This window comes from Saprospiraceae bacterium, from assembly GCA_016716185.1.
Taxonomy (GTDB): Bacteria; Bacteroidota; Bacteroidia; order Chitinophagales; family Saprospiraceae; genus Vicinibacter.
Window position 1 is genome coordinate 403,701 of record JADJWV010000002.1, and the last position, 57,671, is coordinate 461,371.

The 57,671-nt window shown below is 41.5% G+C and carries 47 protein-coding genes and 1 pseudogene; 15 read left to right on the forward strand and 33 right to left on the reverse strand.

From position 1 onward, the window contains the following. Positions 1 to 33: 33 nt before the first annotated feature. The 19 genes from IPM34_03470 to rpoN form a co-directional block, all read right to left on the reverse strand. Entirely contained in the window at positions 34 to 495 is a 462-nt protein-coding gene (locus tag IPM34_03470; protein ID MBK8954602.1) for a DUF4440 domain-containing protein, read from the reverse strand. Between the two features lie 18 nt (positions 496 to 513). Next, a complete protein-coding gene (locus IPM34_03475) occupies positions 514 to 870 on the reverse strand; it encodes a hypothetical protein (GenBank protein MBK8954603.1) in 357 nt (118 codons plus the stop codon). Positions 871 to 1,163: 293 nt separating this feature from the next. Continuing rightward, complete coding sequence (locus tag IPM34_03480) at positions 1,164 to 2,093, reverse strand: bifunctional molybdenum cofactor biosynthesis protein MoaC/MoaB (GenBank protein MBK8954604.1); 930 nt, start codon at positions 2,091 to 2,093, stop codon at positions 1,164 to 1,166. A 69-nt stretch (positions 2,094 to 2,162) separates the two neighbouring features. Beyond that, positions 2,163 to 2,897 (reverse strand): sulfite exporter TauE/SafE family protein, encoded by a 735-nt coding sequence (locus IPM34_03485; GenBank protein ID MBK8954605.1) that lies wholly within the window; start codon positions 2,895 to 2,897, stop codon positions 2,163 to 2,165. Positions 2,898 to 2,900: 3 nt separating this feature from the next. Beyond that, a complete protein-coding gene (locus tag IPM34_03490) occupies positions 2,901 to 4,346 on the reverse strand; it encodes an SDR family oxidoreductase (GenBank protein MBK8954606.1) in 1,446 nt (481 codons plus the stop codon). Positions 4,347 to 4,464: 118 nt separating this feature from the next. Further along, positions 4,465 to 5,448, reverse strand: coding sequence for a GTP 3',8-cyclase MoaA (moaA, locus tag IPM34_03495; GenBank protein ID MBK8954607.1), 984 nt, complete (start codon positions 5,446 to 5,448; stop codon positions 4,465 to 4,467). A 203-nt stretch (positions 5,449 to 5,651) separates the two neighbouring features. Next, entirely contained in the window at positions 5,652 to 6,149 is a 498-nt protein-coding gene (locus IPM34_03500) for an SRPBCC domain-containing protein (protein MBK8954608.1), read from the reverse strand. Between the two features lies 1 nt (position 6,150). After that, positions 6,151 to 6,465, reverse strand: a complete 315-nt coding sequence (locus IPM34_03505) for a winged helix-turn-helix transcriptional regulator (protein MBK8954609.1) — start codon at positions 6,463 to 6,465, stop codon at positions 6,151 to 6,153. A gap of 136 nt (positions 6,466 to 6,601) precedes the next feature. After that, positions 6,602 to 7,261 carry an NAD(P)H-dependent oxidoreductase gene (locus tag IPM34_03510; protein MBK8954610.1) on the reverse strand — a complete coding sequence of 220 codons (660 nt, stop codon included), beginning with the start codon at positions 7,259 to 7,261 and terminating at the stop codon, positions 6,602 to 6,604. A 552-nt stretch (positions 7,262 to 7,813) separates the two neighbouring features. After that, complete coding sequence (locus IPM34_03515) at positions 7,814 to 8,914, reverse strand: porin (protein ID MBK8954611.1); 1,101 nt, start codon at positions 8,912 to 8,914, stop codon at positions 7,814 to 7,816. A gap of 3 nt (positions 8,915 to 8,917) precedes the next feature. Continuing rightward, positions 8,918 to 9,214, reverse strand: a complete 297-nt coding sequence (locus IPM34_03520; protein ID MBK8954612.1) for a hypothetical protein — start codon at positions 9,212 to 9,214, stop codon at positions 8,918 to 8,920. After that, entirely contained in the window at positions 9,214 to 11,184 is a 1,971-nt protein-coding gene (locus tag IPM34_03525; GenBank protein MBK8954613.1) for a KUP/HAK/KT family potassium transporter, read from the reverse strand. Before IPM34_03525 ends, IPM34_03520 begins: the two co-directional genes overlap by 1 nt. A 254-nt stretch (positions 11,185 to 11,438) precedes the next feature. Further along, positions 11,439 to 12,116 (reverse strand): response regulator transcription factor, encoded by a 678-nt coding sequence (locus tag IPM34_03530; GenBank protein MBK8954614.1) that lies wholly within the window; start codon positions 12,114 to 12,116, stop codon positions 11,439 to 11,441. Beyond that, positions 12,109 to 13,122 carry a PAS domain-containing sensor histidine kinase gene (locus tag IPM34_03535; protein MBK8954615.1) on the reverse strand — a complete coding sequence of 338 codons (1,014 nt, stop codon included), beginning with the start codon at positions 13,120 to 13,122 and terminating at the stop codon, positions 12,109 to 12,111. The genes IPM34_03530 and IPM34_03535 overlap by 8 nt, the downstream gene beginning before the upstream one ends. 277 nt (positions 13,123 to 13,399) lie before the next feature. Continuing rightward, positions 13,400 to 13,855, reverse strand: coding sequence for a DUF1569 domain-containing protein (locus tag IPM34_03540; protein ID MBK8954616.1), 456 nt, complete (start codon positions 13,853 to 13,855; stop codon positions 13,400 to 13,402). Between the two features lie 41 nt (positions 13,856 to 13,896). Further along, on the reverse strand, positions 13,897 to 14,853 hold the full coding sequence (locus IPM34_03545; GenBank protein ID MBK8954617.1) for a helix-turn-helix transcriptional regulator: 957 nt from the start codon (positions 14,851 to 14,853) through the stop codon (positions 13,897 to 13,899). A 417-nt stretch (positions 14,854 to 15,270) separates the two neighbouring features. Beyond that, on the reverse strand, positions 15,271 to 16,509 hold the full coding sequence (locus IPM34_03550) for an ABC transporter permease (GenBank protein MBK8954618.1): 1,239 nt from the start codon (positions 16,507 to 16,509) through the stop codon (positions 15,271 to 15,273). A gap of 413 nt (positions 16,510 to 16,922) precedes the next feature. Beyond that, positions 16,923 to 17,741: an inositol monophosphatase gene (locus IPM34_03555; protein MBK8954619.1), complete on the reverse strand. Its 819-nt coding sequence runs from the start codon at positions 17,739 to 17,741 to the stop codon at positions 16,923 to 16,925. A 434-nt stretch (positions 17,742 to 18,175) separates the two neighbouring features. Continuing rightward, positions 18,176 to 19,732 (reverse strand): RNA polymerase factor sigma-54, encoded by a 1,557-nt coding sequence (gene rpoN, locus IPM34_03560; GenBank protein MBK8954620.1) that lies wholly within the window; start codon positions 19,730 to 19,732, stop codon positions 18,176 to 18,178. A gap of 163 nt (positions 19,733 to 19,895) precedes the next feature. Here rpoN and IPM34_03565 point away from each other — a divergent pair, with 163 nt between their 5' ends. Next, on the forward strand, positions 19,896 to 21,686 hold the full coding sequence (locus IPM34_03565; protein MBK8954621.1) for an aminopeptidase P family protein: 1,791 nt from the start codon (positions 19,896 to 19,898) through the stop codon (positions 21,684 to 21,686). A 1,694-nt stretch (positions 21,687 to 23,380) separates the two neighbouring features. Here the strand turns inward: IPM34_03565 and IPM34_03570 are convergent. Beyond that, positions 23,381 to 23,578: a hypothetical protein gene (locus tag IPM34_03570; protein MBK8954622.1), complete on the reverse strand. Its 198-nt coding sequence runs from the start codon at positions 23,576 to 23,578 to the stop codon at positions 23,381 to 23,383. Between the two features lie 280 nt (positions 23,579 to 23,858). On the opposite strand from IPM34_03570, the gene IPM34_03575 reads away from it, so the two are divergent. From IPM34_03575 to IPM34_03585, 3 genes are all read left to right on the forward strand, one after another. Beyond that, the gene (locus IPM34_03575) at positions 23,859 to 27,299 is read left to right on the forward strand and encodes a T9SS type A sorting domain-containing protein (GenBank protein ID MBK8954623.1); all 3,441 of its coding nucleotides are present in this window, start codon (positions 23,859 to 23,861) and stop codon (positions 27,297 to 27,299) included. 334 nt (positions 27,300 to 27,633) lie between these two features. Further along, on the forward strand, positions 27,634 to 28,434 hold the full coding sequence (locus IPM34_03580) for a TIGR02757 family protein (GenBank protein MBK8954624.1): 801 nt from the start codon (positions 27,634 to 27,636) through the stop codon (positions 28,432 to 28,434). Positions 28,435 to 28,502: 68 nt separating this feature from the next. Then, the gene (locus tag IPM34_03585) at positions 28,503 to 31,289 is read left to right on the forward strand and encodes an insulinase family protein (GenBank protein ID MBK8954625.1); all 2,787 of its coding nucleotides are present in this window, start codon (positions 28,503 to 28,505) and stop codon (positions 31,287 to 31,289) included. 686 nt (positions 31,290 to 31,975) lie between these two features. On the opposite strand, the gene IPM34_03590 is transcribed toward IPM34_03585, so the two are convergent. The 3 genes from IPM34_03590 to IPM34_03600 all read right to left on the reverse strand — a co-directional run bounded on the left by IPM34_03590 (position 31,976) and on the right by IPM34_03600 (position 33,786). Further along, on the reverse strand, positions 31,976 to 32,629 hold the full coding sequence (locus IPM34_03590; protein ID MBK8954626.1) for an SDR family NAD(P)-dependent oxidoreductase: 654 nt from the start codon (positions 32,627 to 32,629) through the stop codon (positions 31,976 to 31,978). Positions 32,630 to 32,846: 217 nt separating this feature from the next. Beyond that, positions 32,847 to 33,266: an OsmC family peroxiredoxin gene (locus IPM34_03595; protein ID MBK8954627.1), complete on the reverse strand. Its 420-nt coding sequence runs from the start codon at positions 33,264 to 33,266 to the stop codon at positions 32,847 to 32,849. A 136-nt stretch (positions 33,267 to 33,402) separates the two neighbouring features. After that, positions 33,403 to 33,786 carry a DUF4783 domain-containing protein gene (locus IPM34_03600; GenBank protein MBK8954628.1) on the reverse strand — a complete coding sequence of 128 codons (384 nt, stop codon included), beginning with the start codon at positions 33,784 to 33,786 and terminating at the stop codon, positions 33,403 to 33,405. Between the two features lie 160 nt (positions 33,787 to 33,946). Here IPM34_03600 and IPM34_03605 point away from each other — a divergent pair, with 160 nt between their 5' ends. From IPM34_03605 to IPM34_03640, 8 genes are all read left to right on the forward strand, one after another. Next, on the forward strand, positions 33,947 to 35,473 hold the full coding sequence (locus tag IPM34_03605; protein ID MBK8954629.1) for a 2,3-bisphosphoglycerate-independent phosphoglycerate mutase: 1,527 nt from the start codon (positions 33,947 to 33,949) through the stop codon (positions 35,471 to 35,473). Between the two features lie 2 nt (positions 35,474 to 35,475). Further along, positions 35,476 to 36,486, forward strand: coding sequence for a quinolinate synthase NadA (nadA, locus tag IPM34_03610; GenBank protein ID MBK8954630.1), 1,011 nt, complete (start codon positions 35,476 to 35,478; stop codon positions 36,484 to 36,486). Between the two features lie 601 nt (positions 36,487 to 37,087). Continuing rightward, entirely contained in the window at positions 37,088 to 37,912 is an 825-nt protein-coding gene (locus IPM34_03615) for an outer membrane beta-barrel protein (GenBank protein ID MBK8954631.1), read from the forward strand. Between the two features lie 128 nt (positions 37,913 to 38,040). Further along, positions 38,041 to 38,949 (forward strand): ATP-binding cassette domain-containing protein, encoded by a 909-nt coding sequence (locus IPM34_03620; protein MBK8954632.1) that lies wholly within the window; start codon positions 38,041 to 38,043, stop codon positions 38,947 to 38,949. Further along, positions 38,942 to 40,252, forward strand: a complete 1,311-nt coding sequence (locus IPM34_03625) for an ABC transporter permease (protein ID MBK8954633.1) — start codon at positions 38,942 to 38,944, stop codon at positions 40,250 to 40,252. Before IPM34_03620 ends, IPM34_03625 begins: the two co-directional genes overlap by 8 nt. 23 nt (positions 40,253 to 40,275) lie before the next feature. Next, positions 40,276 to 41,220 carry a hypothetical protein gene (locus tag IPM34_03630; GenBank protein MBK8954634.1) on the forward strand — a complete coding sequence of 315 codons (945 nt, stop codon included), beginning with the start codon at positions 40,276 to 40,278 and terminating at the stop codon, positions 41,218 to 41,220. Between the two features lie 286 nt (positions 41,221 to 41,506). Further along, complete coding sequence (locus IPM34_03635; protein MBK8954635.1) at positions 41,507 to 42,916, forward strand: hypothetical protein; 1,410 nt, start codon at positions 41,507 to 41,509, stop codon at positions 42,914 to 42,916. Between the two features lie 10 nt (positions 42,917 to 42,926). Then, positions 42,927 to 45,311: a gliding motility-associated C-terminal domain-containing protein gene (locus IPM34_03640; GenBank protein MBK8954636.1), complete on the forward strand. Its 2,385-nt coding sequence runs from the start codon at positions 42,927 to 42,929 to the stop codon at positions 45,309 to 45,311. 14 nt (positions 45,312 to 45,325) lie between these two features. Here IPM34_03640 and IPM34_03645 read toward each other — a convergent pair whose 3' ends face one another. From IPM34_03645 to IPM34_03655, 3 genes are all read right to left on the reverse strand, one after another. Further along, the gene (locus IPM34_03645; protein ID MBK8954637.1) at positions 45,326 to 46,405 is read right to left on the reverse strand and encodes a ferredoxin--NADP reductase; all 1,080 of its coding nucleotides are present in this window, start codon (positions 46,403 to 46,405) and stop codon (positions 45,326 to 45,328) included. A gap of 78 nt (positions 46,406 to 46,483) precedes the next feature. Continuing rightward, entirely contained in the window at positions 46,484 to 46,831 is a 348-nt protein-coding gene (mscL, locus tag IPM34_03650; protein ID MBK8954638.1) for a large conductance mechanosensitive channel protein MscL, read from the reverse strand. Positions 46,832 to 46,882: 51 nt separating this feature from the next. Then, complete coding sequence (locus tag IPM34_03655) at positions 46,883 to 49,153, reverse strand: aconitate hydratase (GenBank protein MBK8954639.1); 2,271 nt, start codon at positions 49,151 to 49,153, stop codon at positions 46,883 to 46,885. Positions 49,154 to 49,325: 172 nt separating this feature from the next. On the opposite strand from IPM34_03655, the gene IPM34_03660 reads away from it, so the two are divergent. Next, on the forward strand, positions 49,326 to 49,841 hold the full coding sequence (locus tag IPM34_03660) for a hypothetical protein (protein ID MBK8954640.1): 516 nt from the start codon (positions 49,326 to 49,328) through the stop codon (positions 49,839 to 49,841). A gap of 210 nt (positions 49,842 to 50,051) precedes the next feature. Next, on the forward strand, positions 50,052 to 50,516 hold the full coding sequence (locus tag IPM34_03665; protein ID MBK8954641.1) for a hypothetical protein: 465 nt from the start codon (positions 50,052 to 50,054) through the stop codon (positions 50,514 to 50,516). Between the two features lie 19 nt (positions 50,517 to 50,535). On the opposite strand, the gene IPM34_03670 is transcribed toward IPM34_03665, so the two are convergent. The 6 genes and pseudogenes from IPM34_03670 to IPM34_03695 form a co-directional block, all read right to left on the reverse strand. After that, a complete protein-coding gene (locus tag IPM34_03670) occupies positions 50,536 to 51,309 on the reverse strand; it encodes an rRNA pseudouridine synthase (protein MBK8954642.1) in 774 nt (257 codons plus the stop codon). Then, positions 51,287 to 52,792 carry a replicative DNA helicase gene (dnaB, locus tag IPM34_03675; GenBank protein ID MBK8954643.1) on the reverse strand — a complete coding sequence of 502 codons (1,506 nt, stop codon included), beginning with the start codon at positions 52,790 to 52,792 and terminating at the stop codon, positions 51,287 to 51,289. Before dnaB ends, IPM34_03670 begins: the two co-directional genes overlap by 23 nt. Positions 52,793 to 53,440: 648 nt before the next feature. After that, entirely contained in the window at positions 53,441 to 54,106 is a 666-nt protein-coding gene (locus IPM34_03680) for a hypothetical protein (protein ID MBK8954644.1), read from the reverse strand. 123 nt (positions 54,107 to 54,229) lie between these two features. Further along, entirely contained in the window at positions 54,230 to 54,490 is a 261-nt protein-coding gene (locus IPM34_03685; GenBank protein MBK8954645.1) for a DUF2442 domain-containing protein, read from the reverse strand. Next, a pseudogene (locus IPM34_03690) lies at positions 54,487 to 54,753 on the reverse strand (DUF4160 domain-containing protein). Before IPM34_03690 ends, IPM34_03685 begins: the two are co-directional and overlap by 4 nt. Before the next feature lie 70 nt (positions 54,754 to 54,823). Beyond that, the gene (locus tag IPM34_03695) at positions 54,824 to 55,555 is read right to left on the reverse strand and encodes a glycosyltransferase family 2 protein (GenBank protein MBK8954646.1); all 732 of its coding nucleotides are present in this window, start codon (positions 55,553 to 55,555) and stop codon (positions 54,824 to 54,826) included. A 549-nt stretch (positions 55,556 to 56,104) separates the two neighbouring features. Between IPM34_03695 and IPM34_03700 the strand changes: the two genes are divergently transcribed. Then, positions 56,105 to 56,545, forward strand: coding sequence for a hypothetical protein (locus IPM34_03700; protein ID MBK8954647.1), 441 nt, complete (start codon positions 56,105 to 56,107; stop codon positions 56,543 to 56,545). A gap of 68 nt (positions 56,546 to 56,613) precedes the next feature. Here the strand turns inward: IPM34_03700 and IPM34_03705 are convergent, their stop codons facing one another. Then, entirely contained in the window at positions 56,614 to 57,480 is an 867-nt protein-coding gene (locus tag IPM34_03705) for a hypothetical protein (GenBank protein MBK8954648.1), read from the reverse strand. Positions 57,481 to 57,671 lie beyond the last annotated feature (191 nt).

The following is a 57,671-nucleotide window of genomic DNA, read 5'->3' on the forward strand; positions in this document are numbered from 1 at the left end:
ATTTTGATCCTAAAATTGATTAATTCGCAATTGTTAATCCCAAACATACTTCCAGGAATGATCCGGTTGTTTTTTCCATATGGTGTGAAAAATTCCCTTGTATTCGCGTGTCGAATCATTAGAGTCTTTTACTTTCCAAAGATAGGATCCGTAGGTATAAGCCATATGACCACATTTTGAAACATCTACAAAATCAGGTGCCCACTCAACGCTGGCACCTTCAATTTTTTTAGATTCATAATATTTGCGAATGTTTGATTTGCCTGAAATCAGCGTGTCATGCTCTCTTTTGATAACGGCATCGTCATCAGCAAAGTAATAAAATGCTTCCGTTATACTTTTTTCAACAGTCATCTGCTGAAACTCTTTTTCAACCTGCATGATTTCTGCGATAACTTTATCTTTATTGACATTCGGTTTGCAGGCAACTGTCAGTAATCCATATAACGCGATACTTATGTAATTTCTATTATTCGATAGTTTTGACTTAAACATGGTTCAATTTATTTATGATTATTCTGTATCTTCTGTTTTATCGACGTGAAGAATGTGCAACATTCTGTGGATGATCGGTGCAAGAAAAACGGCAGTAATACTTAAGAATGCAATACCACTGTATAAGGCATAAAAGGATGAAAATAATTTAGCTGAATTTGACTGCATTTCGATTACGGGTCCCATTCCGGTGAGGATCATGCAGGCCATGTAAAAACTATCCACCCAATCGAGTTCGCCAAGAAACCGGTATCCAATTGTTCCTATAGTCAGCGATACTACGATCAATCCAAATGCAAAGAGGCTATAAATTCCAAGCCGGGTCAGGAAATTGGAGAAGGCTGCAACATCCTGATGCTTTTGTTCGAATTTCATTTTTGAGGTTTTAATTAACGACCGAATTTACAAATATTTGCAGATTCGAAAAGTCGAAAGGTCGTCCCGATAAAATTATATAACTTTTTTATAAAATAAATCATCATGGCTATTTTATCTGGAAGTCGAAATCCCGATAAAATTGTATAATACTTCAGAAAAGAAATAGTTAACCTTATTTTATCGGGACGAAAGGTCGAAAAGTCGAGTTTGTTTCCATCTTCCATCTTCCATCTTCCATCTTTCATCTTCCATCTTCCATCTTCCAGCTTTCAGCTTCCAGCTTTCAGCTTTCAACTCCCAGTCTTTTCGTTCTCGTGTCGAAATCCATCCCTCAATCTGAATAGATGAAAGACCGCCGGAAATATAGCCGCCATAGATTCTGCCGCACCCCGGGTTGAACCCGGCAATGCAAGAATTAAATGTTCGCCAATCATTCCGGCAACGCTTCTCGATAACATCGCATAGGGCATGCGCTGTTGACCGTAATTGCGCATGGTTTCGGCTATGCCGGGGATTTCTCTTTCCAGTATGGGTCGTATGGCTTCCGGTGTGTGATCGCGTTTGGATAATCCGGTGCCTCCTGTGATGAGGATTAAATGATGGCCACTATCACAACAATCCCTTACAGTCTTTTGAATAAGCGGGATTTCGTCTGGAATAATCAAATAATTACCCACCTTAGCCTCGTATTTTTGCAATGCAGCGACGATGGTTTTTCCGGCTGTATCTTCTTTTTTTCCGGAAGAAACGGAATCCGAACAAACGATGACAGCTGCTTTGAAATCCGTTTGAAGCTTATCCCTGTAATCGGATTTTCCTCCTTGTTTCTCGAGTAATCGGATATTGCAGATTTCAACATTTTTGTCTATAGGCTTGAGCATATCGTACATGGTGAGCGCGGCAATGGATGCACCATGCATAGCTTCTACTTCTACGCCGGTTTTGTAAATGGTTTGCACTTCCACTTCGATAAAAATGTTCAATCCTTCCAGGGTGAATTTAAAGTGAGCATATTCTATGGGTATAGGATGGCAATCGGGAATGAGGTCCGAAGTTTTCTTTATGCCAAACAATCCGGCTACCCGTGCGGCTTCGAGGACATCTCCTTTGGGTACATTTTTTTGTTGTATGGCATCCAGTGTTTCTGAGGAACCTACTTTTACGACAGCCTGTGCAATGGCTATGCGATGTGTGTTATTTTTTGCAGTGATATCTACCATGCGATGTCAAATTTCCGGAGGTGTAAATGCTAATAAATTAAAGACGAAGGTCGGAAAAACTTTAGTACTTCAGACGAACAATAGTTTGAGTGCGGCAATGCACAGAACCCCGGCCAGAATTCTTTTCAATAACAACTCCTTGTATTGGAATGCACCCCGGTGCGCTCCCAGAAAACCACCAATAATTGCAAAAGCAAGAAAATACCAAACAGAGGGGTGTACACTCATTTTTGCAAAACCCATACCGGCTAAGCCTGCCAAAGAATTGACGAAAATAAAAATAGCGGAAACGGCTGCTGTCTGTTTTATGCTAGCCCAACGGAGTAAAATGAGAAGCGGGCTTAAGAGTATACCACCTCCAATTCCTATCAGTCCGGAAAGTAAGCCGATGAAAGCTCCCAACAGACCCGCCAAGAGCGGTTGTGCGGCTTGAATAGCAACACCACTTTCTTTCGGGGCTGGTTTAAGCAGATGATATACGGAAAAGAATAAAACGATCGCCAGTATTTTTTTATACACCTGTTCATCCAATTCGATCGTTCCTCCCAGGAAGGCGGCAGGAACGGAAGTAAGGGCAAACAGCATAAATAATTTGAAATTGAAATAACCGGAACGATAAAATTGTATAAACGCGATCAGGGATACCAGGCAATTCATCAATAAAGCTGTTGGCCGCATGGTGGCTGTAGAAACGGCAAAAAGTCCCATGACCGCAAGGTATCCGGATGCACCTCCGTGTCCGACGGATGCGTACAGATAGGCCACCGTTAAAATAGAGAGGTATAAGAGAATTTCGGGAATCATTTTTTATTTACCTGCGATGCGTCGAATCATGTTGTTGAAAATAAAGTAATGGAAGGGTAGCATGAGATACCAATAATTTCTTCCGAGGATGCCTTCAGGCCTGAAGGTGGCTGTTTGTTTGAGCAGACATCTGTTATCGTTTTGTATTATGGAAAATTCCAGCCATGCTTCTCCGGGTAATTTCATTTCTGCATACAATAACAGTCGTTTGTTTTTATGATCGGCGAGTAAGACTCTCCAAAAATCCAAGGCATCACCGGGTTGAAGATCAACATCACTTCGACGTCCCCTGCCTAATCCGACACCTCCCATCAGTTTATCGATGACTCCGCGGATGCGCCATAAGCCATCTGCATAGTACCAACCCTGATTGCCGCCAATTCCAAAAAAACGCTGGGCTACTTCTTCAATTTTATCTTTTTCGATCTCGATCCATTTGCGGTCTTTATAACATCCGTTGACCGGAACTTCTACATGCTGTTGTACATCGAGATGGGACAGGCTGCTCGAAGCGGCATCTTTCCAACTGGAGACGACCATGTTTTGTTCGATGCGCATAAAGGCCATTTTTATGGCCTCTTTATAACTGATGAGTTCTTGCGGGATCACTTCCTGTATGCTGAATTCTTTACACACCACGTCGTTTTTCATGCTTTCGGCCAATTGCCTTGCAATGATAAAATTTGCAGAGGTAATGAGGTTTAACCAATGTGCCGAAATCGATGGAGAAATAAAGGGCCAGGTGAGGATTAATCTTTTATAGTTTCTCACTTCAGCATATTCTAATAACATCTGTTTGTAACTCAATACATCCGGACCGCCGATTTCAAAAGTCCGGTTCATCATACCGGGATGAAGCAGACAGGCATTCAGGTAGTTGATGACATTTCTGATGGCAATGGGCTGGCATTTGGAATGTAACCAGTTGGGCGCAATCATTACAGGGAGTTTTTCTGTGAGGTCCCTGATGATTTCAAAGGAAATACTTCCGGAGCCAACGATAATGCCCGCTTCGAGTATGGTGTAGGGTATGGCAGACTGCACCAGGACTTCTTTGACGCTTTTGCGGGCTAACAAGTGTTTGGACAGACTGTTGTCGTTGCTGATGCCTCCGAGGTAGATGATTTGTTTGACCTGTGTCAAATGCGCAACCAAAACAAAACATCCGGCAGAGCGGATTTCGTATTCTTTTAAAGTGGTTTTTGTATCGCCCAGAGAATGGATCAGGTAATAAGCGGCGTCGAAGACTTTTCCTTTGAAGGATGTCACGGCATTCTCCGGTTTCAGAAAATCAAATTCAATGATCTGAATTTTGGACAAGAGGTCGGGTGAGGGTTTGAATCTTTTTGCATCCCGGACCACACAGGTCACGTCGTGTCCGGCTTCGACTAACACAGGCAAAAGCCTCATACCAATATATCCGTTGGCACCGGTGAGCAGTATTTTCATTTTAATATTCGCCTGTTCGGTATTTTTATTCAAATGTAGCTCCAAAAATCATAAACTTCAATATTGAGCTTTCCGTCGGATATCGCTGGTTGAGCGGATTAGAGTTTCGACCATAAACTTAACCACCGATTTTAAGCATACTCCTGTTGCTCAGACTAGACGGTTCAATTTTTTGATCAATGGTGTTGAGTTGGCCACCCAGTTTTTCTTTTTTATCGCGCAAACAATTTTGAATCAGGGGCAGGATGTCCTCTCCCAAGCGGTAGGGACCAAGCAAATCGGTCTCATGAGTGGAAAAAAGACAATTTTTCATTTTTCCATCCGACGTCAACCTCATGCGATTGCAACCTCCGCAAAAAGGTTCACTCATGGTGCTGATTACTGAAAAAGTGCCGGTGTGTCCGGAAATGTAATAAGGTTTTGCAGTATCATTTTTATGCGTGGGTATCCGGTGAAATTCGTAAGTTGATTGAATAGATTCCAGAATATTTTGATGGGTATACACTTCCTCTTGCTTCCAATGATTTCCGTCGAAAGGCATAAACTCTATAAACCTTATATGTAAATGTCTGTCTTTAGTCCATGCAATAAAATCCAGGATTTCACGATCATTTACATTTTTTTTAATGACCACATTTACTTTCACGTGAAAGCCTTTGTCTAAAAGCAATTCAATATTCGAGATTACTTGATTGAACACGTCGCGACCAGTGATGGAAAAAAAAGTTTCTCTTTGTAGTGAATCCAGACTCACGTTAATAGAACGTAAACCTGTTTTAATAAATAGTTCAGCAAATTCATGTACAAATACCCCATTGGTTGTGATTGCCAATTCAACAGGAAAAACGGACAAACGCTTGATTATTTCAGCTGCATCTTTTCTTACAAGGGGCTCCCCTCCTGTAAGCCGTATTTTTTTTACACCGGCTTTTACAAAAATCTCTGCGATACCTGTTATTTCATAGGCATTCATTTTGGGAATGCCAGGCTGATGAAATTCATCTGAAGTATCCGGATAGCAGTAATTGCACCGCAGATTGCAGTGGTCTGTAAGTGAAATCCGAAGATAATCGTGAATCCGGTCAAATTTGTCCGTGAGCATCCTGAATCAAAACTCAAATTTATTCAATTTCCATCGTCTTCTATCAATTTTCTGAAAGCAGAGGGGTTGAATCCAAGATCAGGTTTCTTCAAATCCAATACAAGTCTATGGCTCAGAAATGCCAAGCTACATTTTTGCAAAAAAAATGATTATCCGTAAACTTGGGCGTCACGTGTCGCTGAAATGGATGAATCCCGACAAATTCAACTCAAGTCAAAAATGCGGTCGAGATTGGACAAAGCCATAGTAAATCCTTCTTTGAATCCGAGTTCGATGATTTTTTCTAAGTCCTGCCTGGAATCAAACTTAATGCGGATTTTCACGAGAGTATTCAATTGCCGGCTTTCAAAGTGAAGCTCCCATAGCATTCTGGGAAATTCTGTATTGCTGTTTCCTGCATCGTCGCAAAATGCATCGAGATAACTGAAAGATTGGTGTGGGAGAATATTTTTATAATCTGCCTTACACCAATGTTTTTCATTTTCTGGTCCAACCATTGCATAAAGCCAGGTTCCGCCTACTTTAAATTCCATGGATTTGGTTTCAGTTTTCCACGGCAGAGGTGCCCACCACTGGTCGAGCAATTCACTTTCTGTCCAAGCAGCCCAAACCTGATTTAAGGCTGCTTCAAATTCGCGTTCGATCCGGATGATAGAATTGTCTGAATCCAGTTCAAAATGCATCCATAACTGTTTATTCATATTACTTATTTTTTGTTTGATGGAGGACGCGGTCCAATTGATGGAAGCGCTTCTCCAGCATTTTTTTAAATTGTGCAAGCCACCGGTCGACTTCCTGAATTTTTTTCGGATCGAGGTGGTAATAAATTTCCCGGCCTAGTTTTTCTTGCTTAAGCAGACGGCTTTCTACGAGAATCTGAAGATGTTTGGAAACGGCCTGCCGCGACGAATCGAAATGTTCGCTCAAGGCATTGGGCGTCATGGGTTGGCTGGCTATCAACAACAAGATGGCGCGACGCGTGGGGTCTGCAAGGGCCTGGAACACGTCTCTTTTCATCTGTACCTGGTATTCATATGAAACTAATTAGTTGCAAATATAAATGCAACAATTCGGTTGCACAATAGTTTGTTAATTATTCTTTTGGAAATTATGGAGGTATGAAATGAAACAGTCTTCCTTCGGGAATATCTGGCTATTCAACGCGGTCGGTCAGGGCATCTGTTTTTTCTCCCAGAAATTCGAACCAGGCTTTTTTCATGCAGGGGTAATGTTTGGACGCCTCCACCAGGCGGATCCAGCCCAGCAGGTTTTCTTCAAATCTCCTGGCCAGTTTTTCATCTGCGATCTTGCCTTCGGGAGTCAGAGCCTGATGTGCCATGGCCAGCGAGAACATGTTGGGGTATACATTTGTACCCAAATGTTCCAGGGGCATCCGCAGCGCCCACAATCCTCGGTTGCCACCGACCATAGATGGGGATGCTGAGATCAGGAGTGCATGTCTTTCGTTAAAGGGTTGCGGACGGAAGCGGGAAACCCAATCAATCAGATTTTTAAATATACCGGGCATTGATCCATTATATTCCGGCGAGGCGATGACCATACCATCATTTGCAAGCAATCGTTTGCGGAATTCTTCCGCTCCGCGCAGGGATTCCGAATCCAATTCTCGATCCTGATTATATCCCGGAACTTCAAAATCGCCGATGTCTGCAAACTCTACGATACATTGGTGTTGTTTAAGCAATTCTGCTGCAAATTTAGCCAATTGCGTATTGAGAGAACTTTTTCTTTGGGATGCGGAGAAAACCAAAATTTTCAAACTTGCATCTGGTTGAGCGGATATGGCATTCATAAAAGTATTTTTTAAAAAACAACAAGCCTCACATAATGTTCTTCTTTTGAAAATCTATTTGCGATTTGTTTTCTTTTTTCGTGTGGTACCCATATAGCAGCCTTAAAGGTCATCATTTTTATTGAGGCTTCCAATAATTTACTGGCGGTCATTAAGAACCGAAGGGGATCTTTCTTTGGCTCTTTTGTTAAGGGTCTCCAGGTATTTTGTATCCGGTTCATTTCGTTTGCATTATTTTTTCTGATTGTGTTTCTTCAATTTTTATCGTTCTCGTGACACTGATTATCTCTTCATAGATTCTATTTTATTTTTGGATTTACTTTATTGCATTATCGATGCTTGATCCTGTAAATGAAAGATGAAACCACTCCTACCGTATCAATTGTAGATTTATTAGGATTGCAGTTTTTTGAATTTTAACCATTTCAGTTTGTACCTGTAATAATTTTGGGTAGTAGCGATTTATGGTTTATATTTTTTATCCTAAAGATTTGAAGTGGTTATGATTGACAGTCATGGGAAATGTTGGTTACCCAAATTACTGTTGAAGGGCTATGGAAATTTGGCCGCAATTGAAACAGTAAGTGAAATATTATCTTTGCGGAGGCCGCTATTGGATTGGAAGATGGGAATGGGATTGCTCAACTTCCGCAATTCAACGCGGGCTAAGATATTATCCAATGGTATGTAGTCGAAATTAGCTGAAATCCCTGTTATATTTATTTTACTTTGTGGATCGGTAAGGATGACATGATTGTGATCCTGGAAGTATTCTGCTCTTATGGAAACCGACCAGGGATCTCCGTTTGCCTGGTATTTTAGAAGGAGCGCTGTTCCAAGCCAGTTTTGGTAGCTTGAGGACCCCTTCCTGTCTTGTTGGAAACCTAAATCCAGGCCACATATCAAACTTAAGTTTTCATGAACTTTTGTTAGCATATAAAAATTATGGAAGTATCTCATTCTTCGCGTACTGTCCGGATCATCTGTTCCCAGAAATTGACTCCAATGAACAATCCATCCGGATCTGGATGTAAATTTGAATTGAGTTCCAAGTGAGGGTAAGGAATTACCTTCAATTTGTTTTATGCGTTGCCAGCCATTGCATACTAAAGCGGCAAATTGAAATCTCCTATTTAAATCATAGTTAATTTTTAAACCTGTAAGATAATAAGGCGAATTCTCAGCAAGCAATGACCTGGTCAGTGTCCAATTATCGAATGAAATAGCACTTTCAAAACCTATGTGGGAATTAAAAATCCCTGCATCCAGCCAAACCGTTTTTTTAGAGGATAATGCCAACCCCAGGTAGGCTTCGTAGATATGCCTGAACAATAAGGGTTCAGCTGTATAATTGTCTTCGGCATAGGTACCTGCCTGAATGCTTATATTTATTCTGTATCGATCCTGCAGTGTATAAAATTTGAGCAAACCCAGATTAAGTTGCATAGATGCATGGCGATTGTAATTATAAAAATAAAATTGCTTTTTAGGAGTCTTCGGGTTGCTAAAGTCGTAGGAATAATAAAAATCTAAATAGCAACTGAGTTCCAACTTTGAAGGTTCTATTTGGTAGATGGTATCCTGACCATAAATTAGCTTTGATATGGCAAGGAATATAAAAGCTACATTGGGTCTGAAAAATTTACAAGACATGATTTAAAAATTAAAGACGATATTTTGATCGCGGAAAGTGAAACTGATGATATCTTCCTGACGAACGAGTTCACCTCTCAGAAAGCCAAGCGGATAAAGCCCTAAATTCAATCTGTCTTCCGCTGACACGAGATGCCATTTAAGGATGTTGGTTTGCTCATTTTCACTGAGTTTTGTATAAATTCCAGAAACATAACCTGTAATAATCCTGCCGTACTTATCCAGAATTTCAACTTCCGAATCCGTGTGTTGTAAATAATACAAGTAAATCTCGTGCTGCAAATCTTCGCGTGAGGTCATCAGAATTTTTGGATCATGGATTCTCTCTTCAGTTCAATCCCATTTAAAGGCTGATATAAAAGAGGAACGTGCTCAATCACCACATCGCTCTTTTCAAGGCCAAAGGCTTTTTCATCACTGAGGCTGAATTTTTTCAGAAGAAAAAACGTGTTGAGCAGAATACCTTCTTTTAATTTGAATTCATTTTCAACGGAAAGAAATTTTTCAATCACGACAAATTTAAAATCGGGTTCATCGTTGTATTTTGTTGAACCATCCGGACGGATATGGAGATTGAGTTCTTTATTTGCGATCAGGTCTTTCACAATGTTCTTAAAATACAGTTCCGTTCTGGGTTGAATCCTGAAACCTACATTTAGATTTACTTTGATCACCTTGTCGTCTACTAATTCTGAAACATCATAACTTAACGTATAAGGTTCACCCGTCCGGTGAATATGCAAAAACCAATAAACATCGGCGCGTTTAGGTTTTTTTGAAAAAATGGATTTAATAATTTTTTCTTCGATCTGGTGTCTGTGGTTGGCTTTGGTAAGATATATCAGGTGTGTTGAAAACTTTGGAATTTCCAGATCCAGGCTTAATTCCTTGAACTGCTCTGTGTATTTTCCAAGGTCGACAAATTTAATAAACCGATTGCTGATTTTCCGTCCTGAATACACCGCAAACATGATAAATATAAAAATGGAAGAGATCAGAAGTGTAATGTAACCGCCCTCAGGAAATTTATGAATATTGGCGATGAAAAATGAAATTTCAATTCCGAAAAACAACAAGAGAAATGCAAGGACCACGAATTTATTCCACCTCAATCTGTACAACAGGAAAAAAGAAAGTAAATACGTAGTTACCATCATCGTAATGGTGATGGCAAGGCCGTAAGCCGCTTCCATATTTGAAGAGTTCTGAAAAAAAACAACCATAAATACACAGCCTATCCATAGAAAAATATTGGCACTTGGGATGTAAATTTGTCCTTTGATATTGCTGGGTTGTCTTACAGCCACGCGTGGCCAAAAGTTTAAGTTCATGGCTTCATTAATGAGCGTATAACTTCCACTGATCAAAGCCTGCGAGGCTATAATAGCTGCAGAAGTGGCAATGAAAATCCCAACCCATAAAAACCAGGAGGGCATGATTTCATAAAAAGGATTCCGTCCATTGAGCACAGATCCTTCTCCCAATTCCATGATCCACGCGGCTTGTCCCATGTAATTGAGCAGCAAACTTGTCTTGACAAATATCCAGCTGATGCGAATGTTCTGTCGACCGCAATGGCCTAAATCCGAATACAACGCTTCTGCGCCCGTGGTAGCCAAAAATACAGCACCCAACAACACAAACCCTCCGGGATATTCAGTAAGAAATTGGAATGCATAACCGGGATGGATCGCTTTCAGAATCTCAGGATGACGCAAGATTTGACTCAAGCCTAACACGGCCAGCATACTAAACCAGACCAACATGGCGGGACCAAATGCATAACCAACTTTTTGTGTTCCAAAACGCTGAAAGAAAAATAACCCTGTCAGGATGGCAATAACAATAGGAACGGTGGGTAATGATTCAAGCCCAGGTACATTGCGCAGGCCCTCAATTGCAGATGATACCGAAATCGGAGGCGTAATAATTCCATCAGCCAGCAAAGTAGAAGCACCTAAAATGGTAGGAAAAATTAAATATTTGCCAAATCGTTTCACCAGCGCATACAAGGAGAAGATTCCTCCTTCTCCATTGTTGTCTGCCTGTAAAGTAAGATAGATGTATTTGAAAGTTGTCTGAAAGGTGATGGTCCAAAAAACACAAGAGATTCCGCCATAAACAATAGTTTCTTCTACCGGCCGATCCCCTAAGATTGCTTTCAAAACATACAGCGGACTGGTTCCGATATCGCCATAGATGATTCCCAGAGCGATCAATAAAGATGAAGCGGTGACTTTGCCGTTAATACTCAATGGAGTGTTCTGCATGTTTGTAAATGAGATTCAAAGTTTGTATAAAGGATGTACAGATTTGATAAAGAATACTGCATGATGTATAAAGAAAATATAAAGAAGGGCATGGCTAACTCTTTTTATTTGACGAACTCCAGAGTTGCAACCAGTTTTATTGTTGCATGAAAGCTTAAGTAGATGCATCCGGATGCATCTGAATGAAATCTGTTAACCATTGATTTTTTAAGATCCGGAATCCTTAGAAGAATAAAATTTAAATTGTCGCAGGTTCAACAAAAGCGGTAACCCACACCACTTTCGGTAAAGATATAAGTGGGTTGATTGGGGTTGTCCTCTATTTTTTTTCTTAGACTGGCGACAAAAACGCGCAGGTACTGAGTTTCTGTCTGAAAAGTCAGGCCCCAAATTTCTTTGAGCAAGTATTGATGTGTCAAAACCCGGCCTTCATTTTTTGCAAAAAGACTCAACAACTGATATTCTGTAGTCGTAAGTTTGATGTGTTGATGATGTTTTTTGACTGTTCTCCTTGTAAAGTCAATACTGAGATCGCCAAATTCGAGTACATTCTTTGAATCAGATGATTGGTTTCTTCGAATGGCCGATCGTATTCGTGCAAGTAATTCAGCAGTGCGGAAAGGCTTGACAAGGTAGTCTGTAGCGCCATTATCCAGAGCTTGCACAATGTCCTGCTCGCTGTTTTTTACGGAGAGTATAATGATCGATTTTTGGTACCACATGCGCAACTCTTTTAGCAATTCGTGTCCGTTTTGATCGGGCAGACCAAGATCCAGTAAAATCAACTCAGGAGGATGATGGGCTGCTAGAATGTGTCCTTCCTTCGCATGACTGGCCTGGATGACTTTATATCCATTGCTTTCCAAACTGATTTCCAGCAGTTTTCTAATCGCTTGTTCGTCTTCGATGATCAAGATCTCCGGCCTATTCATATTTTAATGAATTGATATAAGAAACTTCTGTGGGAATGAAAATTGTAAAAGTAGCGCCAGAATCCTGATTATTTTCCAGCACGACTCGCCCTTGGTGGGCTTCGACAAAACCTTTGACTATCGAAAGTCCCAACCCGATTCCTCCAACCCCGGATTGTGGAGTTCTGTAGAATTTTTGGAAGACATTCTGAATTTCATCTGCTTTAAATCCTTTTCCATGGTCTTTTACCCTGATGATGCATTCGCCGGATTGATATTCGGCTATCACATGGATCTCTGTATTTTCGGGGGTGTAGGATAGTGCGTTGAGCAGTAGGTTAGAGAGCACCTGCTCGATCAGGTAAACATCCAATTTAAAAAATGGCAATTTTTCGTTGGGCACAAATATTACCCGTTGACGGGTCGTTGCAATCAGTTTATCGATAACCATGTATATCAATTCATTGAGGTCGCACCAATCCAATTTTAGTCTGAGCATGCCACTTTCAATCCTGCTCATCGACAGCAAATTTTCGACCTGTCTGTTCAGCCTTAGTCCTGCTAGTTCTATTTGTGCGAGCAGTTCGTTTTGTTGTACATCTTCCAGCTGTGATTTGTTTTCTTGCAGCGTGTCTACGGCGCCAATGATGGTTGCAATAGGTGTTCGCAATTCATGTGATAAAGAATTCAACAAGGTATCGTAGAGCTTTATGGCCTTTTCTTTTTCTTCTTTATCTCTTGTTTTTTTTTCGGCTGCTCTGATTTTCAAAGTAAGTACTGCATTCACACAAGCGACAAGAAAATAGAGCAAAAAAAACAAGAGATCTTCAGTTTCGCCGATATGAAATGTAAAGATGGGAGGAATGAAGAAAAAATTCCAGATCACCGCGCTGAGAATTGCGGAAGTCAGAACCGGCAACATGTCAAATAACATGGCAATGAGAGTAACCGTCATCAAAAGCACCAGAGCCACAATGCGATAATCGATCAGTCCTGATGCAAAATAACAAAGTAGTGCAATCCCAATAACCAGACCCAGGCTGATGGCAAATTGAAAGGAATATCTTAACTTTCGAATGGTCAGAATTGTATTATTTGCTTACAAAGATAAGTTTCGGTAGGAATAGAAATTCATCTGAAAAAATTGTGATTCCTTATTGTAGAATTCCAGGACCTGTCAGTAGGATTAGAATAAACAAACTTATCTGTTACTATTTTGGAATGCATTAAGATAATTGTGCTGTATTCATAACTTTCCAAAGGAGCATAAGGAATAGGTGTGCCTGGGCCTTACGGGCAATATTCTATAATCCAAATTGTCTGAGATGATGATCGATATGCCTCCACATCAATCGGGCCCACTCCTTGTTGTTCAAATTTCCAAAAGTAGGTTGGATTGGAAGTGGAGATGAATTTTGATGCTGAGAAAACCTGTGGATTAAAAGTATCAATTCCTGCTTATCTTTTTCGAATTCAACAGGCGTGGTTCCTTTCAAACCCTGAATGAATTCGGGTGCCGTAGGAGCACCTTTTGGCCATGGCAGCCATTGTGAGAACAATTTGTTGACCGGCCATTTGCTGAAGATAGATGGATTGAGTGGAACCGGACGATCTCCCAATGCTGCTCGCAAGGGATCGGCCATGTGTACAACAACTTGGTGGGCGTTCATTTTACCCCATTGAGGAGAATGGATCTCAGACAATTTGGAAAGCCTTCCGATGATCGCGTCTTTGTCATTTGATTTAAATAAATTGTACATGTGCTTGTTGCTTTAGATCAGGCAAATTTCTTCAAACCGCATCATTCTGAATATGCAGAAACGGAATATTTATTTTGCAAATCCTTTGGGTAACGAACCATATTGGGTTGAAATTGGAAAGTCTTTTTAAAGGCTCTTGAAAATGCGGAAGGATCTTCGTATCCAACACACAACGCAATTGCTGATATCGGTAAATCGGTGTCCATGAGGTATCGCACAGCTAGTTCCATTCTTTTTTGCATTACGTATTGATAAACCGGTTTCCCATAACATTGTCTGAATCCTTTTTTTACAATGAATTCATTGGTCCCTATCTGACGTGCAAGTTCATTCAAGGAAGGGGTATGAGCCAGGTCTGAAACTAGGATATCATGGGCATATCTGATTTTATCCAGATCAGATCCCGAAATCGTAATATTTGAATAATAATCGCATTTTTCTCCTTCCAGAAGAAGGGAAATCAATTCGAGCATTTTGCTTTCAAGAAAGATTCTTGAATCAAATTGTGGTTTTTCAAAACTTAAGATTTGTGAAACAAGGTAATAAGCCTGAGGCATCCAACTGTAATTGTTGCAGCTGCAGACATTTTTATAAATAGCTGTCTGAAATTTTTGAGGCAATGCTTCCAGTGCCACATTTACAACTGAAATAAAGTAATCCAGGTCGATGTAAAAAGAAGCCATCATAAAGTCCCGCTGAGCTTGAATGCATTGGGTGGTTTGATAAGGCTGAATAAGCATCAGCTGGCATTTATCTCCTTGAATTTGTGCAGCCGGAGTGTTTCCATTTTGGTTAAAGCTTACCTGACCATTCAAAATAAAATGAAGGGCGGTTTGCCTTGCAGATGGTTGAAAACTATGGATCAGACAGGATTTTGTTTTTGAAACATGTCGCGTAAAGGTCAAGCTTGCGTGATCTTGAAATTTGAGTTGTCTGTGCTGTAAAAGCAAATCCCGGTTGCAAATATCCTGATCTCTATTTAAGTGAATTTCAACCATGAGTTATTTTGTCAATCCGATCATTTTGCCATGTCCTCAAAATTAAAATGAAATTGTATTATATCATAATGAGGTTTCGAAAATGAAGAAATATATACGAAAGAGCGTGGTATTTTTTTGCAAAAAGGAACACACTTTACTTTATAGAAGATTAGAAAGTTTATAATGTTCCTGATAAGCGAAGTTCACCAGAAGAAAGAATTTCGTGCTTAAGAGGAACATGCAACGATTGAAAAACAAACTAAAAAAAATTAAGGCACTTCAAAAAACTCCCTGATTCTTCGTTGTGCAAATTTTTTAAACTCCTCTCCCGCTACGCGGGATACAGCAGTAAACTCTGAGTTTAAAAAATTCACACGCTTCGTTTGAGAATTTTTTAGAAGTCCACACTACTTTAAACGTAGAATGTTGAGTAGACTATTCGTACCTCAGACTCTCTACCGGGTCCAGATTCGCAGCCTTAAGTGCGGGATAGAGCCCGCTGATGACGCCCACAAACATGCAAACAACCAATCCGAGTAAGATCCATGCCCATGGGATGATGAAATCACTACCAATGGCAAGCGTCACGATGTTACCCACCGGAATCCCCAATAAGATACCCAGGATGCCACCAGCCTGGCAAATCAGTATGGCTTCCGTGAGAAACAAGTGCACTATATTTTTCTTTGTGGCCCCAATAGCCTTTGCAATGCCGATCTCGCGGGTGCGCTCGGTTACGGATACGAGCATGATGTTCATCAATCCTATGGAGGCGCCTAGTAAAGTCATCATTCCGATAGCTACAGCAGCGGCACGCAATTTGACCGTATTCTCCCGAAGAAACTCAACGATGCCATCGCTTTTAAAAATCTCAAAATCGTTTTCTTCATAAGCTTTTAATTCGCGTATAACGCGCAACACACCTATGGCATGGTCTATGGTTTTATCGATATCTACTGCATTGGGTACATTGACTTCAATATCGAAATTGGAGTCGGCAACTCCGTATTCGAGTTTTGCATTATTCAAAGGGATGTATACCCTCCGGTCGGCTCCTTCGTTCATGCTGGCACCTTTCGATTTTAATGTGCCAACGATCTGGTATTTTTTACCACCAATAAGAATTTCTTTTTGCAGAGCCTTATCCGGATCTTCGTCAAAAAGGCGATTGACCAGTTCATATCCAATCACGGCTTTTGGAACGCCGTATTCCAGTTCGTGGGTTGAAAAATTTCGACCCCGATCGATTTCGTATCCGGCAATATCCAGGTAATTTTCATCGATGCCTCTGATCCGCGTACTGGGATTGGTTTTCTTATTTCCATACTGGATGATGCTATTGTAACTGCAGCGAAAGGAAATACCCACTTTTGCAATATTTTGCATGCGTTCCTTAAAGCTACTGACCTGGTCATAGGTCAACGGGGCAGCTTCTTTGTATTGCTCACGACCTCCGTGCCGTCGGAATTCAACCGACTTTCGGTCGATGCTGAAACTATTGGCACCCAGATTCGAAAAATTGCTGCTCATGCTGTAAATCATCCCGTCTATGGATGTCAGGATGCCGACCAGGGCCAATATACCCAAGGCTATGATCACCAGGGTCAATGTGGAGCGCAATAAATTGGCTCTTACGTTCACAAATGCCAGCCGCAGGATTTCGGTGTATTTCATTGAATGCAAATATAACCGGGCAGCAGGCTATGAAGGGGGAATTTCCCCGGGATGGGGTGTGTTTTCGACCAATGGGGGGAATATTTAGGCTAATGAGAGAAGGAGGGGAGGAGGGAGGGGGCTTGGAGTCCTGTAGGCCTGTAGGCCTGTAGGCTTTTAGGCTTTTAGGCTTTTAGGCTTGTAGGCTTGTTGGGTGGGGGGAATTTAATTCAACGGAAAAGCTTGAAGCGAAAAGCCTAAAGATATATTTCGATTCCATTGATAGAATTCTCTTCCCTAAACGAACTAACGTATGTTAGTCCCAACAACTAACAACTGCCAACTAACAACTGCCAACTGCTAACTTCTTACTGCCAACTTCCCCCTACTGCCAACTGCCTACTGCCCACTGCCTACTACTGACTGCCAACTTCTTACTGCCAACTTCCTCCAACTTCCGCTTTCTCAATACACTCCATCAGCTCTGCGTGAATTTTGCTATTGGATGCTACCACGTGATGGGCATTTAAGATTCCTTTTTCGGCGCCCTGGAAATTGGTGACTTTTCCATGGGCCTCCTGGATTAAGAGGATGCCTGCGGCGATGTCCCAGGGATTGAGGCGGGTTTCGTAGTAGCCGTCGAAACGACCGGCGGCAGTGTAGGCGAGATCTATGGCAGCCGATCCCAGTCGGCGGATGCCGCGTGAATGATGGAGTACATTGGTGAGTACTGCGGCCAGATTGGGCATGTAACCGCGTTTGTAGGGAAAGCCCGTCGCAATGACAGAGTCTTCCAGATTTTCTACGTCGCTGACGCGTATGTGCTGACCGTTTAAAAAGGCTCCGCCAGTCTTCCAGCCATAAAAACAATCGTCGTGCATGACGTCGTATACGACACCTAATACGGGTTCAGAATCGTGGGCCAGCGCAATGCTTACCGAAAATACGGGAATGCCTTTCAGAAAATTTGTCGTGCCATCCAGCGGATCGATAATCCAGCTGTAATGCGATGATGAGATCTGCGTTTGTGTATTTTCTTCCGTCAGAAATTGTGCATTGGGGACGAGGGGATCCAATGCTTTAGCCAGCATCTTTTCCGTTTCAATATCCACATAGGAAACCAGACTGTGTTTTTCTTTTTCGAGTATCTGATCTGCTTTTACTTTTCCCAGTTCTTCGCGGATGAATTGGCCGGCTTTTCGGGAAACGTCGGCGACGCGGTGGCAGATGACTTCGAGGTTGTTTAGTGGCATTTGAAATGGGAGCTAAAAGGTTAAAAGACCAGGAGGCCTAAAGCCTAAAGCCTAAAGCCTAAAGCCTAAAGCCTAAAGCCTAAAGCCTAAAGCCTAAAGCCTAAAGCCTAAAGCCTAAAGCCTAAAGCCTAAAGCCTAAAGCCTAAAGCCTAAAGCCTAAAGCCTAAAGCCTAAAGCCTAAAGCCTAAAGCTAAGGGATGTAAATTAAACAATTTATTTTGAATTGATTATTATCTTGAATTAAAATCCATACTTGGAAAACTTTAGCTTTAAGCTTCCAGCTTCATGCTTTTTCGAAAAACTGCATTCCCTCCAAGCCTAAAAGCCTACCTCCCTAAAAGCCTAAAAGTCAAAAAGTCAAAAAAAAAGTCAAAAAGTCGAAAGGTCGAAAAGTCCAAAAGCCTCCCACCCTCCATTCCTTCCCCCCTCTATCCTCAAACCAACTCCTTCCTCAATCTCGCCACCGGGATGTTCAACTGTTCGCGGTATTTGGCGATGGTACGGCGAGCGATATTGTAACCCCTTTTGTTTAACATGGATTTTAATTTCTCATCGCTGAGGGGTTTGTTTTTACTTTCGTTTTGGACGAGATCGGATAATATTTTTTTAACTTCAAGGGTGGAAACTTCATCGCCTTCTTCGTTCTGCATGGATTCAGAGAAAAAATCCTTCAGGCGTTTGGTTCCAAATTCTGTTTGTACAAACTTGCTGTTGGCTACGCGGGAAACTGTTGAAATATCCAGGTCGGTAATTTCAGCAATGTCTTTCAGGATCATGGGTTTTATTTTTTTCTGGTCACCAGTCAGAAAATATTCCTGCTGATATTGCATGATGGAATACATCGTTCTGTATAATGTATCCTGTCTTTGTTTGATCGCATCAATAAACCACTTTGCACCTTCAATTTTTTGCTTAATGAAGAGAATTGCTTCTTTTTCTTTCTTTGAATTGAGCCCTGCTTTTTTATTGTCTTTGTAGTGACGCAACATATCGAGATATTGATCATTGATCCTTAAATCGGGCGCATTCCGGCTATTCAAGCTAAGCTCCAGTTCACCATCGCGGTTGACAATGGTAAAATCCGGCACAATGATGTGGCCGGCTACTGAGCCCGTATTGAGTTGATCGACATAACCGGAGGAGGGCTTGGGATTGAGTTTCAGAATTTCATCGATTGCCACTTTCAATTGGGCCTCTGTAAGATTAAGCACTCTTTGGAGTTTGGTATAGTGCTTTTTGGTGAATTCGTCAAAATGACGTTCGAGTATAAATTCGGTAAGACGAAGAATCTTTAACTGGCTACGATTGCTGGTGAGCTTCATTTTAGCCCGGATCTGAATAAGCAAACACTCCTGTAGCGAACGGGCACCTACACCGGGTGGATCAAATGCCTGGATTTTTAACAGGATATTCAGGATCTCCTTTTCTGAACAAACCAGGTTTTGCGAAAACAAAAGGTCATCAATGATAGCCGACGGTTCCCTGCGCAGATAGCCGTCGTCGTCAATGCTACCTACGATCTGAAGCGCTATTTTATAATGATCCTCATTTTTAAGTTTGAGCAGGCCGATTTGTTTGCGCAAGTGATCGTGAAATGTGTTTTCAACCGCTATGGGTACCGATTTGGATTCCTCTTCCGGCATTCCATAATCGTCAGATTTATATTTATAGGAAGCGGTATCATCGTCCATGTAATTGTTGAGGTAATCGTCAAAGCTGTCGCTGTTGATGAGATCATCCTGGCTTTCCTGCTGATAAATTTCTGTTTCGCCGATTTCAAATTCGTCTGCACTATCGTGTTCCTGGTTGTCAATGCTGTTGTCTGAAATCTCATCGCGTTCGTTGCCTTCTTCGAGGGCCGGGTTTGATTCCAGTTCTTCCTGAATGCGTTGATCAAGGATAGCTGTTGGAATTTGCAACAATTTCATGAGCTGAATTTGTTGCGGAGATAGTTTCTGTAGAAGGCTTTGACTGAGTTGCTGTTTAATCATATCTTGCTTGTAAAACAAAGGGAAAATGCCATTAGTTCGAATTTTCAAGACTTCCTTCGCTCAGACGCTCTTCGGGAAGGGTGGCGGAATCTTCGTAACATTGCAAGGCAAATGTAGACAAAATCCAAACATATTATAATAATATTTAATATATAATTTAGATATGAAACATATAGCTGCACGAATTACGGCCCTCAGAGCAATCATGGCAAGCCATAAGGCAGATGCCTATATAGTACCCACAGCCGACCCACACCAGAGTGAATATGTGCCTGATCGATGGTCGCATCGCCAATGGATCTCCGGATTCAATGGCTCTGCGGCAACGGTAATTGTGACCGGAAAACATGCCGGACTCTGGACGGATTCCCGTTATTTTTTACAGGCGGAACAGGAACTCGCTGGAACAGGCATTGAGCTGCATAAATTGAAAGTTCAAACACAAGCCGAATATGTCGAATGGCTTTGCAATCAGATGAAACCGGGACAAACGGTAGCTTGCGATTTTTGGTGTTTTTCTTATGCCCAGATCCGGACTTTTGACCGCATGTTTTCGGAAAATGGGATTGTACTCAAGGATACCGGTGACCTTATCGAGGGAATTTGGGAAGATCGGCCAGAGATTGGAATGAACCCCATTTATGATTGGACTTTAAAATTTGCAGGAACGAAAAGAGAAGAAAAACTTAAAAAACTTAAAGCCGCTCTAAAAGAAAGGAAATCAGATTATATCGTTTTGTCGGCACTTGACGAAATAGCCTGGCTATTGAACCTGCGTGGCAGTGATGTACGATGCAACCCGGTATTTGTGGCGTATCTGGTTGTTTCAAAAAATTCTGCAGATCTTTTTATTCCTGATAAAAAACTGGATTCCAAACTTGAATTAAAAATTAAAGAAGCAGGTGTACAAGTCAAGCATTACAATGAAATAGCGACATACCTGGCGAACATACCAGAAGATTCCAAAATTCAGATAGATCCTTCGAGTCTGAATGCAAAACTATGCCTGAAGCTGAACCCAAAATCCATAAAAGAAGACTCGAGTCCGGTGATGCTGATGAAAGCCTGTAAATCTCCTGCCGAACAAAATCACATCAGAGAAGTGATGGAAAAAGACGGAGTGGCTTTATTGCGGGCTTTCATGTGGTTGGAAAAAGCGCTGAAAAGAAAAAAAGCGGTCACCGAATACGATTTTGCGATGCAAATCGCTCATTTTAGGTCACAACAGTCGCATTATGTCGGTGAAAGTTTTGATGCCATCGTTGGTTACAATGCCAATGGGGCCATCATCCATTACAAACCCAGTCCTCAAACAGCCTCCCGGATTAAACCCAAGGGTATTCTGCTTGTAGATAGTGGAGGCCAGTATCTGGATGGAACCACCGATATTACCAGAACGATCGCTTTAAGCAAACCCGGTATCGAATTCAAAAAGCATTATACAGCTGTGCTGATGGGTCATATTGCACTGGCAGATACGGTATTTCCGGAAGGCACCAAAGGGATTCAATTGGATGTATTGGCGCGTCAGCATCTTTGGAAAATGGGACTGAATTATGCCCACGGTACCGGACACGGAGTGGGTTATTTTATGAATGTCCACGAACCTCCGCAGGGATTTGTAAGTGCCTGGAACCAGCGCGGCCAAACGGGTATGCTCGAAGGCATGCTCACGTCGAATGAACCGGGATTTTACAAGGAAGGACATTATGGCATACGCATTGAAAATCTCGTTTTGAATGTGGCCCATTCAAAACAGAATGAACAGCGATTTCTGCAATTTGAAACGGTCACCTTATTTCCGATTGACACCCATTTGATTCACATGCCCTTGATGAACCGGCAGTGCGTCAGCTGGCTGAATGCCTACCACAAAGAAGTTTACAAGCGTTTGGCGCCACACCTGGATGCTGCGGAGAAAAAGTGGCTGAAAGGGAAGTGTAAGGAGATTTAGGGGAGCTTGAAAGGGGAGAGCCTGAAGCTTAAAGCTCAAAGCCGAAAGCTTTATTTTGGTGAAGGGGAAAAGGCTTATGGGTGGCATGGAAAAGGGGGAGAACTTGGTTCAGTTATAGTTTTCGTTTTCAATGCTAAAGCAAAAATTTGATTTCAAACCCAAACGGGAATTATATCAGAAAAGGGATTTGGAGCCCCGTTAGGGGCGGAATCTACGTATCAAAAAAGTACGAACCGAGATCACAGGCCCCATCGGGGCGGCATCTTTTTACGGAAACACTTTCGTGCCGCAATCAACATCTCAAAGGGGTTTCATTCTTGCATGAGAATAATAATTGTTGCATAAAATCATCGAAACGAAATACACTACCCGATATCGAAATGATAACAGTACCCAAATTTAGAGCCCCGTTAGGGGCGAAATCTTCATAGCAAAAAGTACGAACCGAGATCACAGACCCCATCGGGGCGGCATCTTTTTACGGAAACACTTTCGTGCCGCAATCAACATCTCAAAGGGGTTTCATTCTTGCATGAGAATAATAATTGTTGCATAAAATCATCGAAACGAAATACACTACCCGATATCGAAATGATATCAGTACCCAAATTTAAAGCCCCGTTAGGGGCGAAATCTTCATAGCAAAAAGTACGAACCGAGATCACAAGCCCCATCGGGGCGGCATCTTTTTACGGAAACACTTTCGTGCCGGAATCAACATCTCAAAGGGGTTTCATTCTTGCATGAGAATAATAATTGTTGCATAAAATCATCGAAACGAAATACACTAACCGATATCGAAATGATAACAGTACCCAAATTTAAAGCCCCGTTAGGGGCGAAATCTTCATAGCAAAAAGTACGAACCGAGATCACAGGCCCCATCGGGGCGGCATCTTTTTACGGAAACACTTTCGTGCCGCAATCAACATCTCAAAGGGGTTTCATTCTTGCATGAGAATAATAATTGTTGCATAAAATCATCGAAACGAAATACACTACCCGATATCGAAATGATATCAGTACCCAAATTTAAAGCCCCGTTAGGGGCGAAATCTTCATAGCAAAAAGTACGAACCGAGATCACAGGTCCCATCGGGGCGGCATCTTTTTACGGAAACACGTTCGAGCCGGAATCAACATCTCAAAGGGGTTTCATTCTTGCATGAGAATAATAATTGTTGCATAAAATCATCGAAACGAAATACACTAACCGATATCGAAATGATAACAGTACCCAAATTTAAAGCCCCGTTAGGGGCGAAATCTTCATAGCAAAAATTACGAACCGAGATCACAAGCCCCGTCGGGGTGACATCTGAACACGGAAACATATTGGTGTCGGGATCACAACCTCTCACGGGGTGTTATCCGGGATTGTGCCATAAGTACGCAACAAGAATTTTAGAATTTGCAAAGCACATCAATCATCCCGGAATGGACATGAACGTTGCCTTAAGCCTTCAGCCCTTCAGCCTTTTCTCCTCTCCCCCCACATTTCTCGTTCCGGACTTTGCTTAAAACCACAAATTCCCTTTTCTTTGTGCCCATAATAAAACGACATGGAAATTAATGAACTTAAGAAAGGCAGCAAAGGCAGATGTTTCGTGTTCTTCCTCTTATTTATATTCCTGTTCTGCCTGATGTGTGTGTACATCTACAATCAGAACTTCAAGCTGGATTTTTAGACCCGCTTAATCCTCCTCGTTCTCGAAGAGCAGGATGCTTGCAATCTCGTATTGGCCTTCTTTAACATAGAGGTCAGCTGCCAGTGTATTTCTCATCGATTTACTTTCAACGACAGCGTCGATCCCATTTTTCAAGAGCAATACCTTTTTAATTTCAGCTTTGTAGGAGTCTGCTAAGGACATGATTTTTTTCCAACCGTTCATAGTCGAGAGTTTTAGTAGAACAAATTTATATATGTTTTTTTGTTAATATGTAATACTTAATACATTTTTTTTAAAAAAACTCTATTTTTCAGTGTTTTCCTCTACTTTTTTACTGGTTTTAGGATAATTTTTATACATATTTTTATTTTTATTGTGTAATTATTTGATTTAAGGGGTATAATTTTTCCGGAGAGGCCCTTCAGGCCCACTTTCCCGAATTCAAAAATTCAGCTGATTTTTCGATATTTACATATTCAATTACTTCTTCTAATTTGCCTTCATGATTCCATTTCGTATCATCACCACCCATTTTATTTTTATTCTTTTCGTTTTTTTTTCTGGCTATGCCCAGTCGGGACAACTTTGGGAAGAGTACAGGCTTTCACAATCGTCCAATAGCCAATATCCCGAATACACTTTACTAAAATCCGTGATACCGGGAGTAGCTGCTTCACTTGCTCCCCATCCGGTTCAAAAAGCAGTTTATTTGGAATTGGATGCAGCGAACATCGCCTCACTTTTGAAAGAAGCTCCGATGCGCTTTTCCATGTTCGTAACCGATGCCGATGGACGGGTACATCCATTGCAATTGATACGTCAGGATTTGTTTGATGAAGAATCTAAATTGCTCACTGCAGATGGGGCCTCTCCGGTAAGTCTTCATACGGATGGTTTGTTTTACAGAGGTGTAGTAGATGGTGCCGAAGGCTCTTTTGCAGCCCTGAGTTTTTTTGCAGGTGAAGTGGCAGGTGTCATTGCACTCCCCAAAACGGGAAACCTGGTGATCGGTAAGCTCGTTCAGGAATCTGCTTCCGAATCCAATACAGGATTGCACGTCCTTTATGCCGATAGGGATTTAACCGTCAAACCGGATTTTCATTGCGGAACGGCTGAGGAAGGTGTTTCAATGGCTGCAGCCGCTCCTGACTCCATTTACGCGGACCGCTGCAAAACCGTGAAGATTTTTTTGGAATGCGACTATAAACTGTATCAGGATAAGGGCAGAAATGTAACCAATGTCAGAAATTATGTAAGCTCTCTTTTTAATGTCGTCAAAACGCTCTACTACAACGACGGGGTGAATATTGAAATATCCGATATCATGGTATGGAATGCTCAGGATCCGTTTTTGCATACCGATCTGGCTTCCATTTTATACCATTACTCCAATTACCGAAGGAATAATTTTAATGGAAACCTCGCGCAACTGGTGACCACCTTCGCACCGCAACAGCAAGGTGGCATTGCTTTTCTGGGCACTTTATGTCAGTCCTATAATGGTTCTTCGGGGCCGCATTCATTTGCCTATATCTACAATTCATTCAGCCAGCTGCCGGCCTATTCGTGGAGTGTTGAGGTCATGGCGCATGAGTTGGGACATAACTTTGGTTCACCGCATACGCATGCCTGCTTCTGGGGCCCCAACAGAAATCAGGTCATCGATAACTGTCAGCCTCCGGAAAACAACGGTTGTTCTTCAGGCCCTCCTCCGAATGGCGGTGGAACCATCATGAGTTATTGTCATCTCACGGGTTATGGAATCAATTTCAGCAAAGGATTTGGTGCGGAACCGGGTGAAGTGATCCGGATCGCTGCACAAACCAGATCTTGTGTTGCTGCAAGTTTTACACCCGTGATAACTCCAACGATCGCTGGTCCATATTTCGAAGATGATGTCATTCAGTTAAAAGCCAGGCCTTCCAATGCCCAATACGAATACGATTGGTTTCACTACGATTATTTAATGTCCACTCCGAAAGATTCGGTTTTGACGGTGAAGTACAGCGGTATTTACAAAGCAGCGATTTCAAATAAGTGTACGGAATACTCAGCCAGCGATTCGCTTGAAATTTCAGATTTTCTGGTCAACCTCGGCTGTCCGGTGATGAAGGGTGAAAGAGACTCGGTACAGGTCGGTTTGAATATGGTTGCCGATTTTGGAACGCGAAGAGACAGCCTCCTGGTTCCCGATAGTTTATATGCGAAGGTTCCGTCATGGGCCCGCGATGTATTGGTGGTCCTCGATATGACGGTGCGTCCGATGGGAACTTCGTGGACCCGCGATGTCACCGCTGCGTATAATGGTCCGGTACATACGGCGATCGCCAATACGCGTTTCAATCCCAATGCCGTTGAACCTGCGGGATTTCAGGGCGTGAAAACCTATTCCAGGATTTTGGGAAATTTTAATCCTGCGGGAACCTGGCATTTCATCACCAACGACAACAGACCCGATGCAGGTGTTGATGGCACGGTTGATTTTAGTATTAAAATCCAATGGAGGCGCAGCGATTCCATACCTCCGTGTGAAAGACCTTTGTGCGAAGGGCAAACACTGACCTTAGACCCCGGAATAAGGAATGGAAAATACAAATGGTCGACCGGCGACACGACGCGGCAATTGACGGTTCGCGATACGGGATTTTATAGTCTGGAAGTAAGTCGCGGGAATAAAAAGAGTAAGGGATCCGTCCGGTTTTATCATTATCCGGCAAATTACAATCAGACGGTTTCCATTTGTGATGGCGACAGTTTAATCGTAGGTAAAAAGACGTATTCCATTTCGGGTAACTACATCGACACCTTGATGTCCGGCAACGGATGCGATAGCATTCTCTCCACGGAACTGATCCTCCGGCCCAATGCATTCAGCCAGGAAAATCTGTATCTGTGTTATGCAGACAGTTTCATGAATTTATCCTACACCACCGATGCCATCGAACGCTTTCATTTTACAGCTGCCAATGGATGCGACAGTACACATGAAGTGAACATCCGGGTCAATCCGCCACTCAACTTACAAACGTTCGTTAGTCCCGATTGTCCGGAGAAAGGCGGGCAAATTGAAGCCATAGCCTCCGGTGGAAGTGGAATGTTCTACAATTATCGCTGGTCGGATGGAAAGGAAACGGCCATCAATACAGCGCTGCCAAGCGGAAAGTACGAAGTGGAAGCCACCGATTCAGCCGGATGTACAATTCGTAAAGAAGTAGAATTGATCAATCTGGATTCGGTAAAAGTCGTCCCTTTGATTTTTGACGTGGATTGTTTTGGAGATCAAAACGGAAGAATCTTTTTGGATTTTACATCGGGCACTGCGCCCTTTACGGTTTTTTGGAACACCGGTGCCAATACCAAAGACCTGTTGGATGTAAGTGCCGGTATCTACACGGCCTTCGTGCGCGATGCAAATGCATGTCAATCGATACACATACTGGAAGTGAAATCTCCTGAATTGTTGTTTGTGCAAGTGGATGTAAAAGGGAGTACCGGCAACGATGGAAGCGCCAAGGCAGAAGTGACCGGCGGTACCAGACCTTATACCTATTTGTGGAGCAATGGCGAGAGAGTTTCTGAGATTTTTAATCTCGCACCGGGTCCTTATAAAGTATGGATTGACGACAGCAAAGGATGTAAAACTTTATCTGAGTTTGAAGTACCCCGGGTGACTGGTGTTGGAGATCCAATCCATTCAAACGAAGAAATAAGTATTTATCCCAATCCGGCAAAGGATCGTTTGCGCATTGAAGTGAAAGGGATCGTTGTGCAAGATTGGTCCATCATCGATCTCCATGGACGAAAAATAATTTCGGGTACATGGCCATCAAATGAAGACGTTCACATCATCAGCGTCGAAAAATTGTTGCAGGGAATTTATAGTTTGGAATTAAGGGATGCAAGCGGCAAAATATTCTATAAGAAAATGGCTATGGGTAAATAATTTTCGAAAATTTTTTTTTTAAAAGGTATAGTGCATTCTATGCTTTGAACGATTACCGGGTGATAGAAATTTTCGCTACAATCCGTAAAGTTAAAGTCTAAAAATAATCAAATTTGAATGCAGTGATCGGCTCAGAAGAGTATGCATCCCGTTCATAATGATTTTTTTTATGAAATGAATGGAATGCATCGGGATCCTCTTCAGTGATCGGACCTGCCCGCAACAGACAAGCAAGCTCGGTATCCGATGTGAAAATGGAATTTAGAATTCAATCCCGCCACGCTTCAAAACAGCCTACATTTGATCTCATAAACATACAGCATCTTCCACACAAATGCTCACAAAAAGCCCATCAAATCCGGATCTCAAAACTTATCTCGACGCACTTGTTGAGCGATTCAACCAACCCGGCTTCATCGCAGACGATCCCATTTCCATACCTCACCGATTTACGAATAAACAAGACATCGAGATCAGTGCTTTATGGACCGCTTTGATAGCCTGGGGACAGCGCAAAACGATTTTGCAGAATGCATCCCAATTGATGGAATGGATGGATGGCTGTCCGCACCAATTTGTGTTGCAGCATCAGGAGACAGACCGCAAAAAATTTTTAAAATTTAAGCATCGCACATTTAACGGCGAAGATGCCATCTGCTTTTTGGAATATTTTCAGCATTATTATCGGGAAAACGATTCGCTTGAAACCGCATTTTCGAAGGGATTGCAAAAAACTGAATTGCACGTCGGACCGGCCCTCGTGCATTTCAAAGCCGATTTCAGAAATCGCGTTCCACATGCCGGACGAACATTAAAACACATCGCTTCTCCTGAAACGGGATCCCGTTGTAAGCGCTTATTGATGTTTTTGCGATGGATGGTGCGTAGGGATAAGGCAGGAGTAGATTTTGGAATCTGGTCAAACATTTCACCCGCACAATTGTTGTTGCCTTTGGACGTTCATGTGGAACAATCTGCCCGGAAACTTGGCCTATTAAGCCGTAAGCAGGCAGACTGGAAGGCCGTTCTCGAATTAAGTGCCCATTGCAGGACACTCAACCCCAGCGACCCCGCATGTTACGACTTTGCGCTTTTCGGCCTTGGATTGGAACAAAAACCAAACTTTAACATTTAACTACGAAGAATTTCGTACAAAATAAAATACCTTTGCAAGCGATTTAATAAAATCTCAAATTTTAAATTATGTACAAATTAGTCTTTTACATTTTGATTGTTTTCCTGCTGCCGTTTCAGGCTGATGCCCAAAAATCAAAATCAGGAAAAAAAGCAAAACCCGCGGCAACCGCGATCGATTACAACAATCTTCCTCCAGGGGTCACCAAGGGTGCCACAGTGGAAGGCATTACAGAATATTTTCTCCCGAACGGATTGCAATTTTTATTGTTCCCGGATCCATCCAAGCAAACGATTACCGTAAACATCACTTATAAAGTCGGATCCAGACATGAAGGTTATGGTGAAACCGGAATGGCACATTTACTCGAACACCTGGTATTTAAAGGGACGCCCAGGCATCCCGATATTCCGAATGAATTGACCAAACACGGCGCCAGACCCAATGGCACAACCTGGTATGACCGCACCAATTATTTCGAAACCTTTTCCGCTACGGATGAAAATTTGCGTTGGGCCTTGGATCTGGAAGCGGACAGGATGGTGAATTCTTTTATTGCAAAAAAACACCTCGATTCGGAAATGACGGTGGTCAGAAATGAATTCGAGTCCGGAGAAAACGATCCTTCTGGAATCCTCATGGAGCGCGTCTTATCTACGGCTTACTTGTGGCATAATTACGGAAAATCCACCATCGGTGCCCGTGCAGATATTGAAAATGTTCCCATTGAAAGATTGCAGGCATTTTATCGGAAGTATTATCAACCAGACAATGCGGTTCTGATGGTTGCAGGGAAAATAGACGAAAAGAAAACGGTGTGGTGGGTTCATGAATTCTTCTCCAAAATTCCCAAACCGAAACGAGAACTGATTGAAACTTATACTGCCGAACCTACACAGGATGGCGAACGCCATGTTACGCTCAAAAGAGTCGGCGACGTGCAAGTCGTTTCATGTATGTACCACATTCCTCCGGGTTCACATCCGGATGCCGCAGCAGCGGATATACTTGTGGATGTCATGACGATGGAGCCATCGGGCAGATTGTACAAGGCGCTGGTTGAAACTAAAAAAGCTTCCAGTCAGTTTGGTTGGTGTGCAACTTTAAAAGAACCCGGATTCGTTTATTTCGGAGCGCAGGTTCGCAAAGAAAATAACGTCCACGAAGTCAGAGATCTCATGATGGCTACGTTGGATGATATTGCAAAAAATCCTCCTACAAAAGAAGAAGTTGAGCGAGCCAGGAATAAACAAATTAAAGATATCGAACTCTTTACGAGAAATACGGAATTTGTGGGTCGTACCATCAGCGAATACATCGGTATGGGTGATTGGCGATTGGCATTTATATATCGCGACAACATCAGAAAGGTAACTCCTGAAGATGTTCAGCGCGTTGCCTTGAGTTATTTCAAACCGGCAAACAGAACTTCTGGTTTATTTATACCGGAAGAAAAACCAGATCGGGCAGAAATCCCAAAAGCACCTAATGTAGCAGCACTGGTAAAGAACTACAAAGGAGATCAGGCCCTTGCTCAGGGAGAAGAGTTTGATCCTTCCTGTGCCAATATCGAACAACGCACCAAACGCGGAGTTGAAGCACAGGGATTAAAGTATGCTTTTCTTCAGAAAAAAACCAAAGGCAATCTCGTAAATGCAAATATGACCCTTCGTTTTGGAGATGAAAACTCCTTAAAAGGAAAAGCTACGATCAGTGAATTTACAGCCCGGATGCTGAATCGCGGAACCACAACAAAATCCTGGCAGGAAATCAAAGATCAATTTGACAAACTAAAAGCCAGGGTGAATTTCTTTGGTAGTGGCGGATCGGTGAGTGCAAACATCCAGACTACGCGAGAAAATCTTCCTGCCGCCCTTCAACTGGTTACAGAAATATTCAGGCAACCGGTTTTTAATGAAAAAGAATTTGAAGAGATGAAAAACGAGGAACTTGCTGGCATTGAAGAGCAGCGTTCAGATCCTCAGGCATTGGTCTCTAATGCTGTTCAGCGTCATTTAAATCCATACCCAAAAGGCGATGTGCGATATGTCAAAACTATGGAGGAAGAAATGGAAGATATCAAAGCGGTTAAAATAGAAGACTTAAAAATGTTTTATCAGGACTTTTATGGTGCGGATCATTCCAGTTTCTCGGTGGTGGGTGATTTTGATGAAAATGAAGTGAAAAAAGTTGTTACGGAAGGATTGGCGAATTGGAAAAGTAAAAATCCATACAAGCGTATTGCAGACAATTACCTGGAAGTTCCGGCAACCAACCAGAATATAGAAACACCAGATAAAGCCAATGCCATGTTTTTGGCCGGAATGAATTTAAACATCCGGGATGACGATCCGGATTATCCGGCACTTGTTTTAGGCAATTACATTCTTGGTGGCGGATTTTTAAACAGTCGCCTGGCAACGCGTATTCGCCAAAAAGAGGGTTTGAGTTATGGAGTAGGCTCCCAACTTTTTGCAGATGCTCAGGATAAATCGGGAGGCTTTATGGCTTATGCTATTTATGCACCGGAAAACAGAGATAAACTGGAAACTGCATTTAAAGAAGAAATTGCCCGGATGTTGAAAGATGGATTTACCCAGCAGGAAGTCGACGATGCAAGATCTGGCTTACTTCAGTCGCGAAAAGTTTCCCGTTCACAGGACAACCAACTTTCTGGTCAATTGAATTCTATGCTTAATATCAATCGGACATTTAAATTTTCCGAAGAAATGGAGCAAAAGATTTCTCAATTGACTCCTCAACAGATCCATACCGCTTTGAATAAGCACATCGACATCAATAAAATCAGCTACTTCAAAGGAGGTGATTTTGCGAATAAGTTGAGCAAACCATAGGGAAAGTCAGGAAGCTAAATGCATAAAGCCTAAAGCCTAAAGCCGTGTGATATCATAGCTTTGGGCTTTTTTTTTAATGAAATGTATTTTTATCTTCAGTGAATCATTGCCATTTAAGCTTTTCTTATCTCACCCCTGACCCTCTTCTGATGGAGAGGGGAATCGTAGAAAAAAATATATTGGGTAACGGAATCGCTCCCTTCTCCACGTTTGTGGAGAACCTGTCTGCCGATCAGGCAGGGGGTTGGGGATGAGGCGAAACAACGGAGAGAATATAAAGTCATCGTGTCCTTAAATAATAGAATTACTAACGATTGTTAGATATTTTTGAAAAAATGAAAATCATGAATTCCTGGTTCAAAACAAAACCTGCTCAGCGCAGTCTCCAGCCAGGCGTAGTCTTTCGAATACGCTGGTGTGATGTGAGTACTTAGTTTCCGAACGGAATCTACACACAAGAACTAAAAAAAACTAACAAACGTTAGTTAAAAATTCATTACAATACTAAATAATCCCAATCTCTGCATTAGAATTGAAAATATACTATATATTGTTGATTATCAATATATAATTTCCAATCTATTGCAATAGAAAGGTGATTTACAAAAACCCTAAACAAAGCTTTTCGCTTATTACTTTAAGCTAAAAAACTGGATTCCATTGCATGAATTGGGATAATCCCAATTTCAATACACCACCTCATGTTGATAATTCCCGGGTACTTGCTGGTACAGCTTCCAGTATTCTTCGGCGATTAAGGCCGGACTATACTTCGCATCGGCAACATCCACTTTTCCACAAACGGTAAGTTGTGCAATATGGACTTGCGAATTCTTGGCCCTCTCAACAAGTGCCTGCACCAGATTGCGCATTCCGGCTTTACCGATGCTCAGAGAAACAAACATGGGTGCCCCTTGGAGAGCAGTGCCACCTCCGGTAAAGAATAATTTTCCGGTATTGCTTTTTAACATTGCCGGGAGGAAGAATTGTGCAGTTTGAAATGCACCACCGGTGCTGATTGCAAAACAAGATTGAATATTCTTCCAACTTTCTTCCAACACATCCTGGACATGGATGGCTGAAGCATTGAATAATACCAAATCCGGGAAGCCATTTTTTTGAATGCAATCGGTTATGGCAATTTTTAATCCTGCTTCGTCGCTCACATCGGCCATAAAATAATCAGCAGTGATATTTTCGGCTTGTAAAGCCCCGGCCAATACTTCTAATTTATTTTCCGTACGTGCAATCAAAGAGATATGAAAGCCTTCTTTTCCAAATCGCAGTGCAACGGCTTGTCCGATTCCATGACCGGCGCCAATGATGATCGCTTTTTTCATTTTAATTTTTTATTAAAATAGCTTAATTGGACACACTTGCCTTCATGATCAACCTACCGCAAAATCAATTGTATGGAATGCATCTTATGGGTTGACCTACACGAATAACTTTCTGTCCATACTGTAAGTTATTTTGAACTGGATCCAGATTCTATCAGGGTAGCAGCTTAAACCTGCGAACCAAATTTATTTCTATCGGGATCTATTCTTTTGAATCTTAATCCAAAAGCTCTGCAGTTAACATGACTTCCGCATTCAACAGCTTGGATACGGGACAGTTTGCTTTAGCATTCGCTGTAAATTCATGCAATAACTCTGCGGTGAGTCCATTTGCTTTTACTTTGGTATGCAACATGATCACCGGAATTGCGCCATTCTCAAGCACTACGGTTGCTGTGGTATGGATGTGATCGGCAGTGAATCCACCTGCATTCATGACAAAGGCAAGTTTCATCGAGAAGCAACCAGCGTGTGCAGCTCCAATCAATTCTTCGGGATTGGTTCCCGGTTTATCTTCAAATCGGGTAGGATATGAATATTCTGTATCGCACAAGACTCCGCTTTGTGTACTTAAACGACCAGTCCCTTCTTTTCCGGTGCCGTTCCAATCGGCAGTAGCTGTTCTTTTAATTTGCATGAGGATGATTTTTGTTTGTGTTCAAAATAAATAAGCAACTTGATACAGGACGAACAGCTTACAGTAAAAATGGTTTAATCTGGAGGAACTTGAATCACAAGAAGAAATAATAACAGGAATACCGGGTTAATTCATGCTAAAGCGGATCGATGCGCAATTCCTTGATCAAAAACTTATTTTGAACCAATTCGCCATATAGATAGATTCGGTATTTTCTGCCATTTTGTGCATCCATCTGCGCAATTGAAAAACTGGAATCCTCCCCTTTGGCATTCCCTTTGTGTACCGGTTGAATTGATTTTGGTGCATTTCTGTCGAGAAATGCTTTCAGGGCTTTGATCACTACAGATTTGTCGGCAATCTCAATTTGGTCGTTGAAACAATATTGCATGCGTTGATCCATAAGCTCTGACATAGCCGCCATATCGGATTTTCGCATGTGATCCAGAAAAGTGTTGAATCCCTGAGACTGGACAGCCAATCCACAAAAAGTCAACAAAACCATCATAGAGTATCTCATGTTTTATTTTTAATACGCTGAAACTGATGTAAACATTTCAATTCCGGCTTAAAGTTATGTTAATTTGATCTAAAACGGAACAGCTCCGGCCAAGAATTCTTTAACATGTGGTATTCAAAAATTCGTAGCAACTTTGAGTTTTTAACAAGCTTATCATTTTGTGAATAAAAAAGCCTTTTTAATCGTACTGGATGGATGGGGAATTGGACAAAAACCTTCCTCAGATGCCGTTTTTCAGGCTCGTACGCCCTATTTCGACAAACTCATGACAGATTGCCCAAACAGCAGGTTGGTCACTTATGGCGAACAGGTGGGTTTACCATCCGGACAAATGGGAAATTCTGAGGTCGGCCATTTGAATCTGGGGGCAGGCCGGATCGTTTACCAGGATCTGACGCGAATTGATAAAATTTTCGAAGAGAATCGCTTAAATGAATTTCCAGAGTTCAATAACCTGGTTGAATACTGTCGTCAATCAGACAAACCCTGTCACTTGATTGGCCTGGTTTCAGACGGCGGCGTACACAGCCACTTCCGTCACCTCTGCCAACTCATCGAAAAATTGGAACAGGCTGGTTTACAGAAAATTTTCCTTCATGTAATTACGGATGGGAGAGATACCGATCCGGAAAGTGGATTAGAGCAGATCCGTGAATTAGAAAAATTCCTGGATGGAAAAAATACTCAAATTGCGTCCCTGATTGGCAGGTATTATGCTATGGACCGCGATAAACGATGGGAACGCATTGAGAAAGCATATGAGTTATTCGTTTCTGGAAAAGGAAAATTGTATTCATCGACTACAGTGGCTTTGGAAAAAAGTTATCGCGAGGGTGTTACCGATGAATTTGTAGAAGCCTGTAAAATAGGAGATCCCAATCAAGGTCTCATCCAACCGGATGATGCCGTTTTTTGCTTTAATTTCAGAACAGATCGTCTGAGACAGCTGACACAGGTGTTGAGCCAAAAAATTGAGAATGCTCCTTATACCATGGAACCGCTGCCTTTGTATTTTCTCACCATGACCAGATACGATTCGAGTTTTAAAAATATACGCGTATTGTTTGAAGCTGAAAATTTGCAATTCACTCTGGGCGAATGCCTGGCGAGATATGGATTAAGTCAATTGCGTATTGCCGAAACCGAAAAGTATCCTCACGTGAGTTATTTTTTTTCGGGGGGCAGGGAGAAAGTTTTCACTGGAGAGAAACGGATATTAATACCCTCGCCCAAGGTGGCAACTTACGATCTTCAACCCGAGATGAGTGCAAATGAAGTTTGTCAGGCACTCATGAATTTATGGGCCAAAGAAGATCCTGATTTTATTTGCCTGAATTTTGCAAATACGGATATGGTAGGGCATACCGGTGTTTTTGAAGCAGCAATGAAAGCAGCAGAGACTGTCGATCATTGCCTGGAGAAAATTGTTGAAAAGGGAAAAGAAAAAAATTACAATTTCATCATCCTTGCAGATCACGGAAATGCAGATTACATGATCAATGAGGATGGAAGTCCGAATACGGCACATACGATGAATCCCGTTCCCTGCATTTTGGTTTCGAATGACAAGCAGTGTAATTTAAAAGATGGAAAACTTGCCGACATTGCACCGACGCTTTTGAAATTAATGGAATTGCCAGTGCCGGTAGAGATGACAGGAGAATCTCTTTTGACAGAAATGGAATAAGCATGAATACTGGAATGACGTTCAACAAAAAGGACTTGCTGGATCATGGATTTCTCGATATCGAACTCGATCCTGGTCTGGATTTCGAAGCGGAAATTCAAAAATTAAAAAAGGAGAAGAATGCCGTCATCCTGGCGCATTATTACCAGGATTCTGAAATTCAGGATCTTGCCGATTTTGTTGGAGACAGTTTGCAACTTTCGCAGGAAGCCGCACGAACCAAAGCTGACATGATTGCTTTTGCCGGAGTGCACTTTATGGCAGAAACGGCCAAGATCTTATCGCCACAAAAAAAAGTGGTCGTACCTGATCTCAAAGCAGGCTGCTCATTATCCGATTCGTGTCCGGCACCGCTGTTCAAAAAATTTAAGGAAAATTATCCGGATCACGTGGTCGTTTCATACGTAAACTGCACGGCAGATCTGAAAACGCTTACCGATATCTGCTGTACTTCTTCCAATGCCGTGCATATTATCAACTCCATCCCACGAGACAAAGGGATCGTCTTTGCCCCCGATAAAAATCTTGGTGCCTATCTCGAAAAAAAGACCGGCAGAAAACTGGTGAAATGGGACGGTGCCTGCATGGTGCACGAAATTTTTTCCAGAGAAAAAATCACCAAACTGAAAGTACAACATCCGGAAGCCATCATCATCGCACACCCTGAATGCGAAGAAGCCGTTTTACAACTCGCAGAATACATCGGTTCGACCAGCGGTTTATTAAAATTTGTACAAACGAATCCGGCCCAATCCTTTATCGTAGCAACAGAAAGCGGCATCCTCCACCAAATGCAACTAAAATGTCCCGACAAAACATTTATCCCGGCACCTCCCAACAACAACTGTGCCTGCAACGAATGTCCGCACATGAAACGCAATACCCTCGAAAAACTCTATTTGTGTATGAAGTACGAACAACCCGAAATCATCTTACCGGATGAGGTCATTCGCAAAGCCAAAGCCAGCATCGACAGAATGCTCGAGATCTCCGCAGTAGCGGGGTTGGGGTAGGGGGAAGTTGGCAGTAGGGAGAAGTTGGCAGTAGGGAGTTGGCAGTTGGCAGTTGGGGGAAGTTGGCAGTAGGGAGAAGTTGGCAGTTGGTAGTAGGGAGGAAGTTGGCAGTAGGGAGTTGGCAGTTGGCAGTAGGGAGGAAGTTGGCAGTAGGGAGTTGGCAGTTGGCAGTCCAGAATGTCGGGATCAGTTTTAGTTGTTAGTTGATAGATGTTAGTTGTTAGTTTTGGTAAGGGTTGGAAAGAGGTTGTTTAAACTAACACTAGTTAGTTTGAATTTAGAATGCAAATTCTTCGCTTCAAGCTTTTCGCTTTAGGCTTTTCGCTTCAAGCTTTTCGCTTTAGGCTTTTCGCTTCAAGCTTTTCGCTTCAAGCTTTTCGCTTCAAGCTTTTTCGCTGAATTAAATTCCCCCACCCTAAAAGCCTAAAAGCCTACAAGCCTACAAGCCTACAAGCCTACAAGCCTACAAGCCTCCAAGCCTACAAACCTCCAAGCCTACATTCCTCCGAGCCCCCTCCTCAACATTCCCCCAAATAATGGCCCTTTTTTCAAAATATAAAGCTCGTTTAAACGTTATGCTCCATTACCTATGATTAAACCATTGAAAAGCGTACTTTTTATTTTTGTATTGGGGTTTTTAGGCAACCCGTTATTGGCCCAAAAAGGTTATGAACTGGGGGCCTGGGTCGGTGCTGCACAATATTTTGGGGACCTCAACAATTTGTATCGCATCGACGAGCCGGGCCTGTCATTTGGGTTTACGGGACGGTATAATTTTGATACCCGCCTTTCGGTCCGGATGCAATTGAACTATCACCGGATCGCGGGAGCAGATGCCAATTCCCGAAATGCCTTTGATTTGAGGAGAAATCTCAGTTTTTTTTCTGATATTTTTGAAATTGCTCCATGTATGGAGTTCAATTTTTTACCCCTTAAGCATGGGTCCAGGGAAGATTTCGTCAGTCCTTACATGTACGCAGGATTTAGCATTTTTCACTACAACCCTAAAACAGAATACAACGGAGAAAGTGTTGCTCTTCGCGAATTGGGTACAGAGGGCCAGATCCCAGGTCAGGAATACAATGAAATCAGCACGGCATGGTTAATAGGCGGGGGTGTAAAATTGGACCTAACAGACAAGTGGAGCCTTAACTTTGATCTGGGTTACCGCCTGGCAGCAACCGATCATCTCGATGACGTAAGTGGTTATTATCCGGATTATACTGAATTGTTGATTAACAGAGGTCAAATCGCCGTAGACCTTTCAGATCGGTCCATTCCAGTTGATGGGACTTCGAAAATCGGCACTCCCGGAACCCAAAGAGGAGATCACAACGAAAATGATAAATTTCTCAGCTTTGGGATCAACCTCATTTATTATTTTGGTAAACTCAGGTGTCCTCCCATTTCCTACCCGGATTTGTAGGGAGTAACATTGCATGAGGATTCTTCCCCATCGTTAAATTTTACCGGAACGTCGATGATTTGTTCTCAGGAACGGGATATGGTTTAGTTTTGCCCTGATTATTATTGTTTACAACTACATATTCAACTATGCCTGAAATTTTGGAATTGCAAAATGTGGTCAAGGATTACAGTGGCCTCAAGGCGGTCAACGACGTCAGTTTTCAAGTGCCACATTCCTGTATCATGGGTTTATTGGGTCCCAATGGAGCGGGCAAAACCTCACTCATCCGGATCATTACGGGGATCACCCAGGCCGATTCCGGTTCGGTTTTGCTCCATGGAAAAAGCGTTTATAAAACCATCGATCCTTCTATTGGCTATATGCCCGAAGAGCGGGGGCTTTATAAAAAAATGAAAGTTGGCGAGCAGCTGGTCTTCCTGACGAGGCTACGGGGATTGAGTAAACCCGAAGCCGAACGCAATGTGGTTTATTGGATGAAAAAATTTGAAATTGAATCCTGGTGGACTAAAAAAGTCGAAGAGCTTTCGAAAGGGATGTCCCAAAAAGTCCAGTTCATTGCCACCGTGAGTCACAATCCCAAACTCATTATCCTGGACGAGCCATTTTCGGGCCTGGATCCCATCAATACCAATCTCATTAAAGAAGAAATTATTCGTTTGAAAAATGAAGGTGCCAGTATATTGTTTTCGACTCACCGGATGGAACAGGTAGAAGAAATGTGCGAACACATCATACTGATCAATAAAGGAAAAGTTGTATTGAACGGGGAGGTTACCGATGTGAGAAACCGGTTTAAAGAAAATTTATTCGAAGTCAATTTGCATACTGCGACCTCTTTGCCCGAACATGGATTTCTCGAAATGATTCAGCAAAATCCTAAACACTATTACGTGAGATTAAATCCAGGCCAAACGGGGAATTCAATTCTGGAATTTTTTATTAAAAATGGAGCGGAAATCGCTGGATTCAACGAGCTGCTGCCCAGTTTCAACGAAATTTTTATTAAAACCGTAAACGAGATCAGCCATGAATAAACTCGGACTCATCATCAGCAGAGAATATCTGACCAAGGTCAAAAATTGGAAATTTATCCTCACCACTTTACTGACTCCTTTGGGATTTCTCGTTTTTTTTATAGTGATCGGGATCATCTTTAGTTATGAAGGCGATAAAACTTATAAAATAGCGGTCATTAATAAGAGCAGCATGCAATTGGATCTGCCGAGCCAGGGCGAAAAATTCAATTTCATCATCAGCAATGAATCCATGGAGACATTACGTGCAGGATTTGAAACTTCTGGCACGGATGGAATTTGGGTACTACCCGAAATGGCCGGTGTAGATGTATCCAATTATACCTCTTATTTCTATTCGAACAATCCTTTGGATATTGAGATGGAATCGCGGCTGGAAAAATACCTCGAGGAAGGTATCCGCGATCATAAAATTAAACTGCTGGCGCTGGATAAAAGTGAACTGGATAAGTTAAAAACAAAAGTCAGTATCGATCCGGAACCCATTGCACCTGAAGAGAAGGACCGGTCTGCGCATACGGTAAAAATTGCTACAGTCATTGGTGGTGCCATGGGTTACATCATTTTCTTCATCATCTTTTTATATGGGGCTTCGGTCATGCGTTCTGTGGCAGATGAGAAAGTAAATCGGGTTGTGGAAGTCATCATTTCTTCCGCCAAACCCGTAGAACTGATGTTGGGAAAAGTAATTGGAGTAGGGCTGGTCGGATTGACTCAGATTTTGATCTGGTTGATTTTAATTCCTGTCATTTATTTTCTGGGAATGCAAATAGCCGGTATCGATGTGCAGCAGCTGCAGGAAGCCAGTCAGCCGATGTCTGCACAAGCACCAATTGACCAGGATGAGTTAGCCACCATCATCAGGGAGATTGCTGCATTAAATTGGTTGAAGATCGGATTGGTGTTCATATTATATTTTATTGGCGGATACTTTTTGTATGCTTCGATGTTTGCAGCGATTGGTGCCGCCACAGGTGATGATATCAACGATGCGCAATCCCTGACGATCATTGTGACCATACCCATTATTTTAGCGATCTATGTCATGTTTCAGGCAATCCGGTTGCCGGAAAGCAGTCTTGCTACATTTGCAGCCTTCTTTCCTTTGTTTAGTCCGATCACCATGCCTGCATTGCTGGCTTTTGATCCGCCCTGGTGGAAAGTATTGTTGTCATTATTAGTCCTATTTGGATTTTGTTACGTCATGATTTGGTTGGCCAGCCGGATATACCGCGTTGGTATTCTGATGTATGGAAAAAAGGCCAGTCTGAAAGAAATCGGAAGGTGGATCTTGAAATCCTGATAAGAACGGGCAAATCCTGAAGCATGAAGATCAGTGGATTCACTTTCATGCGGAATACATCAAAACTGTATTACCCATTTGTCGAATCGATCTTATCGGTGTTACCTCTGGTCGACGAATTTGTTGTGGCCCTCGCTCAAGGAGATCCGGATGATGATACCGAAAAACAACTTCGCGCCATCCCCTCGGAGAAAGTCAAAATCATTCAGTCCGAGTGGGATCTGTTGGCTTTTCCCAAAGGGACCGTGTATGCACAACAGACCGATCTGGCCAAGAAAGCCTGTTCGGGTGATTGGTTGTTGTATCTGCAATCAGACGAACTCATTCACGAGAAATATCTGCCGGTGATCCGTCAAGCCTGTTCCGAATTTAAGGAGGACTTGAAGACCGAAGGGTTTTTATTCCGGTACAAGCATTTTTGGGGAGATTACGAACATTTTGTCGTATCGCATGCATGGTATCCTGCAGAGATCCGGATCATACGAAATCTTCCGGACATCCATTCATTTGGAGATGCCCAGTCATTTTTGTATATTCCTGGATTTCAGGGACGGGATTACCGCGACAAAACGAACAGTCGTAAGTTGCGTGTACGAAGTTTGAATGCGGAAATCTACCATTACGGATGGGTGCGCCCGCCTTGGATGATGCAGCAGAAGACGGTCGTGATGGATGGAGCCTATCACGATGCAGAAGAAGTTAAACGGCGTCATGCCCGAAGAGCGCGGCAATTCGACTATGGAAACATGAACCATTATTCAGTTTTTGAGGATAGCCATCCAAAAGTTATGAATGATTTTATGAGTCGTTTCAACTGGAAGGATCAGTTGCATTACGAGAAACATTACCAAACCGAAAGACCACCCCTCAAACACGAAAAAGCCAAATACAAAATCTTAAGTGCCGTGGAGCGGCATTTGCTGGGTGGCCGTCAATTGTTCGGGTATCGGAATTGGGAGATTATCTAGGTTACTAACGAACGTTAGCAATCTGAGTTCTATGCGACCTGTTCAATACTTAACCTCCAACTCCTAAGATGTCAGCCTTAACCTATAAGTCATGAAAATCTTAAAGAAATTTACCATTGAAATAGTCGGATTGCAAATAATTATAAGTGTTAAATTTTAAAAATAATCAAAAATAAATTTGGAATTTAGAATCATTTGTAGTATTATTGTTTGAAATATCCCATCATTCCGGATTTCATAAGGACAATCCTTAGTCAATTATTTTTTAACTTCTAAAATTAATATTATGAAATCAGTATTTAATTTTTCGAATTCGGGGGGGGGCAGAATAATATTTTGCTTAATTCTCCAAATCATGTCTTTTGATATATACTCTCAAACAACAGTCAATTTTGTGGGAAATTCGCTCTTTCGAAATTACAATTTTGGCGTTTCAAATCATTGTTTTGATATTATAAACCGATATCCTATGGATGAAGTAAGTACTGCAGATGAGTGCACCTCGACTTGTCCTTCTTCCTATGGAGGTCAATTTGATGCGAGTTCTGCTATGAATGGTCAAGATAATGATTTAACAGTTAAACCCTATAGTGTTAACGACCTTGAGGATTACCAAAATGGAGTGTCAACTGCTGATGCCGTAGTCATTTTGAGGCACGTAAACGATATAGAATATATAACTGATCCTTACAAAATGGTGGCAGCAGATTGTAACAACAATAAAGAAATCGATAGTGGGGACGCCGATGAAGTAGAAGATCTAATTCTTGAAGATATTGAATTTACAAGAAATAGTTGGGAATGGTTTAATGCCTTAGAAATAAACAATAACTATGGATCTTTCCAGAGTGATCCCTATTCATGGACGATTTCTGACAGATGGTCAGGAGAAATGTTTTGGTTAAATGTATCTACTTCAACATTAACGTCATCAGGTACTCAGCCGCAATTTTTCTATTACCGTTCTACAAAAGTCGGGGAAGTTGATGATAACGAAAGTAATCAAAATGATTGGGTTTGTGATGATTACAGCTTCAGGTCTGAACAGAAAGAAGTAAATAGTATAAAAGTAAATGGCCATAGGGGGATAGTGAAATCAATATTACCAGGTACTACATTTAAAATGTATTTGCGACTCAATGCCGGAGAGGCAGAAATAGCACATTTCCAAATGCCATTGAAAATAAATTATAATTATTTGAAAATTAATAAAGTTTTTCACCACAACGAATTAGATGTAAAATATAAAATCAAAATAAATAGTAATGAATTTATTGCTTGCTTTTTAGAGAAGGACTTTTCAAATTTTAAGAAGATTGAAATTGGTGAAAATATTGTTGTTATTGAATTTGAAGTTATTCAGAATTTTAACGATTTTCAAGACGTATTATCAATCAATAGCAGACAAAAATTGGAAGCGGGAGATTTAAATTTAAAAAGTTTGCAACCCATTTTAGAAATTGGCGATATCATTGAACCGGAAATTCCCTATATAGTTGGTTCAAATTCTATTTATTATAATGGTGATAAAGAGACTGAAATCGAATTACAAATTATTGATCTCTCTGGAAAAATTTGTGAAACACAAAGACGCGTAATTTTTCCGGGAAGAAATGATTTATATTTAAATCAACGTCTTGCAATAATCAGGATCATCGAGAAACATAATATTTACAATATCAAAGTAGCAAGTTAAAAAATACATTATGAAGTATTTTTTAATAATCGGGATAAATTTATCCTGCAATTTATTCCTAGCAGCTCAGGATATTTTGGCTTATTACGGAGGAACAACTTATCACACGGTTAAAATTTCTGCTGATTTTATAAATTTTGATGATATATTCTGCAATAAGACATTCGTCCATGGAAATTTATCATATCAAGAGAACGGATTGCTTTATACAACTTGGACCCATGTGGGTTTATCTGGATCAGGGATTATAACAAATTTGAAGAGATTTGATTTACTAAATTGTGATACAGTTCAGATTAGTAAGATTCAGGGAAAACGAAATTCTAGTTTTTATTGTCTCGTTGTGGACTTCAATGGAAAATTGTACTTTTATACAAGATTAAACGGTAAAAATGGTATTTACAGAAGTAATTTTGATTTTACAAATATTGATACATTATTGGATTTAGATAATGTCAGTAATTATATTATTGAAGATTTAGTCGTTTTGGGTGACAGACTTCTTGCATTGAATCAAAATTTAAATGAAATATACGAGATCGATACACATTTTACAATACGAAGAATTATCAATCCTGAATTTAAAATTACAGGATTAACAACCCAATATAATAGTTGTAAAGATAAAAGGATTATCGTATCTGGTTATCCGTATTCACATTCAGTTTGGGATTCCATTTTTCAATTACCAGATGACAAGTTGGGAGACACATTGTACCTTTATGAATATGATTATATTAATAACAGTTTTAAGCCATTAGCTCTGCATATTTATCCACATGGCCAGGAAGCCTTCTTATCTAGCCTAACTTCCTTTGACGATATCCTATCAAGCGATCCGGAATGCGTGTTTTTATTGGATCTTGACCGGGACAACAGTTCCGGAGCTTTTCCTTATGGATTTTTTCAAAATAAAGCTTTGTGCGGTATTACCGGAGTAAGGCTAACGGATCAGGATTTGTATATCGAAACAGATCTGAAGGTAGACAGTATGCAAATCATGATAAGTGGTTATCGTGACAAGGGATTTGAGTGGATCCAAAGTATGGATCCAGCCTTTCAAGCCAGATTACTGCAACGCAATGATTCGCTGTATACATTTGTATTTTTGGCCAATGAGCAATTGACTCACATAAGAGATATTATCACATCCCTGGGGTACGGGCATAGCGGTGTATTGCAACGGACCATCGGACACCGGGAATTGTCAATCACCCTATTTGCAGAGAATTCTATTCGTAGAAATGCAGTGTGCAAAGTTGATGTACAGGAAGTTGAATATCTACTCAGAGATACCACCCTTTGCGAAGGGCAAAATGTGCAACTCACATCAGGAGTGATAGGAGGACCTGGAGATACTTTGATTTTAAATCAGGCCCAAAACATATCAGGATGTGATTCGATAGAGCTGTTGGCAATAAAATCTTTTCCGGTTTCAACTTTTAAGATTATAGGGGATACAGTTTTATGCCCTGGAAGAAAAGCTGAAATTTGTGTAGATGGAGGCACATTCTGGAAATGGTCCGGCGGAGAAACAAGCAGATGCATCAAAACGGATCAGAACGGACTTATCAAGGTAAGCATCACAGATCTGTACAATTGCCCATACGAGATAGCGTATCAATTCAAAACTCCGGAACCTCTCGACTATATTGTACGCACCTTAGATCCATTGTGTTATGATGGAGCCGATGGAAGCATACAAATAGAGAATGCTGGCAATACACTGAGCTACTTTCTAAATAATCAAAGCAACAGCACAGGGCAGTTTGGGGCATTGGGTTCAGGCAATTACAGGATTAAGCTGGTGGACACGTATGGTTGTGAATATTTCGAAACCGTAAATTTGGAAAATCCTCCGGAGATCAACATCAGTTTTCTGGATACACTTATTGTCAAAGACAGAATTGCTCAAATGCAACAAATCGCAGATCTGCAAGGCAGTCTTAAAGAAATTATCATAGAACCCGGACAAGGGATCTTAAAAATCGCAAATGGCTTGTATGAAGTCAATCCTCAAACGGGAGGCCATTATAAAATCCTTGCCATTGATACGAATGATTGTGTAAAGGAATATCAATTTACCGTACTGCTCGATTTAAATTATAAAGTCTATTATCCCAATATTTTTTCACCGAATGAGGATGGTATCAACGATTTATGGAATGTCTTTCCTGGGAGTGGGTACAAGGGTGAATCATTAGAGATCTACAATCGTTGGGGAGAACGCGTTTATGTATTTCAGCAGAGTGAGATTGGGCAGCGCGATCAGGGATGGAATGGGCAAAAGTTTGGAGTGAAAATGTTGCCTGGAGTTTATGTTTTTAAATTGATAGTCTCGGACGAGTATAATAAACTGAAGACCTTAAGTGGCAATCTGACTTTGGTAAGATAATTCGATTACCCTTCCTAATACTTAATCTCCAACTCCTCCGAAGTCGGTCTGGACTGGCAAGTCAATATATAACCAGCTGCAATTTCATCTTGTTCCAGAGCAAGTGCAACATCCATGTGTACGGAACCTTTAAGAACTTTGGCCATACAAGTGGAGCAGGCACCACTGCAACAGGAATAAGGTGGATCTAAACCGGCATCCTGAAGGCTATCGAGAATTTTTTTGTTGCCGGGAATGCTGAGCCGGTGTTGTTCTCCGTTGAGGTGAACCGTAATCTGGGCAGAACTTACTGTTGCAGTTTTTGATTCTGATGCCGTTCCGGCAGGGGTCGTGAAATATTCGGCGTGAATGCTTTTAGGATCGTTGCCAAGTGCTGCCAATTCGCGTTTGACATCTTCGATCATGTTGCCCGGTCCGCAGATGTAAAAACTTTTTTCTTTGGTTCGCGCAGGATATTTTTCGCAAAAGGCATCGATGAGTTTTTTACCAATTCTGCCTTTCCATCCATCCCAACTGTCTTTCGAACTTGAAAAAAATGGAAGCAGACCCTTTCCGCTTTGCGACAAAGTAAATTCAACAAAAAACTGTCCTTCGTATTTTTGTTGAAGTGCCCGGAGGCGATCGTAAAAAATGATGTTTTCTACTTTTCTGTTTCCATACAACAAATGCACGCTTGATTTGGGTTCGTGTTCGAGTAAAGAACGGATCATAGACATGACCGGAGTAATTCCGCTACCTGCTGCAAAAAAATAATAGGAGTGAGATCTCTCCGGATCTGCTTGAATGACAAAATGACCTTCAGGTTTGGAAATTTCAAGAACGGATCCATTTTGAATTTTTTCAACGAGATAATTGGAGACCAATCCCTTTTTGACCTGCTTGACCGTGATGCAAACCTGCTTTTCACCCGGTATCGATGAAATGGAATACGATCTTCTGACTTCTTTGTTGTTGATCGGTAATTTCAAAGTCAGGTGCTGACCCGGAATAAAATGATCTAAAATTTCTTCATGCGAATCTTTGTCAAAACAGATACTGATGGTATCTCCGGTTTCTCTGATGACTTCTGCTACACTTACTTTGTGAAATTCCATTCTTTATTTTTTAGGAGAGACCGGACAACGATTGGAGAATGATTCCGACATCCGGACTACATTTCAGTTGAGGCCAGATTATGCTGTGCCTTCTGTTTTTTCTTTTTTAAGTTTATTTACCGATTTCAGGATCATAAACATGACAAAAGCGATGATCAAAAAGTTAATAAAAGTCGAAATAAATTTGCCATAATAAATTGCAGATTCCGGTGTGGTTACTGCGCCTGTTGCATCTTTTACTTCAGCAGCCAAAACCATTTTGGCAGCATTCAAATCGCCGATCTGAAAAATATTTCCAACCACCGGCATGACGATACCATCTACAAAGGAGGCTGTTACTGCACCAAAGCCTGTGGCCATGACAAGGCCGACAGCAATTTCAATGAGGTTTCCCTGGATTGCGAATTCTTTAAATTCTTTGAACATAGGTTTTTCGTTTAGTGATGAAAGGATTGAAAAATAATTGTCATCGCTAATTTAAGCAGAATGCAATTCTTTCCTGATTTTATTTAAGGCAGAACCCTCGCGAACCCAGTTGATCTGTTGTTCGTTGTATGTATGCATCACTTCAAAAGCATCTGTTGTACCATCTGCATGACGAAGAATTAAATTTAATGGAGAACCGGGTTTCATTTCATCGAATCCCTGTATATCAATCCAATCATCTTGTCTGATTTTCTCATAATCTGCAGGATTTATAAAAGTCAAAGCCAGCATTCCCTGCTTTTTTAGATTCGTTTCATGGATACGTGCAAAGGATTTCACGACGACGGCTTTTACACCCAGAAAGCGGGGTTCCATCGCCGCATGTTCGCGGGAAGAACCTTCGCCATAATTTTCTTCGCCAAACACCACTGTAGAAATTCCGTTGGCTTTGTAAAGTCTTGCTGAATCGGGTACAGGCATATAAGCTGAATTTACAAAGTTCAGAACTTTGTTGGCCTCATCGTTGTATGCGTTGATGGCGCCGATCAAACAATTGTTGGAAATATTTTCGAGGTGACCCCTGAACTCCAGCCAGGGCCCGGCCATAGAAATATGATCGGTGGTGCATTTTCCTTTGGCTTTGATCAATACGCGCATGTTTTTCAGATCCGTATCTTGTATGGGTGTAAAGGGTGCAAGCAATTGCAATCTACTGCTGGCAGGATTGATGATGACTTCTGTCGCCTGACCATTTGCAGCCGGAGCTTCATAACCGGCGTCTCTGACATCAAATCCCATTGGGGGCAATTCCACTCCGGTAGGTGGATCCAATTGGACTTGCTCACCGTTCTCGTTGGTCAGGGTATCGGTGATGGGATTGAAGCATAGGTCACCTGCGATGGCCAATGCAGTCACAATTTCAGGAGAGGCCACAAATGCATGCGTGCTCAATAATCCGTCGTTTCTTTTTGAAAAATTTCTATTGAACGAAGTAATGATTGAATTTTTTCTGGTGGGATCATCTATATGGCGTTTCCATTGTCCGATGCAAGGTCCGCAGGCATTCGCGAGCACCACACCTCCCATATTCTCAAAATCAGCGAGAAATCCATCCCGCTCTACAGTATATCGTATTTGCTCTGAACCCGGAGTTACGGTAAATTCAGATTTGGCTTTGAGCTGTTTTTCTACAGCTTGCTTTGCGAGGGAAGCTGCCCGGGAAAGGTCTTCATACGAAGAATTGGTACAGGATCCGATGAGGCCGACTTCTAATTTTTGTGGATAGTTGTTTTCTCTGACAGCCTGAGCAAATTTAGATAGCGGCCATGCCAGGTCCGGGGTATAGGGTCCGTTGATGTGGGGTTCGAGTGTGGAGAGGTCGATTTCGATAAGCTGGTCGAAATATTTTTCAGGCTCCTGATAGCATTCAAAATCACCGGTTAGATCCGGAGCAATGGCATCGCAAAGATCGGCAACGGTTGCCCTCCCTGTTGACTTCAGGTAACGACTCATAGATGCATCGTAACCAAAAGTAGAAGTCGTAGCACCGATTTCTGCACCCATATTGCATATGGTTCCTTTTCCTGTGCAGGAAAGGGATTCTGCACCCTCGCCAAAATATTCCACGATGGAACCGGTACCCCCTTTAACGGTCAGGATTCCCGCAACTTTCAAAATCACATCTTTGGCTGAGGTCCAGCCCGATAACTTCCCGGTAAGTTTGACTCCAATGATTTTTGGCATTTTGAGTTCCCAGGCCATACCGGTCATGACATCAACCGCATCAGCCCCTCCGACCCCAATGGCGATCATTCCCAGTCCGCCTGCATTGGGCGTATGCGAATCGGTCCCTATCATCATACCTCCAGGAAAAGCATAGTTCTCGAGTACGATCTGGTGAATGATACCAGCACCTGGTTTCCAAAAACCAATACCATATTTATTTGAAATGGATTTGAGAAATTCAAAAACTTCTGCATTGTCTTTCAATGAAGCATTTAAGTCTTGTTGAGCCCCATTTTCAGCAAGGATCAGGTGATCGCAATGGACTGTTGTTGGGACTGCAGTTTTTTCTTTGCCACAAGTCATGAATTGCAAAAGAGCCATTTGCGCTGTGGCATCCTGCATCGCCACGCGGTCCGGAGCAAAGAATACGTAATCTTTAGCTTTCTGATAATCGCGAAGCGGGGAGTCGCTGTGCAAATGGGTAAACAATATTTTTTCGGTGAGTGTGAGCGGCCTTCCCAGACTTTTTCTTACTTGTGCTACGCGTTGCGAAAAACTGCTGTAATGCTTTTGCAGCATATCCAAATCGAAAGGCAGAGTACTCATGGTAAAAGGTATTTTAGAATTTTGAAATTTGCCGCAATGATAGCGGATTCCGCTTTAAGAACAAAGCAATAAAGACTATGTTCCCGGGAATTCTATAAGGTTTCTTTGTGTTTTGTTTATAATTTGTGAACGCCGGTTTGCGTTAAGAGAATAACTTCGCTGTATGATTCTGCGGTTCGCACTATTTTTGGGGCTACTGACTTTTTTTTCCTGTTCCAAACAGGAAACCGGCGATTTTAAGCTGGAATACCGGATGCGCATCGAACTGGATGCTGCAGCCAATCCTCTCCTTACACACGTTTATCAGCAAAGATTGCCCTCTGCATGGGTATCTTTTTTACTGGCCAACAATCTGGACAACGAAGATATCCGTTTGATCCGGCCCCGGGAGGTATTTATAAGTCCCGTATTGGATCCGGAAATCAGTTATAAGTTGTTCGCCGAAGCGCATGTAAGTTTGTTCGATCCATCCGATCCCCTGAATAAACTTTACATCGGAGATATTTACGATAATATCGAAGATCGCGAAGAGCTCTTCCTGCTTCCCGGCCTTGCCGATGTCAAAGAGCTGATCATGTTACCTGAATTTGTATTGCAATTGGAAATGAATTTGCGCAGCGTACCCGGACGGGTTTCTGAACATTTTGTAGTGGTGCAGTTTGATGTGTTTTTGAAATGAGCTTGAAGCCGAATGCAGACTGATAAAAGAGTAATAATTTATAACTCATGAATGAAGTAGAGGCTAACGTTTGTTAGGAATTTGCTTGCAATCAAGTTCAACTTTGTAATTATTTGAGAAAGTGTGTTTAACTTTCGGCTTTCCGCTTTAAGCTATTAGATCTTCCCCATTCCCCGAATTTTTCTTAAGTTTGAGTCTAATTTATTGAAAATGAGAAATACAATTTGCAGCATCCTGTTTGCCTTCATTTCATTGAGCACCTCGTTTTCCCAAAGCAATCAGTCGGTATATGCCGAACTTTTGGGGAATGGTTTGATCTTTAGTTTCAATTACGATACCCGTTTTAGCGATAAGCCTACAGGTTTAGGAGGTAGGTTCGGATTAGGCTTCATTGGTAAAGGGGATGAGGGGGCACTCTTAATACCTATGCAATTGAATTGGCTGTTGGGAAAGGATGGAAAATATTTTGAAATCGGATTAGGAACTACTTATGTTGGCGGTACTCAGGAGTTTTTCGAAGAGGATATTGATCATTTTGTAGGGACCTTAACCTTTGGTTACAGAAGACAACCTCTTGACGGCGGATTCATGTGGAAAGCTGCAATTACACCCATTTTAGCGGATGGCTTTTTCTGGCCATATTACGTTGGATTTGGCTTGGGCTATTCCTTTTAACTGGATGATTGAAACTTATTCATCTGGAACGAAAATGTTTTAGGTTGATCACTTCTTGTTCGGTCAGTGGCCGATAATGCCCTCTGGGCAGATTTTTTTTAGTAAGTCCTGCAAATAAAACGCGATCGAGTTTTTCGACTTCATAACCCAGTTTTTCGAAAATACGACGCACAATGCGGTTTTTTCCACTGTGGATTTGGATCCCTATTTCATCTTTTTTTTCCTGGACGTAATCCAGGCTGTCTACTTCGGCAATTCCATCTTCAAGCATAACTCCCTGAACGATGGCTTCAAAATCTCTTTTCGTGAGGGCTTTATTTAATTTGGCGTGATACAGTTTTTTTATTTTGTAGGAGGGGTGTGAAAGTTTTTGCGCAAGATCGCCGTCGTTGGTGAGTATCAGCAGACCGGTTGTATTTCGGTCGAGGCGGCCTACCGGATAGACGCGTTCTTGAATTTCTGATTTGATCAGATCGTAAACCGTTCTTCTTCCACGTTCGTCGTCGAGCGTTGTGATCACATTTTTGGGTTTATTCAGCAGCAGGTAAATTTTTGTACGTTCTCTTTTGAGAAGTTTGCCCTGATATTTCACCTTGTCCTGAGCCTGAACCAGGTAGGCTGGATTTTCTTCGACTTTATCGTTGACCAGGATTTGACCGCTTTTCACCAGAGCTGCGGCATCCCGTCTGGAACATATCCCGCAATGGGCGATGTATTTATTCAGCCGAAAATCAGAAGATGTATCTTTTTCCTTAGGAGTGAAATTCTTTTTAGAATGGCGTAGGTTCTTCATCGTTCATTGCAGATTGTTTGATGATCACATTCGGTGTTGAAGAAGACATATGGCTGAATGGATCAAAAGGATTGTCGGCCGGAACAAATTTAGCATACTTATCGATGAAGCGGAGATTTACTGTACCTGTGGCACCGTTACGGTGTTTTGCAATAATGAGTTCGGTACTCCCTTTGGGCATATCGTAATTGGTCTCGAGATCGTAGTAATCCGGACGGTAAATAAACAATACCATGTCGGCATCCTGTTCGATCGCTCCCGATTCGCGGAGGTTGGAGAGCTGCGGACGTTTGTTTTCTTTCGTTTGGGTTTCAGCGGCACGATTCAACTGCGACAAGGCAATGACAGGGATGTTGATTTCTTTGGCCAGACTTTTCAAAGCACGAGAGATGGTTGAAATTTCCTGTTCACGGCTGCCTTTTTTATCCGCACCGCCAATGGTCATCAATTGCAGGTAATCGATGATGACCAGTCCGATTTTATATTGCTGGTGCAACCTGCGGCATTTCGCCCGCAACTCGAAAACGTTGAGCGAGGGCGTGTCGTCGATGTATATGGGCGCTTCGCCCAATTTGGTAATCGAATGGTTAAGTTTGGTCCAATCGTCTTCATCCAGTTTACCGTTTCGCATTTTACCCCCTTCAATTTCTGACTCCATAGAAAGCAGACGGTTGACCAATTCGAGATTGTTCATTTCTAGGGAGAACAAAGCGACTGGGACATTAAAATCCATGGCAGCATTTCGACCCATCGCCAGGGTGAATGCTGTTTTCCCCATACCGGGACGTGCGGCGACAATGATGAGGTTTGAGCGTTGCCAGCCGGAAGTAATTTTATCGAGTTCGGGAAAGCCACTGGCTACCCCTGAAATTCCCGATTCGTGGTGGATCATCGTTTCGAGCCGGTGTTTGGCAAGACGAATAAGGGAACCTACGGACTCATATCCCCTGCGCAGATATTTATCAGTGATGTCGTACAGCCCTTGCTCGGCTGCATCCAAAAGGTCAAATACGTCTTTGCTGTCTTCGAAAGAATCCTGGATGATCCCGGTTGAAATCCGAATGAGTTCCCGTTGAACGAATTTCTGTGCGACAATTCGCGCATGGTATTCCAGATTGGCTGAAGAAGCAACTTTATTGGCCAGTTCGAGGATGAAGGAGAGTCCGCCGACTTCTTCGAGTTGGTTGCTTTTGTGCAGGATCTCTCGGACGGTAAGGGTATCTATAGGTTGGCTCGACTGAAAGAGCTTGACCATGGCCTGGTAAATCTTTTGGTGGGCCGGTTTGTAAAAACTTTCTGGCTGCAGGATATCCAATACGATAGATATGGCATCCTTGTCGAGCATGATGGCGCCAAGCACGGTTTCTTCGAGCTCAATGGCTTGCGGTTGAATGCGTTCGTAGGCCAGAGGACTGTTTTCCTGGTTTTTATAGCGCAGTCCGCCCTGGCTTATTTTTAATGCGTCTTTTAGGGATTCGGCCATTTATAACTTAATTTGAGTTGCGATGAATAGATGCTGCAAAGATTAGAATTCATCAAATAATAAAAAAGTTCAATATGAGAGATGGAATGTTCATAAACAATAAAATATATGTTAAAAAATTGTTGAAAACTTCCGGCGAACAAGTTATGGACAAAAGTACATATTAAAAATTAGTTTAATATGAAAATTCTTTTGAACCTAAAGGTTTGCCGGTCAAAATTTTAGCACCAGGATGGAAAATGGCGAATGGAAGCGAACCGACCTAGATTTTCAATTATTAGAGTCAGAAATCTGTGAACCGGCGATTTTCTGCCGGGATATATGTGAAAAAATAATTATAAATAATTTTTATAATGTGTCTTTGGGAATGGATGAGGGAGTCCCGACATAGAGTTGATGAAAAAGAAATACATCACCATTATGTCGGGAGGAGCAAAGAGTATGGAGTATTGAGAATAGAGAATCAAAATCCAACCCCGTAGGGGTGAAATGTCAATAGAGCTAAGAGATTGAGGGAAAGGCTCAAAGCTGAAAGCTCAAAGCAAAAAGATTAAAGTGCTCAGTTCAGAGAGTTGAGTAAAGAAATTATAACGATAATTCTAAAGGTCTAAATGCCCAAAAGCCCAAAAGTCAAATAGTCAAAAATCATCAAGGCCTTTTTCCTATACCCTCCAGTTTCTTTTGAACGGATTCCAACGTTTTGGTTTGAGTTTCAATCTGGACCTTCGTACCTTCCTGGTCTTTGTTATTTTGGCTGATCTGTTCTTCTCTTTTTTTAATTTTAGCTTTAGCCTCTTCTATATCTTTATGGTAGGACGCGTTATCGCTTACCAGGTCTTTTAATTTTTTATTGAGTTTTTTGAGTGCGTCTTCTTCTTTTTCAAGTTGTTCGCGAGTCCAGGCGCGCTGGGTTTCAAAAGAAAACTCCTGGACGAATTCTTTTGCCTTTGAATACAGATCCGGATGTTCTTTGGAGTTGAGGAATGCCGTTTTCAGATCAAAAAACATCGTGGCTCGGTAATCGCCGATCTGAACGTAAAGATCGAGTGGGGAACCATTGTTCAGCGTTGTTAAATTGGCAGCCATGATGAAATGCTCACCGGCTTTTTTATTCTTTTTAAGTTTGCCTGCATTCTTGAGGTATTTTTTCAGGACGTCTTCGATAAAATCTTCCCTGGCTTCCGGGATTTGTACCGTCAATCCGTTTTGGACGCCGAGACTCATGGATTGTTTGGATTCTTCAACCTGGGCTATAATCGTTTGATGATTAAAAGCAACTATCAAAACCAATTTTAGTATGAACGGATTTTTCATATGAGATTTTATTGTTTAGAATATTTAATGGATATAAAGCTACCAATTAATTTTCAATTTTCGATTGTACACTAACAAAAATCCAAACAATTTATAAGCTGTTTGCGATAAACAAGTATCATATTATTTCTTTACCAATTCTTTATGATCTTTTAAAGCAAGCTCGTACAAAAATTCGGGTGAAAAATCGGCTCCATTTGGCCAGCAAATGGTCCATGTATCTAAGGAGAATTTTTTAAAATATTCAATATCATGAAGTGGTTCAAATACGGGTCCGTAGATTTCATTTTTAAGATCCACAACACCAACGGTCCCATCTGTAAATTTTAAACGGATCCTGAATTCTTCAAGGTGTTCTGCTTTTATGACTCTTATCGTATTCATAAATCTCTGTTTAAAGGTTCTATTTTGTTTAACTCCATTCGGTTTTGTGCAAGTTTCCAGGTTTCGACGAGTTCTGATTTATGCAAATCTAACCAATTGAAAATTAAATGAACCTGCTTTCTGGGCATCTCACCTCTGATCGTCCCATCCTCAATATCTATTATTGCAGTATAATTTTAGTATTCAACATGAAAATGGGGAGGGTTGTGCTCATTGTAATACATTTTTATAATGATTCCAAAAAATCTCGATATTTCAGGCATCACAAGTACTTAATTCGGGAGAAAATTTACAAAAGGAAAACAATAATTAACAGGTTTGGTTCTGCAAGTGTTATGAAACAAACCTGTATTTGAGGATACAATAGATAGCTCTGAATCCATCTTTCCAGTTAATTTTTTTTCCTTCGGCATAGGTTCTGCCATAATAGGAAATACCTACTTCGAAGATCCGCAGACCTTTGATTCTTGATATTTTTGCGGTGACCTCCGGCTCAAAACCAAAACGACGCTCTACCAGATCCAGCGACTGAATGACCTCCGATTTGAAAAGTTTATAACAGGTTTCCATATCGGTCAGGTTCAGATTGGTAAACACATTTGATAAAAAGGTCAGAAATTTATTGCCGATGGAGTGCCAGAAAAATAATATTCGATGGGGTTTGCCTCCGATAAAACGCGAACCAAAAACGACATCGGCTTTATTTTCCAGTATGGGTTGCAGCAATAGGGGATATTCTCGCGGATCGTATTCGAGGTCTGCATCCTGGATCAGAATGAGGTCTCCGGTTGCTTCTTTGATGCCCGTATGGAGGGCAGCCCCTTTTCCTTTGTTGACGTCGTGTTTGCGATACAGGTAATTCCGTTCAGGATGCGAAGCCATATATTCCATCAGCCGCTCTTCGGTTTTGTCCTTCGAACAATCGTTGATCAGCAGAACTTCGAGTTGCAGCGATCCGGGCAATGTAACTTCTGCAATGGCATCGAGGATGTGGTGGATGGTCCTTTCTTCGTTATACACGGGAATGACGACGGACAGTTTGCGATAGGACTTGGCTGGATTCATTGAGGCAAAAATAGGGGAAATGAATTATATTTATAGAGGACAAATATTCTATACATTTGATATCTGATATAATGGAACGATTGTGACATCTTAACCGGGAATTAGATATGAAAAACAATACTATTTGTATTCTATTGATAATGGTATCCTGCACAAAAGATATGCCTGTTGTTTTAGACTGTAAGCGAGAGAATTATTTTACAAGATTTGTAAGAAATATATATGATGTAAATACTTTGTCTAAATACTACCAAGTCGATGTAATTAGATTACGTTACGACAGGACATTTTCACATTTGGTGGGGAAAGATTGTTTTCCGAACAGGCCTGATATAAGATGTGTAGGTGGTGATTTTTATATTTACAATCTTGTGCAGGATACCATTGAATTTTATATGAGGTATACAAAATCAAACGGCTTGAGTAATGTTGAATATCATCGAATAGGTCCCAGAGATTCATTAGTGATTATAGATGATCCACTTATTTGTCATAAGAATTCACCAGGTTTTCAATTTTACTACAAATGATTGTTTTTAATAGTTTATTGTGGCATTAATCATGGATTGTGTAAATAATAAATTTATTATCCTAATTGTTTTCTTCTCCTGTTCAGAAGATATGCCTAGTGAATATGATTGTAAGCGGGAGAATTATTTTACAAGATTTGTGAGAACCATCTATGATGCTGATACCAGCTCAAAATATTTCATGATTGATGTGATTAAATTACGTTATGACAGAACTTTTTCACATTTGGTGGGGAAAGATTGTTTTCCAAACAGACCGGATATAAGATGTGTAGGTGGTGATTTTTATATTTACAATCTAGTGCAGGATACCATTGAATTTTATATGAGGTATACAAAATCAAACGGCTTGAGTAATGTTGAATATCATCGAATAGGTCCCAGAGATTCATTAGTGATTATAGATGATCCACTTATTTGTCAAAAAAACTCGCCGGGTTTTTCGTTTTATTATAAATAACTGTTGGCCTTTTACCTTTTAAGTACATTGAAAGTATCGGCTCAGATTAATTCTATTTCTTTATAAAATTATCTCTTAAAGGTAATTTCATAATTGTCCAAATTATCATTTGCAGTAAAAGTCAAATTGTCAATGTTCACTGCAAAATAAGTGGTTCCATTTTTCACCAGGAAATAATCCCCTTTTGCCAGGACTTTTGTATCGATTGAACCTTGATCATTGTAACCTGTTTCGAATAAATAGATGATGTCTTCCAGATAGTCGATTTCAGAAAAATTTAAACCTGCCTGAGGATTTTTAATGATGGATCCCTGCAGAGGTGTGAATTTCTTAACCCATTGAAAATTAGATTGAGGATTTACGACTCCAAAATCCCGGATATGGGCATTGGGATCATTGCCTGAAACAACTTTTGCATTAAATAAATCCAGTCCGCCATGTCTGTTGCCGGAATAATTATAAACGATCAGGCCCGTACCTCTTACGGTGGCAGGTGTTGCGGTAAAAATGACCGAAAGACTGCTTACAATGAGACTGTCCTTATCATCGGCCAGGGTAAATTCATACACGATCGTATCGGGTTCGGTGGACGTGTTAAACTCATAAGTATTTACGATTCCGTCTTTATCTGTCCCCAACAACAAAGCCGGATTCGCTGGAGCACCACTTCCGTTTACAGCAAAAGATAAGGGGGGCATCAGAACTCCATCCACTTTAACCTGAATGTATTTTAAGGGTTCACTGCCCTTTACTGCCGTAAGGTTTATTTTTACAGGAGTATAAATGGGCACTGAAACATCGCTGCTTATGAGACCAGTTCCGCTTGCAAAGTTGATGCCCGGGTTGACATGAACCGGATCGTCTTCGCTGCAGGAAACAATAGAAAAAATCACACCAATGGTAAGTAAATACTGAACACAGGAATTAAGTTTCATAATATTTTGATTTTTAAGGTAAGTGGAAGTTAAATGGGTTCAATGGGCTTGCAAATTAAATAAAAAACCGCTGCATTTCAAAGAAAATTTTTTTGAAAATGTCTGTGAGAATTCTCTGGCAATCGCTTCGGAATTTTAGCCTTCCATACAAGAGAATGTTTTATTTTTCAAATACAAAGGCATGTAAGTCA

What these genes read in the sequence shown, in the direction of transcription:
- IPM34_03705 (MBK8954648.1), bottom strand. Translation starts at nt 57,480, where the DNA reads ATGAAACTTAATTCCTGTGTTCAGTATTTACTTACCATTGGTGTGATT.
- dnaB (MBK8954643.1), bottom strand. Translation starts at nt 52,792, where the DNA reads ATGGCCGAATCCCTAAAAGACGCATTAAAAATAAGCCAGGGCGGACTG.
- rpoN (MBK8954620.1), bottom strand. Translation starts at nt 19,732, where the DNA reads ATGATTAAACAGCAACTCAGTCAAAGCCTTCTACAGAAACTATCTCCG.
- IPM34_03570 (MBK8954622.1), bottom strand. Translation starts at nt 23,578, where the DNA reads ATGAACGGTTGGAAAAAAATCATGTCCTTAGCAGACTCCTACAAAGCT.
- IPM34_03520 (MBK8954612.1), bottom strand. Translation starts at nt 9,214, where the DNA reads ATGACCTCACGCGAAGATTTGCAGCACGAGATTTACTTGTATTATTTA.
- IPM34_03555 (MBK8954619.1), bottom strand. Translation starts at nt 17,741, where the DNA reads ATGCCACTAAACAACCTCGAAGTCATCTGCCACCGCGTCGCCGACGTT.
- IPM34_03505 (MBK8954609.1), bottom strand. Translation starts at nt 6,465, where the DNA reads ATGAAAAGAGACGTGTTCCAGGCCCTTGCAGACCCCACGCGTCGCGCC.
- IPM34_03550 (MBK8954618.1), bottom strand. Translation starts at nt 16,509, where the DNA reads ATGAAATACACCGAAATCCTGCGGCTGGCATTTGTGAACGTAAGAGCC.
- IPM34_03580 (MBK8954624.1), top strand. Translation starts at nt 27,634, where the DNA reads ATGCTCACAAAAAGCCCATCAAATCCGGATCTCAAAACTTATCTCGAC.
- nadA (MBK8954630.1), top strand. Translation starts at nt 35,476, where the DNA reads ATGAATACTGGAATGACGTTCAACAAAAAGGACTTGCTGGATCATGGA.
- moaA (MBK8954607.1), bottom strand. Translation starts at nt 5,448, where the DNA reads ATGCTCACGGACAAATTTGACCGGATTCACGATTATCTTCGGATTTCA.
- IPM34_03515 (MBK8954611.1), bottom strand. Translation starts at nt 8,914, where the DNA reads ATGTCTTGTAAATTTTTCAGACCCAATGTAGCTTTTATATTCCTTGCC.
- IPM34_03670 (MBK8954642.1), bottom strand. Translation starts at nt 51,309, where the DNA reads ATGAAGAACCTACGCCATTCTAAAAAGAATTTCACTCCTAAGGAAAAA.
- IPM34_03635 (MBK8954635.1), top strand. Translation starts at nt 41,507, where the DNA reads ATGAAATCAGTATTTAATTTTTCGAATTCGGGGGGGGGCAGAATAATA.
- IPM34_03620 (MBK8954632.1), top strand. Translation starts at nt 38,041, where the DNA reads ATGCCTGAAATTTTGGAATTGCAAAATGTGGTCAAGGATTACAGTGGC.
- IPM34_03660 (MBK8954640.1), top strand. Translation starts at nt 49,326, where the DNA reads ATGATTCTGCGGTTCGCACTATTTTTGGGGCTACTGACTTTTTTTTCC.
- IPM34_03545 (MBK8954617.1), bottom strand. Translation starts at nt 14,853, where the DNA reads ATGGTTGAAATTCACTTAAATAGAGATCAGGATATTTGCAACCGGGAT.
- IPM34_03685 (MBK8954645.1), bottom strand. Translation starts at nt 54,490, where the DNA reads ATGAATACGATAAGAGTCATAAAAGCAGAACACCTTGAAGAATTCAGG.
- IPM34_03540 (MBK8954616.1), bottom strand. Translation starts at nt 13,855, where the DNA reads ATGTACAATTTATTTAAATCAAATGACAAAGACGCGATCATCGGAAGG.
- IPM34_03470 (MBK8954602.1), bottom strand. Translation starts at nt 495, where the DNA reads ATGTTTAAGTCAAAACTATCGAATAATAGAAATTACATAAGTATCGCG.
- IPM34_03695 (MBK8954646.1), bottom strand. Translation starts at nt 55,555, where the DNA reads ATGAATCCAGCCAAGTCCTATCGCAAACTGTCCGTCGTCATTCCCGTG.
- IPM34_03665 (MBK8954641.1), top strand. Translation starts at nt 50,052, where the DNA reads ATGAGAAATACAATTTGCAGCATCCTGTTTGCCTTCATTTCATTGAGC.
- IPM34_03640 (MBK8954636.1), top strand. Translation starts at nt 42,927, where the DNA reads ATGAAGTATTTTTTAATAATCGGGATAAATTTATCCTGCAATTTATTC.
- IPM34_03585 (MBK8954625.1), top strand. Translation starts at nt 28,503, where the DNA reads ATGTACAAATTAGTCTTTTACATTTTGATTGTTTTCCTGCTGCCGTTT.
- IPM34_03565 (MBK8954621.1), top strand. Translation starts at nt 19,896, where the DNA reads ATGAAACATATAGCTGCACGAATTACGGCCCTCAGAGCAATCATGGCA.
- IPM34_03600 (MBK8954628.1), bottom strand. Translation starts at nt 33,786, where the DNA reads ATGAGATACTCTATGATGGTTTTGTTGACTTTTTGTGGATTGGCTGTC.
- IPM34_03480 (MBK8954604.1), bottom strand. Translation starts at nt 2,093, where the DNA reads ATGGTAGATATCACTGCAAAAAATAACACACATCGCATAGCCATTGCA.
- IPM34_03490 (MBK8954606.1), bottom strand. Translation starts at nt 4,346, where the DNA reads ATGAAAATACTGCTCACCGGTGCCAACGGATATATTGGTATGAGGCTT.
- IPM34_03530 (MBK8954614.1), bottom strand. Translation starts at nt 12,116, where the DNA reads ATGAATAGGCCGGAGATCTTGATCATCGAAGACGAACAAGCGATTAGA.
- mscL (MBK8954638.1), bottom strand. Translation starts at nt 46,831, where the DNA reads ATGTTCAAAGAATTTAAAGAATTCGCAATCCAGGGAAACCTCATTGAA.
- IPM34_03595 (MBK8954627.1), bottom strand. Translation starts at nt 33,266, where the DNA reads ATGCAAATTAAAAGAACAGCTACTGCCGATTGGAACGGCACCGGAAAA.
- IPM34_03500 (MBK8954608.1), bottom strand. Translation starts at nt 6,149, where the DNA reads ATGAATAAACAGTTATGGATGCATTTTGAACTGGATTCAGACAATTCT.
- IPM34_03525 (MBK8954613.1), bottom strand. Translation starts at nt 11,184, where the DNA reads ATGCAGAACACTCCATTGAGTATTAACGGCAAAGTCACCGCTTCATCT.
- IPM34_03510 (MBK8954610.1), bottom strand. Translation starts at nt 7,261, where the DNA reads ATGAATGCCATATCCGCTCAACCAGATGCAAGTTTGAAAATTTTGGTT.
- IPM34_03590 (MBK8954626.1), bottom strand. Translation starts at nt 32,629, where the DNA reads ATGAAAAAAGCGATCATCATTGGCGCCGGTCATGGAATCGGACAAGCC.
- IPM34_03645 (MBK8954637.1), bottom strand. Translation starts at nt 46,405, where the DNA reads ATGGAATTTCACAAAGTAAGTGTAGCAGAAGTCATCAGAGAAACCGGA.
- IPM34_03475 (MBK8954603.1), bottom strand. Translation starts at nt 870, where the DNA reads ATGAAATTCGAACAAAAGCATCAGGATGTTGCAGCCTTCTCCAATTTC.
- IPM34_03625 (MBK8954633.1), top strand. Translation starts at nt 38,942, where the DNA reads ATGAATAAACTCGGACTCATCATCAGCAGAGAATATCTGACCAAGGTC.
- IPM34_03575 (MBK8954623.1), top strand. Translation starts at nt 23,859, where the DNA reads ATGATTCCATTTCGTATCATCACCACCCATTTTATTTTTATTCTTTTC.
- IPM34_03630 (MBK8954634.1), top strand. Translation starts at nt 40,276, where the DNA reads ATGAAGATCAGTGGATTCACTTTCATGCGGAATACATCAAAACTGTAT.
- IPM34_03680 (MBK8954644.1), bottom strand. Translation starts at nt 54,106, where the DNA reads ATGAAAAATCCGTTCATACTAAAATTGGTTTTGATAGTTGCTTTTAAT.
- IPM34_03485 (MBK8954605.1), bottom strand. Translation starts at nt 2,897, where the DNA reads ATGATTCCCGAAATTCTCTTATACCTCTCTATTTTAACGGTGGCCTAT.